Source organism: Kitasatospora sp. NPDC088548, from assembly GCF_044753005.1.
GTDB lineage: Bacteria > Actinomycetota > Actinomycetes > Streptomycetales > Streptomycetaceae > Kitasatospora.
Genome location: NZ_JBIVMI010000020.1, coordinates 55,799 through 111,080 on the forward strand (window position 1 = coordinate 55,799; position 55,282 = coordinate 111,080).

Consider the following 55,282-nt stretch of genomic DNA (forward strand, 5'->3'; position numbering starts at 1 on the left):
GAACCGGCCAGACGGCGCACCTGCCGCCGGTGGCCGCCGAGGCAGACGCCCCGCCGCGCCGGCCGACGAGGCGCAAGCCGCCCTGTTCTGACGGCGGCGGACTCCCGATCGACCTTTCCCAACCGCGCACGGCCTCCGGGCCGGGCGCGGTGCACACCCGCCGGACCGACCGGTCCGGCCCTGGAACCCCGACTTCGCAGAAAGAGACCGCCATGACCGTCACCGCCCCCGGGCTGCGCCCGCGCCCCACCGCCGTCTTCAGCCGCGCCGACCCCGGCACCGCGGAGGGCGTCGACGTCCTCACCGCAGTGGGCGTCAGCGTGGGACTCCACATCGACCCCGCCGGCGGGGTGTTCGTCGGCATCGTCACCGAGGACGCCGACCAGTCCCTCCTCGACCGGCACGGCCGGCTCGCCCATCTGACGGTCGCCCTGCCCGAGGAGGCCAGGATCGAGCGCAGCGGGCCGCGCTCCGGCGGCCCGTCCTGGTGGTGCCGGCTCCGGCACCGACCGGACCGACCCACCGGTCCTGGCGCCGCCGCTGGCACTCTGGCCTCCGCCACCTGGGCGCAGCTGCGTGATCTGCACGACCAGGTGGCGCGGGAGCTGGAGAGGCGGGCCGTCGCGGAACTCGGCGAGGACCTGCGCGCGGTGTGCGCGGCGCGGGGGTGGCCAGCCCCGGCGCGGGCGGAGTTCCGGGCCGGCGAGGACGAGGGGGGACGGTGCTGGCTGCCGGATGGCGCCCTGGTCGTCGCCGTCGACGGGAGCAGCCGCATCCTGCCGCTGGACCTGGAGGACGAGGACGAGGGCTTCGAGGCCGCGACGGCGGCGGGGTGGCTGGCCGCGGCCTCCGAGGCGCGTCGGCCAGCGCCGGGGAGTCTGCTGGTGGTGGAGTTCGCCCCGGCCGGAGTGCACTTCGCCGTGCACGGGCCGGTGGAGTTCCTTGGTGTCCGGTCTCAGCCGAGGTGAACCACGGCGAGGCCCTGACCTGCGGTGGTTCAGGTTGAGTGAGACAGGCGACGGACCTCCGTCTCGCTCAACCTGAACAGGTTCGGGCCGATCAGCCCGAAGGTGCACGCCGTTGACCTGCAGCGTCTCAGTCAACCGGGGCCACCGGGGGCAGATGGCCCGGGTTGAGCGGGACTGGTTCACCTCCGCCGAGACTGGACACTTGGGGCCGGCCGGTAATCACCACCCGAATTGATGATTAGTTATGCTACCGTTTTTCATGTCGCCTACTTGGCAGGTACGGCGGCTCGACCCGAACATCCCGCTGCAGCACCGAGGAGAGCACGATGATCACCCGAGACCTGGATGCAGGAAGCCGCTACCGGCGCCTGCCCACCGACGTCGAGGTCGCGGTCCGGACGCCGAGCGTCCTGGCCGTCGGCGAGGTCCTGCGCTACACCGACTACGGCCACCTGGACGTCGCCCCGCTGCCTGCGGGACGGACCGCGGAGGTCGGACCGCTCGCGCTCCGCTCCCCCGGCGGCGCCGCCATCGCCGACTCCGAGCAGGAGCGGGTGCAGGAGATCTTGCTGCGGCACGGCTACGCGGCGCTGACCGCCCCCGACCGGATCGTCGTCCTGGACCCGCTCGACCAAGGGGACGACCGGGCCCGGGTCCTGGTCGGCCACCTGCCGGAGGCCGCGGGCAGCTCGGCGGTGCGTCGAGCGGTGGAGGTCCTGGCCGACGCCGGGCACCGCCCCGCGCTGTTCCTCGGGGAGCTGCTGCTGCGCTCCGGGTTCCGGGTGGCCACCACCGGGGCCGAGACGGAGGTGGTGGTCGTCCCGGCACCCCACTGGGGCGACTCCGAGCCCAGCGCCCTCGCCCGCTCGCTCCGGCGCGCCGGCCTGGCGGTCACGGGAGAGCTGGACGGGACCGGCGTCTTCGAGGCCGCGGTCCCACGCTGATCCGAGGCGGCACCGGCTCCGCCGCGCCCCAGAGCGCGGCGGGTTCCGGGGAGCCGGCTGGTCAACGCGACGGCCGGTTAGTTCGCCGTGCAGTACACCTGGCCAGCCTGCGATGGACCTTTCCATCGCAGGTCACAGCACTTCCCGTTTCCAACCGGGCACCCGCTGCCGCACCGGCGGCAGGCCCGGGCGAAGGCAGAGAGAGAAGGACGAGATGAGCACGAACACGACAGCCGGCCTCACCGAGGCCGACGTCGACCGCGTGCTGGCGGCGCGCGGCTGGACGCCGGCCACCGCCGGCGGACGGCGCAGCCCGATCGACGGTTGGGCGGACGCTGGCGACTACAGCACCGAGGGGCACGACCCGATCGGGGGCGGGGTCTTCGGCATGGTGCTGCTCGCCTGCCGGGCCGCCGAGCACCAGATGGACGTGCTGGCCGGCATGGCCGACGCCCTCGTCGGCGCCGGCCTGGCGGTGCGCGACTCCTCGGAGGGGTACGAATTTCTCGAGGTTCGCCGCCGCGGCAACGGGCGGCCGACCCGGTAGTCCTCCCAGCTCACGGGCCCACCGCCGTGAAGGCGGCGCCCGCGGGCCGGCCCTCGGCCCAAGATCACCGCCGGTGACCGCCTAGGCCATATGAGTTATGGCTGCTACAGTTCTTGATGTCCGAAGGGACGAAGAGCCTCCAACCACCACGACCTGCACGAGAAGACGAGAAGGAGAACGCGATGATCCCCGCCGGCCGCAAGCCCGCCACCGTGGAACGCGCCGCGGAGATTTTCGGGAAGAGCTTCAACTACTTCCAGAACCAGCGGCTCTGGGAGAAGCTCTTCCCCGCGACCATCAAGCCGTTCCACCGCGCCGGCGCCCAGCGCATCGTCCGGCTCTGGGACGAGGAGCAGTTGCTCGCCCTGGCCGCCCAGCTCGAGCTCCCCTTCGACCAGCAGGACATCCCGGTCCTCCCGGTGGCCGACCCGCAGCACCCCAAGCCCCAGGAGTACCAGGACGAGGACCTCCTCGACGTCGTCGAGGCGTGGGAGGCCCTGCACGAAGCCGGCTCCGAACTCTCCCAGCGCGCCTGGACCACCTACGTCTCGCGGGACGAGGACGCTCGCGAGACCAGCGGTCCGAAGTCAGCTCTGGAGATCAACGGCTCGCGGTACTGGCACCGCAAGACCGTCCTCGACTGGGACAAGGCGAGGCTGGGCCGCGGCGAGAGCCCGAACGCCGGCCGGCCCGAGGGTTCCAAGGACAAGGCGCCGCGCGGCCCTCGGCCGACGGCGATCGCCCGCCTGGCCGCGGCGAAGGGCCTGCTGCAGGAGCTGCCCGACCTGTCCCAGGCCGAGATGGTCAAGGCGATCGCGTCGACGCAGAACATCACCGAGCGCCAGGCGCTGCGCATCCTGAACGAGGCCCGGGCCAACCTCGGCCCGGCGGCGCCAAGCCCGACGACGAAGAACAAGTAGCAGTCGAGCTCGGCGCCGGCCCGGTCTCGTGCCGTGCAACAACCGGCCGCCTCCCGCCGCGGTGAACCGACCGGTTGTCGGCCCAGCGCGACCGGTGTTCTGCCGTTCTAACCGGCGGACGTGTCCGAAGCGTTACCGGCTACGGCCTGCGGTGGACAGAAATCCGGTTAGAACGGCGGGGTTTCCTCGGACGACCGCTCAGCCACCGTCTCCGTGGAGTCCCCGTGACCACTGCTCCCGCCACCACCGCCGACTTCTCCCGACTCGCGCTGTGCGCGCTGTTCCAGCACCGCATGGCCACGACCCACCAGCTGCACGTGCTGATCTCCCCGAACGTCAGTATCCAGTGGGTCCGCCGGCGCCTGGCCGACCTGTACGGCCGCGGCCTGGTGGGCCGCGTCGACATGCCGGGACCGGGCCGGAACCTGGTTTGGTACCTCACCGACCAGGGCCGCTCGACCACCGAGGTGCTCCCCGAGGTTCAGGGCCGGACCTGCCCGCCGGCACCCGCCGACCCCTTCGCGGCACGGATGCGCACCGGCCACACCTTGGACGTCCTCCGCGCCCACGTCGCCTTCCTCGAGGACGCCCGTGCCCGCGGAGACGAGTACGGGCCGCTGGACTGGCTGCCCGAGATCAATCACCGCATCGCCGAGCGGAGCGCCGAGAGTCTGACGGCCGACGCCCTGATGCAGTACGCGACCAGCGGTCCGGGTCGGACCCTGCACCGGGCGTTCGTCGAGGTCGACCGCGCCACGATGGTCTCCGAGCGCCTGGCGAGCAAGCTGATGGCGTACGCCCGGTTCCACGCGCTGACTCCCGTGCCGGGCCACCACCGCGGCACCTCCCACGCCCTGGACGCGCTGCCGTCCTGGCAGCACCACTACCTGCGCTTCCCCCGGCTGCTGTTCGTCCTGACCGGGTCGGGGAAGGCGGCGCTGCGCCAGCGGGAACGCGACCTGCAGCTGGTGGCCGCGGACAACCCGCTCGTCGCCCGGATGCTGCAGTCCGTCAAGGCCGGGGCAGCCCTGCTGGAGGACATCGAGAAGCAGGGCGCCTCCGCACCCGTGTGGACCCCACTCGTCAACCCGGACGGCGGTCCCCGCAGCTGGATGGACCTGTGAACCCCCGGACCCACGCACAGACAACACGACCGGAAGGCTGAACACCATGACCGTACTGGTCATCTCCCCGTCCATGACCGTCAGCGAGGAGCTCCCGCTCGGCCCGGAGGGCTACCTCGCCAAGATCCGCTCCCTGCTCGGAGGGCCCGTCAACGAGGCGACCTACCACCGCCAGGCCCGGATGTGGGCCCGCGACAGCGGCGGGGGCGAGCGCAACGTGATGGCGACCGCGCTGGCGAGCGCCTGGCTGGGCAGGGACCTCGCCTCGGCCTACTGGCTCTACGGCCCGGTGGCCCTCGCCGGCGTGGACTCCGACGGCCGGGCGCAGGCGTGCCCGCCGGAGGTGTACCGGGACGTCCGCGCCCTTCAGGAGGTCTTCCACGACCTGCGCACCCGGTGGGCCGCCACCGGGGGGCCAGCCGACCACGATGCCTGGCAGCAGATCCTGGCGGGCGCCTTCGCCGCCATCCCCACCGCCGCCCGCACTGCCTGACCGGACAACACGGTCGCCGGCTCCGACGGTCCGGGGTCTGAACGCGGTTGTCCCGCCGCCCGGCGGGCGAGGCGCTGTTGCTCCTGGTGCTCGCCCGGCTCAGCTCACTGGCCGCCCTGACGTGAGCGGATCCGCCAGGCCTGCGGCGGAGAAGGCGGCCGGGCGCAGCAGCACGGGCGAGCCGGGGCGGGCGGGGTGGAATCCGCCGAGGGCGTAGGCGCGGCTGAGTCGTTCGTTGGCGGCGACGGCGACGAGGCCGAGGCCCTGCTCGTCGGCCCATTCGAGGGTTCGGCGGACCAGGTCGCGGGTGGCCTGTCCGTCCCGGCCGCCGGCGAGGCCGCCGATCTCCCCCCACGCGCCGGTGCGGCGCAGGATCGCGAGTTCGCGGCGGAGCTCGACACCGTTTCCGGCCCGCTTGAGGAGGTGCGCGAGCTGCCAGGCGAGGGCGGCCATCTCGGCGCCGAGGACGATGTAAGCGACGGCGCGCGCGCCGGTGGGGCCGGCGATGGCGCTGCCGAGGACTGTGGCGGCGACGGCGGTCGGCACGATCACGGCGGGCAGGATCACCAGCACGCCAAGCGCCCCGACAAGGGCGCTGCGGATACGCAGGCCGAGGTGTCGGGGGCGAAGGACGGCCAGGGTGGACGGCCCGACGGCGAGCACGCTGCCTGCGGTGTGCTGGACGCCGAGGTGGATCAGCCACACGGGCGCGAGGGCACTGCGAATCGGGCCGCGCGGAAAGCGGGGCGGTGCGTAGGCGTGGGCGCAGACGGCGGCAAGACGGGGTAGGTCACGCCAGCGGGGCGTGAGGCGCGGCGGGGGTGGGATCTGCCTGGGGCTGGCCATGATCGGGAGTCTACGAAGAGCCGGCGGGTTCCCTCGGCGGGTTCGCGGCCGGAGGTCGGCAGATCAGGGAGCGGTCGGCGATGCCTGCCGGCGTCCTCTGCGGAGCGCGACAAGGCGAGAAGGGACCGGATTGCCGGATAGCGGAGCGCCGGGGCCCGTTCGGGCCCCGGCGCTCCGGTCCGTCTACACCGGTGGGGAGCCGAAGGCGCTCCGCCCGCCGGGACCGCCGTCCAGGACGACGAGGAACGTGTCGGTTCGCTCCACCAGGTCGGCGGCCGTCCGGATCTCCGCGGCGTCGAAGAACCGCGGGTCCAGCCTGTCGGCGACGATGCCGTCGCATCGCCCGGTGCGCAGCCGCTCCATCAGGTGTCGCCAGTACCGCAGGCTCCGCTCGGTGTCGTAGAGAAGAGAGGAGACGGTCCACCCCCGGGTGTCCGCCTCCCTGCGGCACCGGGTGAACGCGCTCTGCGGCGCGACCGGGCGCAGGGCGCGAGCGTAGACCGCCACCAGCGGCTGGCTTCCCCTGCGGCGAAGCGGAAGTGCTGCGGGCCGCACGGGCTGCAGCTGCGCCGGTTCAACGACGGGCGGAGTCATCGCTCAAGGTCCTCGGTTCGGTGGGCCACCGATCGGACGGCGGGCCGGCGGGCGTACGGGAACACGGACATCACGGTCTGCCGGGTGCGGCATCGGGGCGCCCGAGGACCAGCAGGACCGGCAGGCTGTCGTTGCGCTCCAGGCTCACGGGCCTGGCGGCGTGGAGCAGGTGGACGTGCTTGCCGCCGCCCGGGCGCACCCGGAGCTCGGAGATCTGGTACGGCCATTTGTCGACCAGCACCCAGTCGCCGCGGTGCAGGTCGTTGCTCATCTTCGCGGTCGGCTGGGCGAGGACGGTTCCGTCCGAGAGACGGAAGCGCGTGGTGTCGAGCTGTTCGATCCCGTCGCCCAGGGGGCGGACGGCGGGCGCAGCGCGCTGGGGTTCCGTCGGCCGTCGGGCGGGGTGCCGGAGTGCGGGTATCCGATCCGGTCGGGGTGGAACTCTCATGGGAACTCCTTGGCTGGTCAGGACGCGGTGGCCTCGCTGTCGAGAGCGAGGTCGAGGCCGGTCAGCTGGCGGGTCGGGTGTGGCAGGTGGCAGGCCGGCCCGTTGGTGGCCGCGAGCGCCTGGTGCAGTACCTGCGGATCGGTCAGTTCTCCGCTGCCGTCGGGGGCGACGATCCAGCGGTGCTCGCCGTCGTCCGCTCCAGGCCGGGGGCAGGGCAGGCAGGTGCCGTCCGGCGCGAAGGACAGGTCGGCATAGACGATGTCCCGGCTGCCGACGGGGACCAGGAAGGTCACGGTCGGCGGGGCGTCGACGGGGTTGTGGAGGAGGGCCGGGCCGAGGGGCACCCCGGCGACGGTCAAGTGGCTGATGGCGCGCTGGGCGTGCCCGGCAGGCACGACGACGGCCCGGAAGGCCGCGCCGAGGGGGATGCCGGCCAGGGCGCCGCTGCCCCACTGCGTGAAGGGCCGGTCGCGCTCGCCCTCCGGCAGGGCCTGGGCCAGCCAGTGCGCCCCGTCGTGCGCGGGCGCCAGGGAGGCCGGGCGCGGTGCGGCGTCGCCGTGGTGCTGGGCGCCGTCGGCCGCGAGGGCGCTGCAGGAGAACCGCACCCAGACGAGCTTGCCGCAGGACGTGGGGCTCCAGCCCCAGCGGTCGCCGGTCAGCGACCTGACCAGGTGCAGCCCCAGCCCGCCCGCGTGCTGGCCCGGGTCGGTGGTGTCGAGGAGCGGACCCTGCCCGCTGCCGTCGTGAACGAGGAGCAGGAGGTCGTCCGACTCCAGGGCGACGACCACCTCGACCGGTCCGAACCCCTTGGCCACCGCGTGCCGGAGCGCGTTGGTGAGCAGCTCGGAGGCGATGACCTCGAAGTCCTCCAGCAGCCCGGCGAGGGTCTTCTCGTCCGCTGCGGGACCGAACCTGCTGCGCAGGGAGCGCCCGCAGCGGGAGCCGATGTCGGTGCGCAGGAGCGGCACCGTCTGGTCGGTGAACTCCGCGGGGAAGTAGGCCCACCCGTTGTCGGTGGAGGACGGGTTGGTGGGGATCGGCGTGGTCACGATGCCTCCGCGTGGTGCGGCTGCCGTCGTCCGAGGAAGGCAGCGAAGTTGGTCAGGGGGCGCGCGGGCCACCGCTCGGCGGGCTGCTCGGAGCGGAGCGGTCGGTTCGCTTCGGGGGCGAGGACGGCTTCGTACGCGCTGTGGAGGGCGGAAGCCAGTTCGCCGGCGTAGGTGAGGTTGCCGCTGCCGTCCGGCTCGACCAGCCAGTGGGGTCGGCGGCGGCGCAGCAGGCCGGGTTCCGGGAGGAGCAGGGTGTCGGTGGCGCAGGAGCCGAGGTGGGCGGTGAGGCGGGCTCCCCAGTCCCAGGGGTTGCCGGTGCCCTTGGAGGGGTCGGCGAACAGCGCGTGCCAGGGTGCGGTGAGGGTGGGGACGAGGAAGACGACGCTCAGGTCGTAGGCGAGCACCGGGCCCGGGGTGATGGTGGCGCCCAGTTCGGCCAAGGCCCGCAGGCCGAGGCCGGGGTCGGTCCGGATGGCGTCCCAGCTGGCGTCGCAGACGGTTGCCTGTGCGAGTTCGTGGGGGCGGCTGCGCCAGGTGGCAAGCAGGCTGTCCGGTGTCCCGGTCGATCGGTCGAGCCAGACGGCTCCGTGGTCCGGGGCGGTGCGTATGCGCGGTGGGCCGGGCTGGTCCGTCGGGCTGCTGGTGCGGGCGGTGGTGTTCTGCGTGCTGCTGGACATGGCGGCACCCCTCGTCTGCATTTCGGCCGAGGAAGACGATCACCGACCGCTATGGCTCCGTGACTCTAGAATGACCCTAGAAACTTCTCCCTGCAACTTCTCTGTGAAACTTCACGACCTTGTTCGAACGAGGAGGCCCGCGGTGGGCGCAGCGATTACCCGTGGCACATCCGGTGCGGCAAGATTGGCTCGTCGACAGAGGGGAGGGGTGAAGGTGGCGGTGCCCAGCGGGCCGGTGCAGCACCGGCGCAAGATCGGCCGGATGCTCAAGGACTTGCGTGAAACTTCAGGACTGACGATCGAGCAGGCCGGAAGGGCCATCCAGCGCTCCGACAGCACGATGAGCCGGATCGAGACCGGCAAGCGCGACGTCCAGCTGATCGAGCTGAAGGGTCTGCTTGACGCCTACGAGGTGTCGGAGGAGGTCCGGGCCTCGCTGCTCGCGCTTGCACGGTCGGCACCGGAAGGCGGGCTGTGGACCGCGCACGAAGCAGCGTTCCCGCCCGACCTGGAGACCTACCTCGGACTCGAGGAGGTATCCAGCACCCTGCGGGTCTTCGCCCTGAGCACGGTGCACAGCCTGCTGCGGACCAGGCAGTCCCTCGCCGGCATCCTGCGTGCCGGGCTCCCGACCTCCGGCCAGGACGAGATCGACCACCTGGTCGAGGCCCACCTCGCGCGACAGCAGGTCCTCATTCGCGAGCCTGACCCGGTCGAGCTGCAGGTGGTGCTGGACGAGGCGGCGCTGCGCCGACCGGCCGGCGGAGTCGAGGCAATGCGTGAGCAGCTCGACCACCTGGTCCACTGCGCGGAGCACGTTCCCAACGTGACGCTGCAGGTCCTCCCCTTCGCCAAGGGCAGCCACGGCAGCCCCAGCGGCGGCTTCACCCTCATGGGCTTCCCCGATCCGAATGAGGGAGAGGTCGTCTACTGCGACACCACCGGCGGCAACCTCTACCTGCACAAGCCCCAGGACGTCCGTCGGTTCACCCAGCTGTTCGGCCGGCTGTGCGGCGCGGCGCTCGATCCCGCCGAGTCGGTCGAGTTCCTCCGTTCCGTCAGGCAAGAGATGTGAGCAGCGAAATGACCAACCCAGACTTCACCAATGCCCACTGGTTCAAGGCCCGCGCCTCAGAAAGCGCTCAGGGTTGCTTCGAGGTGGCCCACCAGGACGGCTACGTCGGCCTGCGTGACAGCAAGGACCTGTCGCTGCCCGCGCAGGTCTACCCGGCGGATGTGTGGGCGAGCTGGCTCGAACAGCTCCGGACCGGGGTGTTCACCGGCCACCGGATCCGGCTGACGTTCGTCCTCGGCGCAGTGGTCGTCTCGGACAGCGCGACACCGACCGCCCAGGTGCACACCTTCACCGACCACGAGTTCCGCTGCTTCATGTCCGGAGTCCGATGCCGGGAGTTCGACCTCGCCGCGTGAAGGAGACGGCGATGGCCCGGAACGCTTTCCGCGTTCCGGGCCATCGCCGTCTTCGCCCTCCGTTGCCAGAGCGGTAGGTCCCGGTCAGCCACGGACGCCCAGTTCCGCAGCGCGGTTCCAACCGTGCGCTGCGGCGCTCGGGCCGGACCGGAGCCGCGCCACCGCAGCCCGGACCACCGCCGCCCTGATGTCCCAAGCCCACCGGGTGTAGGGGTGCTCCGGCCCGAAGGCCGCGGTGCTGTCCTCGACCAGCGTGGCGGCCCGCTGGGCGGCGGCGTCGATCCGCCCCTCGGCCAGCGCGCGACGACCGGCCTCGTACTCGATCCGGTACCACCGGGGCGGAACCGGCGGGTACGACGGCCGGGGCGGTGGAGCGGCCGTGCCCGGCCGGCGCGGCTGCGCCGGTTTCGGCGCTGCGTGCCGGGGCGCGGTACGGCACTTCCTGATGGTGCCCAGGGCCACCGCGGTGGCGGCGACGGCGGACAGGGCCAGCAGGCACAGCAGGTCGGCTGTCGGCAGGCCGGTGGTGCAGAGCATGGGGGTCTCCCTGTTCGTGAGGGTGAGTTCGGTCGTCAGTGCCGAACGGCCTGCTGGACCGACTCGCGGCAGTCGTCGCAGAGCGGGATGTCGGGTACCGGCCCGGTGCCGGGGCGGGCGCAGCTGGAGACGGCGCAGCGCCAGGTGGCCACGTGCTGCTCCGGGACGCCGGGGTCGGCGGGCTGTTGGGTGGTGGGGTGCTGCTCGGCGGCGGCGTCGAGGTCGGCCGTGTCGGTGGCGAGCTTGGCGGCGGCGCGGTCGGCCTCCCGCTCGGCGCGGGCGAAGTTGCAGGCGTTGCACTCCTGGCCGGTGGTGAGGAGGGTTCCGCGTTCGCAGTCGGGGAGCCGGCAGTCGTGACCCATCTCCAGGACGGTGGCCAGGTAGGCGACGGGCCGCTTGATCCGGTAGGGGTCGCCCTCGGGGAGCCGGGTCCGCTCGGGGCCCTGGGCGCGGAACCAGCCGGCGTTGACGCGGGCCTGGATGTGCGGGAGGGCGCGGCCGGTCTTCAGCAGGTCGCGGACCCGGTCGCGGATCATCTTCGGTGTCCGCCCGCGCTCCCACAGGCCGAGGGAGTCGAGGAGGTGGTAGGCGTCCTGCTCGCCCGGGACCGGGCGGGGCGCGGTGGTGCGGGTCGTACGGGGCTTCGGGGACTTCTTCTGTCCGTTCGCGGCTGCGCCGCTCGGCGCCGCTTCGACTTGGGGCGCTGAGCTCGCGCGCGTGCCCGCGCGTGCGAAGCCACCCGTCACCTGCCCTTCGGGCGTCCGGAAGGCGTCTGGAGAAGGGTTGTGGAGGGGGTTATAGACATTGAGCAGCGTGGGTGCTGCCAGGGTGGCAGCACCCACGCTGCCAGGGGTGGCAGCACCGGTGCTGCCACCCCCCTCGGCTTCGGCGCGCTTCTTCGCCCTGGTGTTGACGCCCTTGGGGACGCCTCCGGTGCGCTGGATGCCGGCCTCACGCTTGGCCTTCCGGCGCTCCGCGAGCCGGGCCTTCGCGACGTCGGCGGCCTTCACGCCCGGGGGCAGCGGGTCGACCCAGGTCGTGGTGCCCTGCCACATCACGCCGCCGTCGTGCAGGTGGTAGATGTTCGCGTCGTGGTGCCCGGGGTTGCGGGGGTCCAGGCGTTCTTCCACGGTGACCATGCCGGCCACCTCCATCTCGTCCAGGGTGCGGTCGAGGGTGGCGAGGCTGACGCCGAGCTGCCGGGCGAGCTCGCGCCGGTAGGGGTGGCCCATAGCGGTGTTGCGGGCCTGGGTGTCCGCGTAGGTGACGAGGATGCAGTAGAGGGCGCGCGCGTTCGTGGAGTACCGCGGATCGCAGACCCAGACGGAGGCCACCATGCCGAAGGGCAGGCCCCCGCCGCGGCGCACCTCGGGGTTGAGGCTCATCGGGCGGCCGTCGCGGCGTGCTGGCGGCGGGGGCGGCCGACCGGGGCTTGGAGCGCGGTGCGGGCGCGGGCGACCAGGCCGGGCACGGGGTCGGCCGCAGGCAGCGAGGTGCAGCGGGCGCGGCGGTCGGCGGCGTGGACGTAGAAGACGAGGGCGCGGTGCTCGTCGCCGGTCAGGACGTTGAGGTGGGCGAGGACCTCGAGGGCCTCGATGGTGTGGGCGTGGGCCGTGCCGAAGCGGGCTGCCATGCCGTCGACGTGGGCCGTTGCCAGTCGGATCGCGTCGACCAGGCGGTGCTGCTCCACCGCGGCGGCGATCGAGGTCCGGGCGGCGGTCACCTCGGCCGGCGTCGGCGGTGCGGTGGGGGGTCGCTGCGGTGTCGGCGCGAGCGCTGTGGCGGGTGCGGAACCGGTGGTGGCCGTCCCCTTGGCTCCGGGCAGGAGGGCGCGGAGGAACTCGGTGAACGAGCGGCGGCCCTCCCTGCGGTCCGGGCGCCGGCAGGTGTTCGGGGCGGACAGGTGGTGCATCCGGGACTCCTCGGTCGGCGGTGATCGTCGAGTGAGGAAACCCCGCAGCTCTAACCGGTTTTCTGTCCAAGATCCACCGGGGGGATAACGGTCGCGCAACGGCCGCCGGTTAGAACGCGGTGAAACTAACCGGCTGATCGAAAGCGCCGTGTGGCAGCGGGCCCGGGCCGGTTGCCACCGAAGTCGGACCGGCGGCTTTTCGGGTCAGCGAAGTTGGACTGCTGCGGTCAGCGGCTGGCCGGGGCAGGCGGTCCCGAGCTCCCGGGAACGGCACCGCCGTCGCCGGGCGGCGCTGAGCGCGGCAGTCTGGCGGGCAGCTGCCGGGGCTCGGGGCGGATCTCACCAGGCAGAGGACTCCGCGTGGCTGCGGGCAGGGGCGGCACGCAGGTGGTCGAGCAGTTCCCGGGTAGTGACGTCCTGCCCGAGGACGTGCTGGCCGAGCAGCTGGCCGGCGGTCACCGCGGCCAGCGAAACCACCACGGCCGGCCCGAAGGCCGGGTCGATCCGCCGGGCCCGGGCGTGGGCGTCGCGGACGGCGGCGTCGGCGTCCTGCGGGAGCTGGCGGTCGGCCGCGGCCTGGGCCCAGGCTTGGAGAGCGTCTGCGGCCGGCGTCACCAGTTCGGGGAAGCCGAGGTCGCGCCGCCAGGCCGTCACCTCCAGCAGCCGCTGCGCCCGGACCTTCGGTCCGCGCTGCCTGTGCCACAGCCGTCCGCCTGCTTCGGCGACCGCGCAGACGGTGCCGACGCCGTGGTGCTCCGTTTCGCGGAGCAGTCGGGTGGTGGCGCTGAAGGGCCGGTCGGTGGAGTCGGGGTCCAGCCACAGCCGGATCAAGTCCGGCACGGTGGTGTCGGTCAGCGGTGTCGAGCCGATGGTGTCCATGCAGCGGTCCAACGATCGCGGCCGGGTGCGGTGTCGGGCCGGGCAGCCGGAGCCGCTCGGCGGCGTCCCGCGGTCCACCCGGGTGCGGGGGTGTGGTGCGGACGGTGCGCCCCCGGCGGGTGCGGAGTGCAGGAGGTGCGGTGCGGAGTGCGTCCGCACACGCAGTCGAACAGGCCGCGCGGCCCGGTCGGGCTCCGCAGTCTTCGCCCACTGCGTCGGCTTGCGCAGTGGGCACTCCGGTGGGGCGTCCGGGTGCGGTGCGGAGCTGATCGGGGTGCGCGGGGTGCCCTGCGGGCGGGGGTGCGCGACGTGTCCGTGGGCTCCGTGGCGGGCCGGGGCGCGACCGGATCGGGGCGGCGGCCGGGTTGCCTCGCGGCGGACTGCGTGCGGCTTCGCAGTGCCTGGCCGGGGTCGCTGCCCGCTGTCCGTGAGGGTCGGCCCCGCCCGTCGATTGTTGCGGAGAGTGATTGGCTTCGGCCGTGCGGGAAGCTGGTTAGTTTGCCGCTCCCGGCCTCGGCGGCTGGTTAGTTTCGGCGGGCGGGGCCGGTTAGAACCGCGCGGGCCCGGTTAGTTTCGCCCCCGGTGGCCGCCGGGGGCCGGTTAGTTTCGCCCCGGCGGCGCCGGTGGGCCGGTTAGTTTGCCCTCCGCGCCCGGCCCGCTCGGGGAGCGAACCTTTCCATTGCAGGTCAGAGCCGTCTTTCAAACTAACCAGCACTCGTTGTCCATCCGTTACGAATCCAGCGGATCTTGGACAGAAAACCGGTTAGAGCCGGGGGGTTTCCTCCGATCGACAGCACTCGTCGATCGTCTGAGAGGCCCCGATGTCCTTGTCCCCCTCGCGCCGCAGCGCCCCGGAACCACGGGGCGAGCAGCTCGCTCCGTCGAGGGAGCGCCTGCGGAGCCGCCAGCGCCGTACCCGGGTGGCCGGTTACGCAATGTGGGCGTCCATGGCGTGCAGCCCGCTCGCTCTCGTGGCTGCCATCGCCATCCCGCAGGCGCTGGCGCAGCCCGTCGCTGCGGCTTCCGCACCCCCCGTCAACGTCATCCCGGCGCCGACCGGGTACGCCGAACTGTTCATCGACCTGTGGCTGCGGGGCGACGCGCAGTCGGCCTCCGGCAGCGACTCGCTGCGGGCCATGGCGCCAGGCGTCGACCTCCCCGCCCCCGCAGACGGCTCCCGTCTTTCGGTCCAGCGGGTGGTCGCGGTGCGGAGCTCACCCATGGGCGGGCACACCTGGCTGGTGACCGTCGCGGCCACCCTTGCGGGCACTGCGCAGCGTCCCGCACCCGCCGATACGCAGTCCCCCGCGGGGGTTACGCAGTCGGCCGGCCCGCTGGTCGTGCGGTACTTCGCAGTGCCGGTGTCGATGACGCGGGGCCCGGCGAGCGGCGGCTCACCCGACGCGCTGGCGGTGACGTCCGCGCCGGCTCAGGTCGCCGGTCCGGCCGCGCTGTCCGGAGCGGACACGGAGCCGTACGGCACCCAGGTCGGGAGCGGACCGCTGCAGCAGGCCGTGGCCGAGTACCTCGCCGCCTACCTGACCGGTGTCGGGGAGAGCGCCCGCTACGTGACGCCGGGCGTGCGGATTCCGGCCGCCGGGGCGGTCTACTCGAAGGTCGAGCTTCAGGGGCTCGCCGCCCGCACCCCGGTGCCGCCCTCCCCAGCGGACGGCGCGGTGCTGGAGGTCCAGGCCCAGGTGCGCGCGACCGACAGCACCGGGCAGTGGCCGCTGACCTACCCGCTGCGGCTGAAGGCGCGTGCCGGCCGCTGGGAGGTGGCCGCCGTCGCTCCGGCCGGCGCCTCCTCCTCTCCTTCTTCTTCCTCTTCCTCTTCTTCTCCGTCGCCGTCGGCGCCGGCTTCCGCCACGGGGGTGCGGTGATGGGTCCTACCAACAACGTGATGCTGGCCGGCGCCTTCAAGAACATGGGCGACAGCTGGGTGACGACGCTCCTGGACTGGACGGCCAAGGGCCTGATGATCGCCCTCGTGCTGATCTGCCTGGTCCAGGTGGTCCGCAAGATGAGCATCAAGGCGGGCATCGGCGCGGTCATTGGCCTGGTCATCTGCTGGGCGATCTTCTCCGGCCGCTACCAGCTCAGCTCGATGTTCGGCTCTGAGTTCAAGGACCCGGGCACCCAGCAGAGCACCCCGATCGACGTCCAGGGTGCCCCGGCACTGCCGAGGGTCTTCACGGGGCAGCTGTGAGCACCGCCGCGCGGCCCAAGGTCGGCCGGAGCTATACCCGCGCCCGCCGCCACCCCTGGGTTCTGGGGAGGTTGGGTGACTTCCGGCTGCCGATGGGCCCCTACACGCCCATGCAGCTGGGGATCGCCGCGGTCGGCTCCTTCACCTTGATCAAGACCGCCGCCTGGTGGGCCCCGACGCTGGGCCCGGTCCCGGTGATCGTGTGGGCGGTGGCGATCTGGGCCGCGCGGCACCCCCGGATCGGTGGCCGCTCCCCCGGCCCCGCCCTGCTCGACGCCCTCGCCCTGGCCGTCGCCCCGAAGTCCGGGCGGATCGGCGGACGGGCGGTCAGGCCCCTGCCGGAGCAGTGGCTCCACGGCGGCTTCGGCATCGAGGAGGCCGAGCCCGCCGACCGGGCCGAGCCCGCACCGGCTCCCGTCGCTGCGGAATCGGCGGCCAAGAAGCCGGCCGCCCGCCCCGCCCCGCGCTCCAGGCCCGCACCCGCTGCGGCGGCCACCCGGCCCAGGCCGAGGAACGCGGCGGCCAGGCCCGGCCCCCGGCCGGCCAGCACGGCTCAGCCGGGGACCGGGCCCGGACCGGCACCGACGGCTCTTGAACTTCTGCTCGCGCAGGCCGCGGGCAACTCCCAGCAGACCAGCACGACACGGAAGGCAGGTACGAGGCGATGAGGGTGGCGATCAGGCACATCCACGGCCACCTGGTGTGGTCGACCAGCGGCAACGTCTGGGCGTTCTGGAGGGTCACCCCGATCGGCAGCCGGTACGCGGGCGCGCTGGAGCGCGAGGAGATCCTCAGCCGGGTCACCTCCCTGGTGCGCTCGATGCTGGGTACCGCGCGGATCTACTCGCTGTGCGCCGCGATCGACCCGGGCGAGATCGCCCTGCGGATCAAGGACGGCGTCGACGAGCTGCGGTACGAGGGTGCGGCGGAGACCGCCGACGCCGCGTTGGAAATGGTCCGCGGCCGGGAGATGCACCGCCGCACCCTGTGGCTGGCGATCCCGCTGATGCCGTCCGACCGCAGCGCGCAGCTCGCCGCGTTCGCGAACTCGGCCTTCGCCCAGGTCGGCGAGGCCGTCGGCCAGGAGGCGCCGCCGGTGACCCGCGAGGAGGCCCTGTCCTATCTCGCGCAGGCCGAGCAGGTCGAGGCGTCGCTCGGCGGCGGTCTGACGATCCGCAAGGCCCGGCCGGCGGAGATCGTCTGGATTCACCAGCACTCCGTCTACCGGGGCATGGCCGAGCCGCCGCTGCTGCTGGAGGCCGAGCAGTCCGACCTGCGCGGCAGCCGCCTGCTGCACGGCGTGCTGCGCAGCCCCTCCTACGCGGACCTGGGCCAGGTCCGGCTGCAGGAGGGCGGCCGGCCCGGGGGTGCCGGGCGGACCGGCGGGTGGCGCTCGCTGTTCAGGCGGACCGTCGACGGCTCCGCGCTCAAAAGGCTCTGGCTCGAGGTCGAGACCGAGGACGGCACCGGCTACCAGGCACACCTCGCACTGGCCGAGATCCCCAAGGCGGTGGCCGCGCACGCCGCCGACGTCCTGGCGCAGCTGGAGCAGCTGGACTACCCCGTCGACGCGGTGGTCGACCTGGACGTGATCGAGGGTGCCAAGGCCCGCCAGCAGATCAGCAAGAAGAAGCGCGAGCTGATCGACCAGGCCGAGCAGTACTCCTCTCACCCCGAGGGCGCCCCGGACTCCCTGTTCGGGTCCGCGGAGGAGCTGGGCGAGGAGGAGAGCCTGCTCGCGCTCACCTCGGTGGAGTGCGAGGTGCGGTCGGTGACCGCGCTGTCGGTGTGGGCGGGCGATCCGCGCGAGTGCGACCGCCGGGCCCGGGAGCTGCGCTCGCAGCTGGCTGGCGCAAACTACCGGGCGGTGCGCACCCGCGGCGGCCAGGCCCGCCTGTTCGAGTTCGGCCTGCCGGGCGCAGCCCCGGTCGGCCGGCTGAAGGAGTTCACGCAGTTCCAGCTGTCGGAGGGATGGGCGATGGGCGGCGCGCTGACGGGCGGCGACATCGGCGACGAGACCGGTCCGATGATCGGCATCAGCCAGGACACCGGGACGGTGCGGCCGGTGCTGGTGGACCTGGCGTCCGCCCCGCAGCGCAACGCGAGCGCCTCGCTCGGTGTGATCGGCGACCTCGGCAGCGGCAAGAGCGTGCTGCTCAAGCTGCTGACGATCGGGCTTGTTGATCGCGGCGACCGGGCGATCGTGGTGGACCGCACGCCGCTGCGGGAGTGGGCGCGCTTCGCCCACCACGCCGCCCCGGGCCGGTGCCAGGTGATCGACGCGGCCCAGGCCCGGCTGTCGCTGGACCCGCTGCGGGTCCTGCCGGCCGGTACCGGCGAGCACGCGGCGTTCAGCTACCTGACGCTGCAGCTCGGCGTCGGCCCGATGTCGATGTCCGGGTCGGTGCTGAACCGGGCGGTGAAGGCGGCGGCGATGTCGGCGCGCCCGTCGATGGCCCGGGTGCTGGAGGAGCTCGCGGTGATGGCCGAGGAGACCAGCCCCCGCGGGCAGGAGGCGGCCGGCGTGCTGGACATGCTGCGGATCGTGGCGGAGGCGCCGCTGGCCCGCCTGGTCTTCGACGAGAGCCTGCCCGCGCTGTCGCTGTCCGGTGACCTGGACGCGGACCTGGTCGTCTTCACCACGGCCGGCTTGACCTTGCCCCCCAAGGAGGCGCTGGCCAACCCCGACATCCTGCGGGCGCAGCCGCTGGAGGCGCTGATCGGCCGGGCCGTCTTGTACCTGATCGCGGCGGTGGCGCGGCAGACCGCGTTCACCGAGGTGGACCGGTTCGCGGCGCTGGTGATGGACGAGTGCTACTGGCTCACCTCCAGCCATGAGGGTCACGCCCTGGTCAGCGAGGTCGTCCACGACGGCCGCAAGCACTGGGCCGGCGTCCTGCTCGGCGGCCACGACGCGGACGACCTCGGCGACGAGACGGTGCGCGGCCTGCTCACCTACAAGTTCCTCGCCCGCACCAGCGACCCCGTCCTGGCCCGCAAGGGCCTGGAGTTCCTGGGCCACCCCGCGGACGAGCAGACCGTCCGCACCGTCACCTCCGGCCTGTCGCCGGTGGGCCAGAAGGGACGCGAGGGCGAGATGCTGCTGCGCGACCCGGCCCGCCAGATCGGCCGTATCCGCGTCGTGGCGCCCCCGGTCAAGCGGATCCACGACGGGATCTTCACCACCCCGACGAAGGACGGCGGTGCGGACCGGCCGGCGGCCGGCCCGGCCGCCGCGCAGCACCAGGCGAGAGGAACGCCGGCCGCGCAGCGGGGCCGTACCCGCCTGGCCAAGCGTCCCACCGCCGTCCGGACCGGGGCGGGTGCCCGATGAAGAAGCTGATGGGTAACCGCCGGGTGGCCGCCGCGATCCGGTGCGCCCGGGCGGTGCGCGAGTGGGTCCGGGCCATGTGGCCGGGCCGCCGGACCGTGCTGCTGACGGCCGGCATGGTGTTCCTGTTCGTCCTGGGCGGCGCGAATGCGGCGTCGGCCGCAGACAACACCGAGCCGGGCGGCCTGTTGGCGCCGCTCAACGTCATGACCTCCGAGGGCGCACCGCTCGACAACTACGACCTGAAGAGCGAGAACGGCGGCGTGACCGATTTTCGGTCGCACGTGTGCAACCTGCTGATGGGGGCTCTGTTCTCGCTGGTCCGCCTGCTGGTGGGCCTGATGTGCGTGATGATCAAGTGGGTCTACCAGTTCCCGATCGTCTCCTCCTTCACCGGAACCGCCGACAAGCTCGCAAGCCGCTACTTCCTGGTCGCGGGCAACGATCTGAACCTGCACGCCCTGTTCCTCGCGGGCGGGTTCGCCATCGGGCTGATCTGGGTCATGCGGGGCAAGTTCGCGAAGGGCTTCGGAGAGATCGCCCTCACCCTGACGCTCAGCGCGCTGGTGGTGCTGCCGGCCTTCACGCCGAAGGCGATCCTCGGACCGGAGGGCCCGCTGGCCCAGACGCAGTCCGCCGCCCGCGAAGCCGCCCAGATGACCTCGAACATCAACGGCGTCGAACCCGGCTGCACCAGCGACAAGGACAAGGACGACCCGAGCTGCCCGATCCGGATGACCTTGACGAAGACGCTCGTGGTCCAGCCATTCCAGCTGCTCCAGTACGGCGTCATCGCCGACCCCAACAGCAAGAACCCCAGGGTCGCCGAGCTCGCCGAGGTCCACAGGCGGTACATCCACGGCGAGATCAAGGGCGTCAACGGCGACGACCAGCCGGGCTGCATCTCCTGGCTGCCCGGCAGCGACGCCATGTGCAAGTCCACCAGCAGCTGGGACGAGCTGAAGAAGGAGCTCCAGAAGCACGGAGACGAGGGCAAATCGGCCTACAACTACAGCGTCAACTCCGACTGGGACCGGGTCTTCGGCGCCTTGTTGGTCCTGGTCGCGGCCCTTTTGATCGCTGCGGTCGTGCTGACGATGTGCCTGGTACACCTGGGCACGCAGTTCGCGGACGTCGGCGCTGCCACCATCACCCCGGTCGCGCTGCTGTGGGCGATGCTCCCCGGTGCCAACCGCTCGGCGTTGTGGAAGTGGCTCGGGGTCTTCCTGGCCTCGGTCACCACCGAGTTCGCGGTCTCGGTCATGCTGCCCGCGTTCGGGCTGAGCACCGACGCCGTGCTGACCTCCCAGGAGGGCACGGTCATGGTGCAGCGGATGATGCTCATGGTCGGCCTGGCCGGCGTCATCCTGGTGTTCCACCGCCGTCTGCTCGCCGCGGCCGGCCAGATTGGCGAGAAGTTCGCCCGCCGGATGCGCTACGCCAAGATCGGCGGCTCCTCCGGCCTCGGCGACGAGAGCTCCCGGCTGGGCCTGGCCATGTCGCAGGCCATGTCCGGAATGGGTGTGGGCCAAGGTGGCGGTGGCTCCGGAGGCGGTGGCGGTATCGGCGGCGTCGGGATGCTCGGCGCCCAGTCCCCGGCCCACGCCGCGCTGCTGCGCCGCGCCCAGATCCACTCGGGTCTCGCCTCGCTGGCCGACCCGTCGCTCGGTCCGATGAACGCTGCGGGCATGGCAGCCGGCGCGCTCGGCGAGGTGCGCCGCGGGATGGCACACCTGGCCCTTCCGCTGAACATGGCGCACCACGCCATCGTGGGCAACCCGCTGCCCGAGCACGTGATGGCCAAGCGCCGCAAGCCCGTCAACGACGGCAGCGGCCACCTGGTGATCGACCACGCCACCGGCGAGATCCTGCACGACCCGTCGCGGCCCACCCCGGTCGGGCACCAGCTGCACAACAAGCTGCTCGAGACGCGGGCCGGCCGGCTGGCCATCCGCGGCGGCCAAGCCGTACGGCTGGGCTACGACCTGAGCGCCGGCCTGCCGGCGACCTGGACGCGGGCCCGGCGCACGGTGGCCAGCGGATCGACGGCCGCCCAGGAGCAGCTGCGGCACTACGGCGGGGAGACGGCGCAGCACATCGCCGACTGGCGGGCCGGTGCCCACGACATGGGTACTCCGGTGCGGGAGCCGTACAACGCGGCGTACCACGCCTACCGGACCTGGTCGGATGTCCACGGCCCGGAGGACGTCGTCGCCTCCGCTCGCAACGGGGTGATCGCCGGTGTGATCCGGGCGACCACTGCGGTGCCCGGCGACAGCGGGCTGCCGGACCCGGACCGGCCGAGCGTCGTGCGGACCGTCCGGGCGGGCGAAGCCCTCGGTCCCGACGACCTGCCTGCGCCGGCCGGGGCCGACCTGGGGAGCGCGCCGAGCCCGTGGGAGGACGCGCCTGCCAGCGAGTTCCGTGCCGGATCGGACGCCGACATCGCCGCAGCCCTGGGCCCGGAGGCGTTCCGCGACGGCGCCGAGGTGACGGGCGACGGGACGGTGTTCGACCCGTCCACCGGCGAGGTGCTGTCCGCACCGGCGCCCCTTCCTCCGACACCCCCCTCTCCGGCGGCCCCTTCGGTGCCGGACGCGGGTGACGCGGCGGCGGAGGTCCGGCGGCGCTTCAGCCGGACGTCCAACGCGGCTGACGACATGGTCTGGGACGGCATGGACGACAGCGAGCCCGGCGGGCTGGACCTGCCCGACTTCGGGGACCTGCTGTGATCCGGATCAGGCGGCCGAAGTGGGTCCGCAAGATCGGTTGCCTGGGCGTGCTGGGCGTGGTCGCGCTCGGTGCGGTCAGCGGGCTGTCGATGCTCGACATGGAGGCCAACCAGGGCTCCGACCCGGTCACCGTCCCGGTGGGGACGGTGGTCGGGGTGCCGCAGCGGATGATGGACGCCTACGTGCGGGCGGTGGCGGCGATGCCGACGCTCTCCCCTTCCTGCAAGGGGCTGGACTGGCAGCTGCTCGCGGCGCTGGCGCAGGTGGAGTCCACCCAGGCCGCCGGGCACACCATCGCCGACGACGGGACGATCAGCCCGCCGATCATCGGGCCGGTCCTGGACGGCAGCGGCGCCGGCGGCAACACCACCCCCGTCCGGGACACCGACGGCGGGCGGTGGGACGGCAACTCGTCCTACGACGCCGCGGTGGGGCCGCTCCAGTTCCTCCCGTCGACCTTTGCCGGCTACGCGGACAAGGTTCGCCCGGGCGGCGGCGCCAACCCCAACAACATCGACGACGAAGCCATGGCCGCGGCCTTGTACCTGTGCGGCAACGGCCGGGACCTGACCGACCGCTCCCAGCTGACGGCGGCGATCTACCAGTACAACGCCTCGATGGCCTACGTGGACGAGGTGCTGCACTGGCGGGATCAGTTCACCAGCCTGGGCACCTCCACCGGTGGCGGAGGCCCCCTCTCCGAGCGGGTGCAGCGGGTGATCGACGCCGCGCGCAGCCAGACCGGGGTGCCGTACTCCTGGGGCGGCGGCAACGAGCAGGGCAAGAGCACCGGGGTCTGCTGCTCCGAGGGCGGGCAGGACGGCCGGCTGGTCGTGGGCTTCGACTGCAGCGGCTTGATGCTCTACGCCTTCACGCAGGTCGGGGTGCACCTGCCGCGGGTGGCCGCCGACCAGGCGAACGTCGGCACGCGCATCCCGGCGTCGGCCGGCGTCTCGGCTCTGCAACCCGGAGACATGGTCTTCTTCGGCAACAGCCGCGGCATCTACCACGTCGGCCTCTATATAGGGGGCGGCCGGATGATCAACGCGCCGAAGCCGGGAGACAGCGTCAAGGAAGCGGCCGTATGGCCTTACGACTACGCGGGCGGGGCCCGTGTCCTCTCCTGAAGGAAACAGAGAATTACATGTCCATGTCATCTCGCGTGCTGGTTCCCGCCGCCTGCTCCGCCCTGCTGCTGGTGCTCGCCCTGGCCCTCCTCTCCCCCGGTACCGGACCGGCACCGGTCGGCCGCCGCGCACCGGCCGCCCCCGCGACGGCGCCCACCGCCGCCGCCGAGCAGCCGACGCCCGGGACCACCCCCGACACCGGCACCGGCCTTCCGCCGGAGTCGGCCTCCGCCCCCGCAGCCTCGGCGACCGTGTCCTCCCCGACGAACGCCCAGGCGGCAACAACGGCCGGTCCGATGCCGTCGGGAGCCCCGGCCGCCGCCGACGGCCCCGCTGCGGACCCCGCGATCGAGGCCGCCTTCGTCCGGGACCACCCCGGCAACCTGCCGAGCGCCGACGCCGCCAACGTCCGCGCGCTCGCCCGGGAGGTGTGGACCGCCGAGACCACGGGCACCGGCCGGGCGAAGTGGCCGCGGTACTTCCCGCCCACCCCTGTGCCGCTGCGCCCCTACACCCAGGTCCGCGTGCAGGCAGTCACCGCTCGCACCGACGGCGAGCGGGTCCGCGTCGAACTGCTGTGGGCCGGGGCCGACCCCTCCGGCGAGTTCATGGACAGCCGACCCGGCGTCCTCTACCTCACCCGCACCGCCACCGGCTGGGAGCCGACCCGATGAGCACCGCGACCCCTCACCCCACCACCGGCGGCGCGCCCGCGCCCGCCGGCCAGGACGGCAGCCTCGGCGCGACGCTGCTCGACGCGGGCACCACCGCACTCCACTGGCTGGGCGCCGCCGCCGCCTGGATCGGCGCCAACTCGTTCTGGCTGATCCCGCTGGCCGTCCTGCTCACCATCGGGGCCGCCGTCGTCCACCACCGGCTCACCGCAAGGGCGCTGGCCGACCGCACCCGCTACGTCCTGACCCCGAGCACCAGGTTCGACCCGACCTCCGAGGAGCTGCACCGCTACGCCACGACCCTGCTGCGCGTCGCGAAGGCCGGCCCGTGGTGGGCCCCCGGGGCCGGCCGCTCCGCCCGAATCCGGCTGCGGGCCGACGGAACCGTCCCGCTGGAGTTCTCGGTGGAGGGCCCCGCCGCGGCCGAGCACCTGATGAAGATCACCCAGTACCAGGAGGTGACCGTCACCAAGGCCCCGCTCCCCAAGGACACGGAGCGAGAGCACGTCGTACGGGCGGAGTTCGTCCTGCGCGGCCACGCCGCCCGGGCGCTGCGCAACGTGCCGATGGACCCGGACCCGCTGCAGGGCCTGGTCGACGCGGTCGCCGACCTCAGCACCAAGGCGGGCGACCTCGCCGAGATCTGCCTGGACATCCAGGCCGTCCCCCGCCTGCGGCTGCTGCTCAAGCGCTTCCAGATGGTCAACGAGGCCCGGGAGCAGCGCCGGAAGGAGAACAAGAAGGAGGCGCGGCGGGCGGCGGCGGACGCCGCCGAACTCGAGGACTCCTGGCGCCACCAGCTCACCCAGCTGCTGGAGCCGGGGCAGCAGAGCGTTCGGCGCTCCGCCCCGCCGGCACCGCGCGGGCGCGGCGTGGACCGCGCCCAGGTGCTGGGCCGGCTCGGCGGCAGCCGCCGCAACCTGGTGCGAGTGCAGCTGCTGGTGCGCGTCGCCTCGGACAAGAAGGACCGTGCCGAGCTGCGCCTGGCCCGGCTCGCCGCGGCGCTGGACGTCTTCGGGGAGGGCAACGTCTGGAGCGAGGACGCGAGTGCCTTCGCCAAGTGGCGCGTCACCGCGAACAGCCGGGGCCGGCGCAAGGCATTCGACCAGCGGTGGGCGAGCGCCCGCACGCGCCCGCGGAAGGAGAACTGGGTCGGGATCGGCGAGCTGAACGGTCTGCTCAAGCCGGTCACCGCCCACTGCCGGCTGCCGGTGCTGGCCTCCGAGGTTCCCACCTACGACGAGATCGGCAGCGAGCTGGTTCCGCACGGCATCCTGCACTCCCCCGACGGGCGCAGCCGGCTCGCGGCCAGCCCTGAGGAGGAGTTCCTGTTCTCCGTGACGGTCGGCCGGGCCGGATTCGGTAAGACCGAGAAGGCCGAGGTCCAGGCCCTGGCCCTGGCCGCCGCGGGCCGGTCCGTCTTCTTCATCGACCCGCACGGCGACTCCTGGTCGAAGGTGCGCGACTACCTGGCCCACGACTCGCTGCGCACGCGGGTGTGCCACCTGGACCTGACCGGCCGGGGCGGGATGTCGGGCCTGGTGCCGACGTGGAACCCGCTGGGGATGGAGCACGGGCAGGTCGCGCACGAGGTGGTGCGGGCCTTCGTCGACGGGATGGCCGCGTCGATGGCCTGGGACGACAGCAAGACCCCCCGCGGTCTGACCTTGCTGATGAAGTCGTGCGAGGCGTTGGTGACGTACAACGCGGCCGTGGTCAAGGTGAAGGCCCTCGGTGCGAAGGCCACCGCCGAACAGGTCGCCAAGGCCCAGGCGCTGGCGAAGAGCAACGCGCGTGCGCAGGCCACGATCTTCCAGATCCCGAATCTTCTGGAGGACAGCTTCTTCCGCGACTGGATCATCTCCCACCTGCCCGAGCAGCAGGCCCGCTGGTGGCGCACCACGTTCACCACCATCGACCCGTCGGCGTACGGGGTGATCATCAACCCGATCACCCGGCTCGCGGCCCAGCCGGTGAGCCGGGCGTTCCTCGGGTCGCCCGTCAGCGGCTACAACGCCCGCAAGGCGATGGACGCCCGAAAGCTGGTGTGGGTCTGCCCGGCCGGGACGGGGCCGACCGACAAGCTGCTGCTCGCCCTGCTGTTCCAGGACCTGTTTCGGGCCGGCCGTTCCCGGGAGAACCTCGCGGAGGACAAGCGCCGCCCGGTGCACATCTTCGCGGACGAGTTGATCAGCCTCGACAAGGCGGTCGGAGGTGTGCTGGCCGACATCGCGGAGCAGCTGCGGAAGTTCGGGATCAGGCTGCACGTGATGACGCAGCTGCTCCAACGGCTCAGCCAGACGACCCGGGACAGTTTGCTGCAGAACGCCTCGGCGCTCAGCTCCACGGCGGGCTCGCAGGGGGCGATCCGGATCGTGGCCGACGAGTGGCACGGCAAGGTCGACCCGGTCCTGATGGCCGAGCTCCCCCGCTACCACTACTACGCCACGATGACGGTCGGCGGCCAGCAGGTCGGACCGCTGCGCCTGGAAGGCATGCAGGTCAAGCACGTCTTCAAGGACCTGCGGGCGCGCGAGCACGTCGCCGCGCTCTCCGCGTCGGCCGCCCGGGCCGCGGGCGGACGGACCCGCACAGTGCTGCTGCGCCGCGCCGACTACCACCAGGGTGTGGTCGCCTACTTCGCGCAGCACGGCAAGATGCCCGCGGGCGACGCGCTGAAGGCGATCCAGGAGGCCGCGACCGCGAAGACACCGCCGGAGGACACGAAGCCCGGGGGCACGGAGGGGGACGGGCAGCAGGCCACCGGTGTCGACCTGAGCAAGAACGGCCAGGCGCCCGCTGCTGCGCCGGGGCAGTCCGCGCAGCCGGCTCCTCCCCCGTCCCCCGCTCCCTCCACGGAGCCCGATCCGGGTCCGGACCCGGACGAGGGCACGACGGGAACGCACTCTTCCCGGTTGGGCTAGGCAACTGCGGAGTCCGCCACGGGCTCCGCAGCCCGTCCCGATATTTCGACGCAGAGAGGATCTTGATCATGATCGAGCCCCGTGAGAACGGAGCACTCCGGCGGCCGGCCCCCGCCGACGGACCGGCGGCCGGGCCGGACTTCGGCTGGTGGCACGAGCGGAGGACCGCGGGCTGCGGCGGCTGCGGCCACCTCCGCGACGAGCTGGAGACCGAGGCGCAGGCACGGGAGTGGCTGGACGGCCACCTCGACGTGTGCGACCCCTCACCCCTGGGCCGGCAGCGGCTGGAACAGGCCGCCGCCGAGCTCACCTGCGCGCCGCCCTGAACCCGGCACCGCCGGCGGCGGGCCCGCGCCCCGGTAGCGCTGGTCCGCCGCCGGAATCCGAATCGGAGCATCGACGCCGCCACGGTACTTCGCATGCCGATCTTCTCGGGGCAAGCAGGCCGTCGAGTCCGCCCGAAGGGGGGTTCCGGGCGGTGGCGAGCCCTTTGTCTTGACGCCGACAAGAAACAACTTCATTGCAAAGGGATTGCAAATGATGTCCGAGATATACGCCTTTGCCTTTTATGTCTTCGCCTATGCCAGTGACATGGATGACCTTGGCCAAAACTGGGTGTGATCCTGGCCAGAAGTTTCGTATTGTGACCCGGGCGTACTTATGTGGCCCGTGTTAACACCACGGGATGATCACATGTGCGAACAATTCGGACATAGGACTGATCGGGGATGCCTCCGAGCCTCGGGCAATCGAAGCCGTTCTGGCCGGGCTGAGGCACGGAGGGGCCGGCCGCACCGCTGCGGCCGACCGACGAATCCCAGGGGGCGGTCGCCGCACCACCCGTCGATATCGCGACGGGGGGCCGTACTCCAGGGAATGTAATTGGACCGGCACATAAGCGGTTTGGGGTAGAAGCATGCCAAAAACGGGGACCAACAACGGCAGGCAGGAATCGGGCCCGGGCCCGATCGCACCCGCTCAGCGGACAGCCGCCGGAGCCGCCGCACCGGCCTCCCCGGCCAGCCGAATCCCCGCGCCGGCGCGCGAGCGCCGCCCGGGCGTCGCCGCGTTCGCCGTGCTCGTCATCGCCGGCTGCGCCCTCGGCTCCGCCTACCTGTACCAGCAGGCCGGGCAGAAGGTCAGCGCGGTCGAGATCACCACCCGGGTGGCTCCCGGCCAGCACATCCCCCCGGACGCGATCACCGAGGTCCTCATCTCCAAGGACTCCGGCCTCAAGTACGTCCCCTGGGAGCAGCGCGCCCTGCTCACCTCGAAGTACTTCACCGCCTCCGACGTCCCCGCCGGCACCCTGTTGGTCGGCTCGATGCTCACCGACTCCACCGGCGTCGCCGGGGACCAGGCCATCGTCGGACTGTCCCTCAAGCCCGGCCAGTACCCGCAGGACCTGAAGGAGGGCGACCGGGTCCGGGTGATGTGGGTCGGACGCGACGCCAAGGCGCCCGCCTCGGGCAGCACCCCGGCCTCCGGGGCCCCCGCCGGCACGGCCGGCGCCGTCGAGCTGGCCCCCTCCGGCACCGTGCGCCAGATCTTCCACCCCGCCAACGGCTCGGTGTCCTCCACGTACTCCCTGTCCATCGTCGTCCCGGCCGCCAAGGCGGGCGACATCACCCAGGCGTCCTCCTCCGGCGACGTCGCCCTGGTGCTGCTCCCCGCCAGCGGCCAGTAGAGGAGAAGACCATGGCCCTGATCGTCGTCTGCTCCGCGAAGGGCTCCCCCGGAGCCTCCACCACCGCGCTCGCCCTGGCCGCCGAGTGGCCCCGGCAGTCGCTGCTCGCCGAACTCGACCCGCTGGGCGGGGACCTGGTGTACCGCCAGGGCGCCGAGGACGGTTCGGTGCTCGACCCGAACCGGGGCATGAACTCCCTCGCCCTGGCCGGACGCGGCGGCATCACCCCCGAGCTGGTCCACGAGCACAGCCAGCGGCTCCCCGGCGGCCTGGACGTCCTGGTCGGACTGACCCGGCCCGAGCAGACCAACGGCTGGAGCGGCCGGTGGACCGCGCTCGGACGTGCCCTGGCCACCGGCCCCGCGGACGTGATCGCGGACATCGGCCGGGCCCAGCCCGGCTCCCCGGTCAACGAGCTGCTCCCGTACGCCTCGCTGGTCCTGGTCGTCTCGCGGACGACCGCCGAGGACCTGGCCCACCTGCGTTCCCGGGTGGCTTCCCTGCACAACGTGCTCTCCCCGGCCGGGCGCAGTGGCGCCCCGGTGGGTGTCCTGCTGATCGCCCCGGCCCGCCAGCAGGCGGCGGCGTCCCGGGACGCCGCCCAGGTGCTGGCGGCCGGTCAGGTCCCCGCGCAGGTCGCGGGCTTGATCGCGTTCGATCCGAAGGCCGCCGAGCAGCTGGCCGGGCGGCGCCGAGGCCGTATCCACCGCACCCAGCTGGTGGCCTCCGTGCGGCAGACCGTCGCCGGTCTGGGCACGCAGTTCGGCCTCGGCCGGGTGCCCGAGCAGAGCACACCGGAGACCGAGAGCACCGAGGGGGTCCTGCGGTGACCACGACCATCGACTACACCCTGGTGAAGTCCCTGCGGGTCCAGGCCGGCGACGCGATGAGCGCGAAGAGCCGCCAGGCCGAAGAGGAAGACGAGCCGCTCAGCACGGCGGACCTGCGCGTCGCCGCGCGAGAGGTCATCGCCAACCTGGTCCAGGAGCACAACCAGCGTTTGTACCTCGCGGGCGAGGGCCTGCCCAGCAACGAGGAGGACGAGGCTCTCGTTAACGCGGTGCACGCCGCGATGTACGGCGTCGGACGGCTGCAGCCGTGGTTGGAGAACCTGGACGTCGAGAACATCGACATCAACGGCTGCGACCGGGTCTTCATCGGCTGGGCCAACGGCAAGCGGGAGAAGGTTGCCCCGATCGCCGACTCGGACGCCGAGCTGATCGAGGACGTGCGTACCCTGGCCGCGTTCTCCGGCCTCTCCAGCCGCCCGCTGGACGACCTGAATTGCGAGCTCGACCTGAAGCTGCCGGACGGCAGCCGCCTGTCGGCCGTCATCTCCGTCTCGAACCGGCCGGCCATCTCGATCCGGCGGGCCCGGCTCAGTCGGGTGAGCCTCGCCGAGCTGGAGGCGAACGGCACGCTGACCCCGCAGTTGGCGCGGTTCCTGGGCGCGGCGGTCCGGGCTCAGAAGAACATCATGATCGCGGGCGCTGTGAACGCCGGTAAGACCACCCTGTTGCGCGCCATGGCCAACGAGATCCCGCCGAAGGAGCGGCTGGTGACGGTCGAGCGGGTGCTGGAGCTGGGCCTGCACGAATTCGAGGACCTGCACCCCGACGTGGTGGCGCTGGAGGAGCGGCGCCCGAACTCCGAGGGCGTGGGCAGGGTGAGCATGGCCGACCTGGTGCGGCGCAGCCTGCGCATGAACCCGAGCCGCGTCATCGTCGGCGAGGTGCTGGGCGACGAGATCGTCAGCATGCTGAACGCGATGTCGCAGGGCAACGACGGCTCGCTGAGCACCATCCACGCGAACAGTTCGCTGGACGTCTTCGAGAAGATCTCGACCTATGCCATTCAGGCCGCGGAGCGGCTCAGCGCCGAAGCGTCCCAGCGGCTCATCGCGGGCGCGATCGAGTTCGTCGTCTTCATCAAGCGCGTCCGCGACCCGCTGACCGGCGACATGCAGCGCCGGGTGCTCTCGGTGCGCGAGGTCAACGGCAACGACGGCGGCGTGCTGAGTAGCGAGATCTTCGAGTTCCGCGGCGGCCGGCTCCAGGAGGGTGCGGTCATCTCCGACCGGCGTCTGGAGGAGCTGATGGAGCACGGCTACGAGCCCAACGGCGCGTTCGCGGGGTGGACGGCGTGAGCGACGTCCTGAGCCCCTACATGATGCTGGCGCTGCTGGCCGGCCTCGGCGTCGGCGGCGGCATCGCCCTGCTGGTCGCCGCGCTCGTCGGCTGGCCCCGCAAGGCGGGACGCGGCGGGCAGAGCACCGGGCAGCAGCTGGCCGCCTTCCTGCGGCGGCGCGGCGCGGCGGCCGTCCTGGTCGGCCTGGTCGTGCTCGTGCTGCTGAAGTGGCCGGTCGCCGCTATCGCCGCGGGCCTGCTGGTGATGTTCTGGTCGCAGCTGTTCGGCGGCCTGAAGGGCGAGAAGGCCGCACTGGCCAAGGTCGAGGCACTGGCGACGTGGACGGAGTCGCTGCGCGACACGGTCGCCGGATCGGCCGGCCTGGAGCAGGCGATCGCGGTGTCCGCCCGCAACTCGGCGGACGTCCTGAAGCCGCACCTCAACCGGCTCGACGACCGGGTCCGCACCCGGATGCCGCTGCCCGACGCCCTAGACCTGCTGGCTGACGACATCAACGACGGCGGCGCCGACGAGGTGATCGCGGCGCTGAAGCAGAGCGCCGGCCTGCGCGGCGCGGGCCTGAAGCAGGTGCTGACCGACCTGGCCCACAAGGCACGCTCCGACGTGGGCATGCGCCGGCGCATCATGACCAGCCGCTCCCCCACCCGGCGCAGCGTGCAGATCGTCACCGCGGTCATCGTCGCGATCGTGACGGGCCTGCGCGTCTTCAACCCGGACTACACAGAGCCGTACGCCACCGTGCAGGGACAGCTGGTCCTGGCGGTCGTGTTCTTCTTCTTCGCCGGCAGCCTGGCCTGGCTGCGCCGGCTCGCGAAGGTCCCGGAGCCGGCACGGTTCCTCGTCCGGGCCCGGGCAGGTGGGGCGCGATGACGCTGGCTCTGATCGTGGGCGCCGGAATCGGCGCCGGACTGTTCCTCCTGGCCCGGGCGCTGTTCCCCGCCCGGCCCGGGGCCGCCGCCACGGTGGCCCGAGTGGACGCGCGTTCGCGCATGTCGCTGGCCGCGGCCGGGGTGATCCCGGCGAGCGAGGCCGCTGCCGGGGACCGCGGTGAACGCGCCCGGGAGCTGCGGGGGCGTCTAGGCGTGCGGGTGGCGGCGTTCTACGCCAAGCAGGGCTGGGAGATGCGGTCGGTACGCGCCGACCTGTCGATCCTGGAGCGCGCCTTCGACACGTACTTGGCGCAGAAGGTGCTGCTCGGGCTGGTCGGGCTGCTCTTCGGACCGATGGTGTTCGCCGGACTCTGGTTCGCCGGCTTCACCAGCAGTCCGCTGATGCCGCTGTGGCTGGCGCTGGTGTTCGCCGCCCTGTTCTTCTTCCTGCCCGACCTCGAGGTCAAGCGGGACGCCAAGGAGAGGCGTGCGGAGTTCCTGCACACCCTGGCGCAGTTCCTGGGCCTGGTGGGCAACAGCCTGGCGGGCGGGCGCGGCCTGCCCGAGGCGCTGCGGGCGGCGACCGAGCTGACCGACACCTGGCAGATGCAGCGGCTGCGCCGCTGTCTGGCCGACGCCCGCCGCATCGGCATCTCGCAGGCCGCCGCGCTGGATCGACTCGGCGAGGAGATCGGCGTCATCGAGCTGCGGGAGATCGCAGCCGCGATCTCCCTGTCCGCCGACGACGGTGCCCGCATCCGGGAGTCGCTGATGGCGCGGGCCTCGACGCTGCGCGAGCGGGAGCTCGCCGAGACCGAGGGCCAGGCCGGCGCGCAGTCCCAGATGATGCTCGTCGCCCAGATCGGTCTGCTGTGCGGCCTGCTGATCTTCCTGATCTACCCCGCGATCACCGCGGTCACCAACATGTGACCGCTCCGCCGGCCGGGAGCCGGGCGCAGGCCGCCCCGCTCGCCCAGCCACCACCAGACCTCCGGTTCGCCGTTCGGGGCTCAAGGCCCCGTCGACGTCCCGGCCCACCTGTCCCAGCCCCACCGCCCGCACTCCGGGGCGGGGGAGATCCGTAGAACGAGGGGAATCCGCACCATGAACCACATCGTCAAGTCCCACCCGGCCATCGAGTTCCTGGCCGTCTTCTTCCAGGGCCGTCTGGAGAAGGCCCGTGCCGAGGGCGAGGACGGCGGCTTCAGCGCGGTCGAGTGGGTGATCGGCATCGCCGTCATCATCGCCATCCTGGTGGCCACCGCGATCATCATCAGCCAGGCCATCAGCACCAAGGCCACCTCGGTCGGCACCTGCATCACCGGCGCGAACAGCACCAACAACGGCGGCTGCAGCTAACCGGCACGACGACTAGGAGGAAGAGGGGGACGAACGTGATGCAGCGGCTCCGGCGGCGCCTGACGGCGCGCCGCGACGGCGGCCGGGACGGCGGCATGAGCTCGGTCGAGTTCGTGATCACCACCCCGATCCTGTTTGCCCTTCTCTTCCTCCTCGTGCAGTTCAGCCTGTACTTCTTCAGCGACCAGGTCGTCCAGGCCGCCGCGCAGGCCGGCGCCCGCAAGGCCAGGGCCACAGCCGACGCCGACCCGGGCGGATGGCGGGGGCAGGCCCGGGACACGGCCGTCAACCGGATCAACAGCCTCGGCCCGGCCCTGGCCGGCAACCCCGTCGTCAGCACCGAGCAGACTGGCCCGGACACGGTGCGGGTCACCGTGCAGGCAGAGGTCAAGACGGTGATTCCATGGCTCCACCTGACCACCACGGCCGTCAGTGAGGGCCCCGTCGAGAGGTTCGTCCCCGATGGCGGCTGACACCTGGCGTTCACGCCTGCGCGGCGACGAGGGGGCCTCCACGGTCGAGCTCGTCCTCATCGCCCCGATCCTGCTGTTCATGTCCCTGCTGCTGGTCGGCTTCGGACTGATCGTCCGCGCCCACGGCAGCCTGGACGGCGCGGCCCGCGACGCGGCCCGCGCCGGCGCCCTGCAGCGCGACTACTCCTCCGCGGTGCGGGAGGCGGTGCGGGCCGCCCGCGCGGACGCGACCAGCGTCTGCGTCGGCGGGAACGTGGACGTCCAACCCTCGGGCGACTGGCGGGCCGGCGGCCTGTTCACCGTCACCGTCTCCTGCGACGTGCGCGGACTGGCGTCCATGGGCCTCAAGGTCACCACCCGCGTCAGCTCCACCTCCACCTCTCCGCTCGACACCTACCGGCGGACCAGCTGATGAAGACCTTCCTCCTCGCGCGACTGCGAGTCCGGCCCGCCGACGAGGGCTCGGCCGCCCTCTACCTGATCTTCGGGGCCCTGCTGTTCCTGCTCCTGGCCGGATTCGTGGTCGACGGCGGCCAGGCGATCCACCAGCGCGACCGCGCCGCCGACATCGCCGAGCAGTCCGCCCGGTACGCCGCCAACCACGTCAGCCGCGACGCGCTGCGCGCCGACGGCACCGTCAGCGTCGACCCCAACCCGGCGTGCACCTCCTACGTGCAGGAGTTCGCCGCCCGCTCCGGCACCGGCGTCGAAGCCCACTGCACCTCGGCCGGCGGCAACACCGTCCAGGTCGAGGTGACCCTCGTCTACCGCCCGGTCCTGCTGCGCCTGGCCGGCCGCGACTCGCTCACCGTCCACGGGTTCGCCACCGCCCAGGCCGTACAGGAACAATGATCCCGACTCACAAGGGGATGGGAGAAACCTTCATGACCAGCACCAGCACCAGCAGCCGCTCCGCGTTCGGCGGCATCATCCGCTCCGGCGCGGCCGTCGCGCTGCTCGCGGCGGCGGCCGTCGGCTGCACCAGCGGCTCCAAGAGCCCCGGCTCCGACATCAACGGCGCCCAGAGCGGCACTCCTTCGGCCTCGGCGTCGCCGTCCCCGAGCGCGAGCGCCACGCAGCCCGCCGGCGCTCCGGTGGTCACCCTGCCTGCGGACCTCACGGTCGACGTCGCCTTCCCCCCCTCGGGTGACGCGGCGAAGGACGCGGTCGCGCAGGGGATGACGTACGCGCTGCGCGCCTACAACGCGGCGTTCGCGGCCGGCGACGGACAGGCCCCGGCGTTCCAGTACGCCTGGGACGGCATGGCGCGCCCGTACATGGCCGACATCATCCAGCAGCTCGCCAGCCGCGGGCAGACCATCACCGGCAGCACCCGCTACTACGCGCCGACGATCACCGTGAAGGACGCCACCCACGCCGCGTTCACCTACTGCGAGGACCAGAGCAAGGGCTTCCCGAAGGACAAGGCCACCGGCAAGGTGACCCCTTCGACCCCGAGTATCAAGGACTACACGGAGTGGAACACCGGGCTGGAGCTGTCCGCGCAGGGCGTGTGGCGGGTGACGCAGGCGGCCGGCGAGAAGGGATCGCAGCGGTGCCAGAACGCATGATCCGCGGTCGCGGTGTCCGGGCGTCCGGCGCCGTGGTGCTGGCGGGCGCCCTGCTCGCCGTGGCCACCGGCCCGGCGCGGGCGGACTTCGGTGGCGACCCCGGCGGCAGCACGCCCAGCCCCTGGTCGATCGAGTCGCACGTCACCCTGACGGCGAACGACGCCGGCACTGGCGCCAAGCACCTGCTGTCGGTCGGCGGGAGCTGGGTGCCGCCGGCGTGCTGGTACGAGCCGCAGTACACGCCCGATCAGTTCGACGCCGCGTTCAAGGCCCTGATGGAGCAGCTGGGGAGCACCTCCGGGGCGGCGGACATGCTCAAGCAGTACGAGGCCCTGAAGGCCGACGGTGACTTCCACCGCGGACAGCCGGGCGCGTGGTGGGGGATGGTCAAGACCAAGAAGGTCTGGGACCTCCCGGTGACCGACGCCTGCACGCAGAGCCCCGGCATCCAGTGGGTGCCCGCCGGCAATCCCCCGGCCGGGATGCTCGCCGTCACGCCGCAGATGCTCTCCAAGATCGCTTACGCGGCGACCAAGCTGCCCGCGCCGCAGGTGAAGCTGAGCCCGGCCGCGGACCGGCAGACCGTCAACCTGCCCACCTTCGTGTCCTTCAGCGAGCCGCTGCAGCCGGTGTCGGTGACCGCCTCGCTCGACTACATGGGCTTCTCCATCGCGGCCTCCACGCTGGCGGTGCCGGTGGCGCTTCGGGTCGACGCCGGTACCGACGACGCCTCGCCGCGCAGCTGCACCTACAACTTCGTGTCCGCCGGCGGCGGCTACCAGGTCGACTCCTCCACCAGCGGCTGCAACATCAACTACGCCCGGTCCTCGCGCGGAGGCAGCTACCCGCTGACCGGCCAGGTGACGTGGCAGGTCACCTGGACGCCGTCGAAGAACCCGCATGCGGCGCCGGCGAACCCCCTGCCGAACGGCTTGACCGACGGCACCCCGCAGAATGTCGTGGTCAGAGAGATCCAGACCGTCGTCACCGGCTAGGTGCGGCGCGAGGAGAAAGATCATTTAAGGAGCGGCCGATGGTGACGACGAAGAAGAGGCCGGCGGGCCCGGGGCGCTCACGGACCTTCGGGGACGTGGTGCTCGCGGTGCTGGCCGGCGTCGCCCTGGTCGCCCTCCTCGGCGCGATCCCGTACGGCCTGGTCCGCTTCATCGGCAACCCGCTGCCGGACCATGTGCCCTCGCTGGACACGCTCACCCAGAGCGTCGGCACCTCCTCGCTGCTGAGCATCCTGGCGGTGGTGGTGTGGCTGGCCTGGGCGCAGTTCGCTCTGTGCGTCGCCGTCGAGCTGAAGGCCGCGCTGTCCGGGATGAGCCTGGCGGTGCCGATCCCGGCGGCCGGCCCCTCGCAGGCCCTGGCCCGTTCGCTGGTGGCCACCATGCTGCTGGTCGGCGCCGGTGCGCTGACCGTCGGTCAGGCGTCGGCCGCGTCCGCCGCCGTCCCCGCGCGGGCTCCGGTGGCCAGCGTGTCCGTCCTCGCCACGGCGCAGCAGGCCGCCGTGGCCCTCACTGCCGACGCCGCTCCGGCGGCGGCGAGCGCTGCGGGCTCGAAGGTCTACGAGGTGAAGGCGTCGACGCCCACCCACACCGACACCCTGTGGGGGATCTCGGAGCGGTACCTGGGCTCCGGCCAGCGATGGAGCGAGATCGTCGAGCTCAACAAGGACCGCGTGCAGGACGACGGCCGGAAGATCAGCGCGGACGGCGTGATCCGGCCCGGGTGGCGCCTGGTGATGCCGGCCGACGCCTCCGGGCCCGACCTGGTCACCGGCACCACCGCCACCACGACGGACGGCTCCGAGCACATCGTGACGGTCCATGCGGGCGACACCCTGTCGGGTATCGCCGAGCGGGAGTTGGGCGACGGGGGCAAGTACCCCGAGCTGCTGGCGGCCAGCAGCGGCGTGGTCCAGCCCGGCGGCGGCCACCTCACCGATCCGGACGAGCTGTTCCCCGGCCAGCGCATCGTCATCCCCGGCCCTGCGGCGGCAGCCCCGGCCCCGGCCCCCGCGCCTGCGCCGGTTCAGCAGCCCGTCTCCCCCGCGCCGGCCGCCCCCGCGCCGACGGTCGCGCCGTCCGCCCCGGCCACGGCCCCGGCCGTCAAGAGCCCGGCCCCGGCGGAGAGCGCCACCGCCGCGCCGGCCACCCCCGCCCCGGCTGCTGAGAGCCCGGCGACCCAGGCCCCGGCCGCGGCCGAGAGCGCCCCGGTCCCTGCCGCCGCCGACCCCGCCCAGAGCGACGAGGCCGCCGTCTCCGTCCAGCAGATCGGGGGGATCGGCGCGGGCCTGGGCTCCACCCTGCTCGGAGCCATCGCCGCCCGCCGCCTGTGGCAGCACCGCAGGCGCCGCCCCGGCCAGACGATCGCCGTGCCGGAGGAGACCGCCCCGCTGGAGATGCTGCTCGGCCAGACCGCCGAGCCGGCGTCCGTCGCGCTCCTCGACGTGGCGCTGCGGACCCTGGCCGAGCGGGCCCCGGACGAGCTCCCGGCCCTTCGGGCCGCCCGGGTCACCGCGGACTCCGTCCACCTCCTGGTGGACGACAACGACGTGGAGCCCATCAGCCCGTTCACCGCCGCCACCGACGGCGGGTGGTGGGTGCTGGAGGAGCGTGCCGACCTCTTGGAGGAGAAGCACGCCGCCCGGGTTCCGGCCCCCTACCCGGGCCTGCTGAGCCTGGGCCGCGACGAGGACGGCGTCCAGCTGCTCGCCAACCTCCCCTACCACCAGGTCGTCCTGCTGGACGGCACTGCGGAGCAGGTCCGCGAAGTCGCCCGCGCGATGGCGCTGGACGCCGCGACGTGCCCGTGGGCGGACCACGTGGACGTCCTGACCGTGGGGTTCGGGCAGGACCTGGCCCCGCACCTGCCCAAGGGCCGCGTGCGGTTCCTGCCGTCCGCGGCTGACGGCATCGTCGACCTGGCGGGCGTCCTGGCCGAGGCGATCCAGGCCGAGCAGGCCGGCGAGCCCGGACCGCTGCCGTGGCTGATGGTCAGCACCAGCGACCCGGGCGAGCAGACCTGGGAGCTGGCCGACCTGCTCAGCAAGGCCCGCGGCCAGCAGGTCGCGGTGATCCTGCCGGCCAGCTGCGCCACGTACTTCCCGGAGGCGGAGGTGCTGGACGCCGCCGAACTGGCCGCCCAGCCGTGCGAGCTGGTCGACGGCGACGTCGTCCTGCAGCGCGTCACCGCGGAGGCCCACCGGCAGCTGGTGGCCACCTTCGAGACCGCCTCCGAGCCCGCGCGCCCGGCGGTCGGGCCGTGGGAGTTCGTACCGGACCCGGACGCGGTGCCGCCGCGCTTCGGCCCCGCCTCCATCCCCTCCCCCGTCGACTTCACCACCGCCTCGGTGTCCGGGTACGCGGTCCTGACCGGTGCTGTCCAGGCCGACGGCACCGAAGCCGGAGATGAGCCTGTCGACGAGTTCGACGACCTGGACGAGCCGGACGATGAGTACGAGGACGGCTACGAGCCGGACGACGACGCCGACCCAGAGACCGCCCAGGCCCCGGTCGCGCCGGCCAAGCCCGCCCGGCCCGCCTCCCGGCCCCCGGTGACGGCCGGTCCCGGCATCCCGCAGATCCAGGTCCTCGGACCGGTCCGCATCGACAACACCGGCCGGCCTGACATCAACAGCCACGCCGCCCAGATCGCCGCTCTCGGTGCCTACCTCTACTTCAAGCGGGGCCGCGACTACGGTGCCATCGCCAACGCCATGGACCCGAGGTCCCCGTGGGAGCCGCAGACCGTCCTGTCCCGCATCTCGCAGCTGCGCAGCACCCTGGGCGTCGGGCCGTCCGGCGCGCCGTTCCTGCCCCGCAAGTCCGGTGACACCTACCGGATGTCGGACGAGATCTCGTGCGACTGGACCGTCTTCGAGTACCTCGCCGAACGCGGCCTGCCGCAGGGCGTCGCGGGCCTGGCCGACCTCGAAGAGGCGCTGGGCCTGGTCCGCGGCCGGCCGTTCGGCGGGGACGGCGACCACGACTGGGCCGTGCCGCTCGTGCAGGAGATGATCGCCAAGATCCACGACACCGCGCACACCGTGGCGTGCCTGCGCCTGCGGGACGAGTGCCTCGACCTGGACGCCGCCCGCCGCGCCATCGCGGTGGGCATCGAGGTCCAGGACGATGAGCAGCTGTTCCGGGACTGGATGCGGGTGGAGCACGCCGCGGGCAACCGCCAGGGCCTGTTCACCGTGATCGACGCCGCGAAGGTCGCCGCGCAGCACCAGGACGCCCCGCTGGACGTGGAGACCGAGCGCCTGATCAAGAACCTGCTCGACGGGCAGCGCGTATGAGCACCGCCGCAGTGGTGGTGCTCGCCCTCGCGGTCGGCGCGGTGCTGGGCGCCGTGGTCGTGCGCCCGCTGGTCTTCGTCTACGCCCGGCCGATCGGCACCGGTCCGGGCTCCCGCTGCCCTGGCTGCGTGGCCCGGCCGCTGGTCGCGGACCGTACGGCGCTGCTGCACTTCGCCGCCGGGCGCTGCACCGCGTGCTCGGGACGCATCGGGCCGGCGGCGGGCCTGCCGGAAGTACTGACCGGGGTGCTGTTCGCGGCGGTCGCCCTCGCTGGCGCGCACGGCTGGCTGGCCGTCGCGCAGTGGTGGGTCGTGCTGCTCGGCGTGCCGCTGGCGCTGATCGACCTGGCGGTCTACCGGCTGCCCGACCACCTCACCATCGCGTTGAACGGCGGTGTCGCCATGGCGCTGGCCGGGGCCGCCGCGACAGGGCAGGACCAGGCGGTAACCGTCAGGGCGCTGCTCGCGGCCGTCGTGCTGAGCGTGCTGTTCTTCGTCCTGGCGCTGATGGGCGGCGTCGCCCTGGGCGACTTCAAGATGGCGCCCGCGCTGGGCGCCCTGCTCGGCTGGAACAGCTGGCCGGCGCTCTTCTTCGGCCTGCTGGCCGGCTTCGTGGTCAGCGCCACGTACGCGGTCAGCTTGACGTGGGCGGGCAAGGCAGACAGGCGCTCGCGGGTCGCCATCGGCCCGGGGCTGATCACGGGAGCGGTCGTCACCTCGCTGCTGCTGAGCTGACCGCTTCCTCTCCCGACGCCCCGGCTGCCCTCGCGGTGCCGGGGCGTCGGCGCGCACGACGGCGGGCGCCGATTCGCCAGTCACTGGAAGGCGCGGACGATCAAGTCGATGACCGCTCGGATGCCGCTCCAGTCCTCCGTTCCCGTCGCCGTAACGGACCGCTCGGTCTTGAGCTTCGCCTCGAACCGCTGCTGCGCCGTCCGCTTGTCCGCGTCGGTGAGTGAGCCCTGGAGCTGGTGCGCGCTGGGGTCCACGGCTTTCCAGTGGATGGGCATCAGGTTGCCGCCGGAGTCGGTGAGGACGTCCTGCCCGAAGTACATCTCCAGGCTGCCGGCCCGGCCGTTGACGTCCTCGACCGCAGTGGTGCCGTTGGCGGGATCGTAGGTCGGGTATGCCTGCAGCAGGGGCAGGTCGGGGTAGTGCAAGATCCGGCAGTCGGCCGGCCAGCGGCTCCGCTTGAGCTTGGCGAGCCCGCCGTGGGCCGCGGCGTCGTTGTCGGCGAGGAGGATGAACCGGTTGCCGATGCCGGCCGCCACGAATCCCTTGAAGGTGCCGACCGCACCGGCGATTCCGGACGGGGGCCGGACGGTCCCGTAGTCGAAGAACCGGATGAAGCCGACCAGGTGGGGGTGAGTCACCTTCAGGCCCTCGGACAGCAGGTGGGCGTCGGTCGAGCCCTCCGTGATCACCACCAGGGGGAGGTTCCGCACCGCGGTCTGCAGTTGCTCGTCGCGGGCCATCTGCGCGATCGGCTGCCCGGGGTCCAGTTCCACGCAGCACCCGGTTAGCTCGCTCAGGTCGAGTACCAGCGCTTCGTCCTGGTCCGGGGACCAGTGGACCAGGAGCCGTACCAGGCTCCGGGTGTCCATCTCCCAGTGGAGACGATCGACGAGCGTACTGGCGTCGATCTGCCTGTTCCAGTGGTCCATGTCCTCGAACCCGCCGGGGTCGGAGCTGAGCAGGAAGCGGAGCTCGCGCTCGACTGCCGCGCTGTCGGCCGGCGGGAGGTCGTTCTTCTCCTGGTGGGTGGTGGACTGCTGGGGCCGGGTCGCCCCGTCGGCCTCCAGGTCGCCGAGATCGTTGGGGTCGAGGCCCAGTGAGAGGCGGATCTCGCGCTGCGCCGCGGCGATGTCGACCGGGGGGTCCACCTTCTCCAGCTCGGCGGTGTACCGCTCCAACCAGGCCGTCAGGCCGGCCTCCAGGTCGCGCAGGGCGGAGTCGGCAGTGATGCCCTGCGCGTCGAGCCGTTCGGCCATCCCGCGGATCGTCGTCGCGTAGCCGTAGACGGCGCCTTCCTTCTCCGGGTCGGGGGCCGGCCGGTAGAAGCGGTCGTCCTCGGAGAACAGCGCCGCGACGTCCGGGTAGTAGGAGTCCCGGCACCAGAGCGCGAGCGCCGTCCGTAGCCGGAGGTAGGAGTGGTGTCCCATGGCGGCATCATCCTCCCGTCGCGAGCAGGCTCGCTCAGGAATGTGAGAGCGGTGGACGCCGCGCAGGGACAGGCAGTCGGTTGGGCAGCTCATTTCAGGCCCATCGGGCTGCTCCGGAGGGCCGAAAACCCGCAGACGGCTCTCTGCCGACCTCGCAGCGGCCCAGAGGTCGCGCCATACCGGGCTAATCGCGCCAGGCGGTTCTAGGGCCGTTTCTGCGGGCCGATATTTGCCCCGTTTCGCCCGTCTTCTTAGATTTTCAGCTTTATGACCGCTTCAGCAGTCGGCGCTTCTGCGGCGGCAACGTCCAGACTGCGGCCACAGCCCTATGAAGGAGCCGCGCCTCGGCTCGGACCTGTCCGTACTTTGGGGGCGTCCGTTGCCTCCCCCGTTCGTTGTACTCGGCATGGGACGCATGAAACAGGGCAAGCCCCGTCGGCCGCCGGTTGCTCCGCCGTACATCGTCATCGGAACGGACGGTCCGGCGCTCGCCCTCGTCTGGGACGAGAACGCTGACCGGGCGCTCGCCGACCAGACGGACAAGCTTGTGATTGTCTGCCCGAGCGAGGGGCACGCTCGCGCCTTCTTCGGCGACCTTGCCGCAGAGGATCCGCTGGTGCGCGAACGCCAGCTCGGCCCGACGGATGCCGGGCACTGGCGCGGTTCCCGCCTCGATCACCCCGGTGCGTTCCTCGCGTGCCTTCGGTACGAGGACGACACTCCGGCCTGCGAGGACCTGATCCGCTACCGGGCCTTCATGGCGGCGATGGGGCAGACGTCGATCGTGTGAGGCGGCGATAGGTCTGCGCCCTCGGTCAGCCCGACGCAGAGCTGGTCGGGGCCGCCCTCCCCGAGCAGCACGAAGGCGCCGACCCACGGTTGGGGTCCGGCGCCTTCGTGGACGGGCGGGTCTCAGACTCCGGCCAGCTGGCCGGTGAGCGGATCACTGTGCTGCGGGGTCTCGAACTCCTTCTTGTACCGCAACTGCATGTTGGGCCAGTAGCGGTCGAGGGAGCGGGGGCTGACCGGCTGATTGCCGCCCTGCCCGGCCACGCCGTGCTTCGTGAAGATGTAGTCCACGAACTCCTTCTTCGTGGGGTAGTCGCCGTGCTCGCGGACGTACTCACACCAGTAGGTGTAGTAGAGGTCTTCCTTGTTCTGGTTCTCCTGGTCGGCCGCCGGCTCGGGCTGGTCGGCGGGAACCGAGTCCTCCCCCTCCGGCAGCGCGGGCAGGAGCACCTCGACCTCGGCCGCGGCGACGGGCTGCTGGGCGGGGGCGGCCGTGTCCAGGATCAGCTGCTGGGGGACCACTGGCACCGGAGCGGCCTCGGGCTCGGGCTCGGCGCTTCGCTCGGGGACCGGTGCGTACGGAGCCACTGCGGACTCGAGTTGGGCAGTGGCGGAAGCTATGGCCGGGTCCTCGCCTGCCGACTCGAACTGCGCCTGCCCACCGCGTTCCGGCCGCCCGGTGCGGTCGGCCGGTGCAGGCACCTTCTCCAGCATGGGCCGCTCGCTGCCCGGCAGGCTGTTTCCGGCGGGACTGCTGGAGGGACCGGTCAGCGGGCCGGTGGTGATGCCGGCCGCGGCCAGTCCGTCCGGCGCGGTCTCCGCGAACGGGACACCGAACTTCGCCATCGCCAGCGGCAGCAGCGCCTCCTGGCTTGCTGCCCGGCGCCACCCCCGCCCGTACTTGAACCGCAGCCTCGCCCGGTAGATCAGACGTTGCTGCTCCAGCAAAAGGGCTTCCTCTGCGCTGTGAATCCCGTACAGGTGCTTACGGCGCCACAGGAGGGCGGTGCGGAAGGGAGAGAGGAACCAGCGGGTGACCCCGAGGCCCTCCATCGTCTTCGTGCCGGCGATCAGGTTGGCCCAGCGGCCGACACCGTGGCGGCCGCACTCGACCATGATGATGAAGAGCACGGGGATCACGGCGTGCATGCCGACGCCCAGCGGGTTCGGCCAGGCCGAAGCCGCGTTGAAGGCGATGGTGGCCCCCGTCAGGAACCAGGCGGTCTGGCGAGCCAGCGGGAATGGCATGCGGAGTGAGGTCATGAGCAGGTCGGCAGCGTAGAGGGCAACGATGCCAAGGTCGACGCCGATGGGGAAGACGATCGAGAAGTCTCCGAAGCCGTGCTTCTCGGCGAGGGCGCGTACGGCGGTGTACGAGCCGGCGAAGCCGATGCCCGCGACAGCGCCGCAGAACACCACCACTACCCCGGCCAGCAGTTTGTGTCCCCAGTTCAGACGTGGCCTGGTCACTCTGTTCTACCTCCTGAAACCTGAGCCAGACCCAACCATGTCACGCCACCTCCGTGTGACGCACGGGACAATCGCTTCGCACTGCCCCTTGCGCCCCGTTTTGGCTATTTGTGCGGCTTTTCCCGCTTCGTGATCTAGCTCCCACCACTGCGGAGTCCGCACCCCGGGAGAGGCCGTCCCGCTACTCCCGGCTGCGGAGTCCGCAGTCCGACTGCGGGGCTGCGGAACCCGGTCCCGCAGTCCCGCGTAGGTGCCGAGTGCGGGTCGCGCGGGCGCAGCGGAGCAGCTCCGCACCCCGCCCGGGCGTCCTCCACCGGCGGCCGGCGACCCCGACCGGGCGTCCCGGGTGCGGGATTCCCTGCGCCTGCCGTGGCTGCGCCGCTGCGCTTGTTCACTCCACGGCGGGCACGGCGCCCGGACGCAGGTCTCCGTCCGCAGCCCGCGCGCCGGTGCCGTTCAGCTGGGGCCGCTGCTTCCCCGCACCCGCCGCGCAGCGGGTGCGGAGACCTCTACGCACCCCGGGTCCGCACTGCGGAGGCGGCACCGCGGCTACGCAGTCGCCGTCCGCCGACACCGGGCACGGCCGCCTGGCTCCCCAGCGGGACTCCGCACCGGGTGGTCGGGGCCGACTCCACCGAGGGAGGGCACCGGCTCCGAAGCAGCGGTCCTGCGCTACGGCTCCTGGTCGAGGGCCACAGCGTGAAGACCGGAGCGGAGGACAGTCGAAAGCGCGCCGTAGAAGGTCTCCCGCAGCGCCTCGATCTCCCGGGGGTCGGTCGGAATCTCCCGGGGGCCGAGGACCCACACGCCCTCGCGGGGCACCAGGATGAGGCCCGCCACCAGGAACGCCATGACGGCGGTCATGACCATGCCCTCAGTGAGAGCGGTTCGGCGGGCAACCCAGTCGGGGTCCGGGGCGGCGAACTCGCCGGGTTCCAGCTCCGGGTGGTGCCCGAGTCGGGCGCTCCACTCCATGACGGCCTCCATCACGGAGTCGCAGTTGCGCACGGCGGCCAGGAAGGCATCCGTACGGTCGTGCAGGTCCGAGGGAAGGAGGTCGTAGAGGTTGAATTCCTTCAGGACCTGGGCGTACTCCTGGCGCTGTGCCGGGTCGGTGGGCACCTTCACGACGCCCTGTTCGAGGTCGGCCCGCCACTGGGCGGCCCGTCGGCGGGCGATCCGATCGCGCAGCCACCTCATCGCCGTGCCTCCGGTCGGGTCAGCTCAGCTTCCCGGCCGGTGATGGTGCCGTAGGCGTGCGCGGCCCGGGTGATGGCCTGCTGGCGGAGTTCGTCGGCGAGTTGCTCGGCGCGCTCCAGGCGGGCCAGGATGCCTGCCTTGGTGCGGGCGGCGGCGGCCGGATCTGCGAGGGGAAGGCCGCGGGCTTCGGTGGCGGCAGCGGCGATTTCTTCGGCCACGTCTCGGTAGGAGGCGCCGGTGGGCCGGCCCGGGACGGCGGCGAGGCGGGAGCCGGCCGCGGCGAGTACGGCTTCCCAGTCGGCGTCGCCGGCGTCCGGCCACGTACCGCAGAGCGGTCCGAGCCACCGGTCGCCGTGTTCGGCAAAGGCCCGGTCGAGTCCGTCTGGCGTCATGCCATCACGCTATCGGTGCAGGGTGGGCTGCGGGGGCGGTTCCGGAAGCCGGACCGGCGCATCGGCGGCGGCCCGGGCTGCACCGGGGGTCCGCGGCGGCCGGCGCTCCTCGCGGCTGGTGCTCAGCGCTCGCGGTCGAGCACCTGAAAGAGCTTCAGAGCCTGTGCGGGGTCGGTGGTCCGGGGGAGCGCGTGCTCGGCCACGAAGGTGGTGGCGGCGCGGCCCGGGAAGTCGTCGCCGGCTGAGGCCGCGTCGCGGTTGAGGTCGTCGGCCAGGCCGTCGGGGATCTCGGCGTACCGGCGGAGCAGGTCGATCAGGGGCCGGGGGTCGGGGTGCTGGTAGGGGTCGGTGCCCTCCCAGAGCACTTCCTGGTCCTCCTCGTCCGCCTCGATGTCGAGGACCTGGGCGTAGAAGGTGGAGAGGGGGCCGTCCCAGCCGATCGCGATGGCGAGGTTCTCCGCGTCGGGAAGGGGCTTCAGTTGACGCCGGGACATGTTGGTCTCCTGGTCTCACGGAACGGGCCGTCCGGCGTCACCTTAGCGATGTCCGGGGCTTGCTGACCGACGAGGCCGCCAGGCGAACGGAGTCGGGCCCCGGCCTCCGTGAGCGGAGGCCGGGGCCCGGGCCGGGTGCGGTGGGTGTCAGGGAGAGGGTGCGCGCAGTGCCCTGTTGCGCAGCGTGGTGGCGATCTTGATGATGTCTTCGCGGAGCTTGCCGTACTGGCCTGTGGAGTCGACGGCGGCCTGGGCGAAGATCGGTTTGGTGGCGGTTCGGTCGGCTTCCTTCAGCAGCTTGAGCACGTGCTGGAGGGAGACGAGCTCGTCGGGCACGACTTCGGCGTCCGGGATGTCGTCGTCGGCTTCTGCGCCCGCAGGCCCTGTGGAACCGGCGCCCGAGGCTTCGGTCGAGGTGGGCGTCGGTGTTGCAGCCCCTGCGGTCGAACCCGCCGTCGGCTCCCCCGGTGCGGGTGGGGTGGTCGGCGGCGCTGCAATTGCAGCGCCGCTGTTCGATTCTTCTTCGAACATTGGCGCTGCAATTGCAGCGCCGGCCGAGGGCTCCGGCCCCGACTCGTCGTCGCCGTCCGCCCCGTCCACATCCAGCCCAAGGGCCTGTCGGGCCGCCGTCTCGATGACTTCACGCCTCAGTTCAGGGGCGTCGGGCAGCACCACGGGCAGCGCCACATGGGCCGCTCGGAGAGTCGCCGCGGTCGGCCGCTCCCCCAGCACGGCGCTGTGCGCCCTGATCGTGTCGAACACCGTGACAGCCGTGTCCCGGTCGAACGCCTTCTCCGTCCGGACCAGTTCCTTGGCCTGCCCGGGGTTCGGGACCACTCCTGTGCGCTGCCCGGCTTCCAGCGCCAGGGGAGCGGCCTGGCGCAGCTGGCGGTTGTAGACGGCGGAGCGGCCGGTGAGCCACTGGACGTAGGCACCGAAGGTCCGGTGGCTGCGACGGTGCCACTTGCCCTTCTTGGCCCGCTCCAGGCCCTCGGCGATGACGTAGACCGCAGCGTCACCGGCGGCCAGCGCCGACCGGATCACCCCTTCTGTCTGGGCCTTCTGCTGTTCCTCGGTCTCGGTGAGGTCGGAGAGATCCTCCTCCCCGATCTCCGCGACCTCGTCGAGATCCGGCAGCCCGTCGGCCAGACGCAGGACCGAGTCGATGGTGGTCTCGGGGTCCGGTCCGGAGAGAATGCTCTTCGTCCTGGCAACCACTCCCGATTGCTGGTCGAGGCTCTGTCCTCCGGCCCTTGGGCCGCCGATCCCGCGATCACCATCGCCGCCGCCGAGGAGGTCGTCGAGGGTGTCGTCGAGGGCGCTGGCGCCGGCTGTTCCGCTCATGCCGCGGCCCCGAGCCCGAAGAGGACGCGGGCGCCCATGTCGTAGTCCATGGTGGTGGTCTGCCCGGGGGCGAACTGGCGCAGCGGCTGCTTGGCCAACTGGGCCTCGCCGACCTTGACGTTGGTACGCGCGGGGAGGATGACGGCGTCCGGGTAAGCCCGGGACAGGCTCCCGCCGATCTTGCGGGCGAGCTTGGACCGGGAGAAGTCGGTGAGCACCGCAGCGGCAACCCTCAGCTCGGGGTTCAGCGTCTCCTGCACGGTGGCGATGACCCTCTGGAGCGCACCTACACCGTGAATGTCGAGGCCGCTCGACGCGTTCACCGGAATGATCACATCGTGCGCGGCGACCAGGGCCGAGACGGTCAGCGTTCCCAGTCGGGGGCCGCAGTCGATGATCGTGACGTCCACGTCATCGTTGCCCAGGCGCAGGCGCCGCTGCAGGCAGGAGTCCGCCCCGATCGGGTTCTTCTCGTCGACGTCGCCCAAGTCCGGGAACGAGGGGATGAAGGCCAGGTTGTCGAACGGCGTCCGGTAGGCGGCGTCGCTCAGCTTGACCTTCGCGTCGAAGTAGAGGTCACGCAGGTTGTACCGGAGCTCCTCCGGACGGTCGTCCAGGAAGTAGCGCAGCCAGACACTGATGGACGCTGCCTGGTCGTCGGCGTCAATGATCCGCACCCGTAGGCCCCGAGCGATGAGCGCCATCGCCAGCTCCAGGGTGGTCGTGGTCTTTCCGGCACCGCCCTTCTGGTTGCAGACGGCGATGACCCTGGGGAGGGTCGAGGGGCGGAAGGAGTCCGGCACCGTGATGCCGGGCTTCCAGTCCTGCCAGGAGGACGTCAGGTCCCACTCGGTCGTGATGTCGAGGAAAGCAAGGTCGTCGCCGAGCGACGTTACCTGTACCTTTTCTTGTGTTTCTCGCATAGCCCGCAACCGTAGCGGGTGAAACGCTGGCAGCGCCCCGTCCGGTCCCTGACTGGCGGGGCGCTCCTTCTTCTTATGCTGCTTGCCTGCCCAGTTCCGCGACCAGATGGCATGATTCTCCGCCTGGTGCCCTATGCCGCTGGCCCTGGTGCGCCGTGGCCGCTGGGACGGCCCGGACTTCTGACTCACCTCCAAGGGTGACCCCTCTGAAGCGCCTCTGGTTGGACGACGCCGTCGGCTGCGCTCGAGGCCGGGCCACGGAATAGCAGGCCGGGCTACGCAGTCGTAGTCGGTCCTGCGGGGCCAACGGTGCGGAGTTGCGGAAGTGCGGACTGCGCCAACCTCCAGCTTTGCGGTGCGCTTCCGCAGTCCTCCCTTCTCGCTCACCGCAGTCGGCTCTCCGCCCGATCCACCAGGGGCGTAGCGCGTAGCGCGTGCTGACCGGGTCCAAGGCCCGGCCGGGGCAGCGCCGTCAGGAGCTCCAAGGGGCCAGGTGAACCGCGGCTCCGTGGCGGATTCCTGCCGCCGCACGGCCGGATATCCGCAGGCCAACGTTGATGCGTAGGGCCTGATCGCTCGATTCGTGCCGCTGGGGTCGGCGAAAGCTCGGCCTTGGTGGCACTCGGCTGCCGGACCCCGCGATGATGAGGAGCGGGTGCGGGCCCCGCCACTCAGCTCCGCAGTGTGCGTGGGGTGGATCAGCGCGGGCTGCGGGTGCGGAGGTCACGCACCCGTCCGGCCGACGGCTCCGCAGCCTCCGCAGTCCGCCGTGGTGCTGTACGCACTTGCCTCCGGCGGGCGCGGCGCCGCCTACCTCCGCACTGCCGCACCTCACCTCCGTGCGGTCGGTGCGTGACGATCGCCTACCGCTTCGGACGGCTTCGCCGAGGGGGTGCCGCCGGGTCGGCGAAGTCCGGCGCGAGTCGGCCGACCGTGGGCCGGTGTCCGGTGCCGCTCCCGGAGCGGCTGGTACGGGAGCGGGTGGGAAGAGCGGCCCCGGGGCGGCCTACACCCCGGTAGCGTGTAGGGCACCAGCTGTGAGGAGGGGTCGCCATGTCGGCGCTGCCAGTGGAGTACGGGCCGATCCAGGTACCGCGCACCTACAACTCGATCGTGCTCGCCCTGCCGGGAGAGTTGACCGCGCAGTTCACCGACGAGTTCCACGAGGCGGACCCGTTCTCCGCCGGCCGGGTGCTCGAACAATGGGGTCGCGTCGCCGACGCGCTGTCGGACCCGGCGACGTACGCCGCCGCCGACCGGAGTGTTCCCGCGCTCACCGGTGTGAGCCTGGCCGACGTCCTGGACGAGGCCGACCGGTGAGCGAGCCGTGGTGGGAGCAGCCCGGCAGCGTTCGCTGGTTCGTCCAGCTCGGTACCGGCGCTCCGGGTGACACCGTGTCCGACGCGAAGCTGGCTTCCGAGGTCGCGGCGCTCCCGTTCGGCTTCCGGCAGGCGCTGCGCGCCGTCCAGGCCCGGTTGGCCCTTGATCCGCTGGGGGAGCGGCCGGCGGAGCCGCACGATCCGGAGCGGGTGCGGATCACCAGGCTCTCCGTCCAGGAAGACAGCGTGCTGGTGGTGGCCACGGGTGCGACGGTCTCGGTGGTGGCGCGTGTCCACAGGCCGGCCGGTCAGGTCGGTGTGGTGCGCGTGGTCCGCGTGATTCCCGGCCCCTGACCGCCCTCCACCTTGTCGCGCACCCGCCGGCGAGGGCTTGTCCGGTGCGGGTCTGCCTCAGTCGTTCCTGGCGAGGTCGGCCTCTGCGCAGAGGGGGCCGGGTGTGGGTTCCCAGTCGCTCCATCTCCAGGGCACGTGCCGGGTGTGCAGGCGGTGGTAGCCGCAGGCGTGGCAGCGGCTCGGGGCGATCCGCTGGGGACGGAACCGGTGGGCTGGGTGAAGCCACTGCCCCTCGGCCTGGACATGGTCGGAGCGGTGTCGGCCGCAGTCCGGCCACGCGCAGATCCAGTAGCCGTCGCTGCCGTCGGCCCGCACCGGACCGATGTGGTGCCAGTGGTCCGTGATCAGCGAGGTTCGTCGGGTACTCACGTTCTGGGCCTTCCTGTCGTGGGTGGTCGCCGACCGGGGCCGGTGGTGATGGCATGGCCGTCCGGCGTCTGCCGTTCGCGGGCCGCAGTGGTGCCGGTCGTCGTGGTCATGCTGCCTGCTGGTCCGCAGGGGTTCCGGCCGACTCGGCGGCGCGGGTCCGGTGCACCTGGGCGACGCGCAGGTCGAGCAACTTGCCGGCGGTGATCTGCCGGGCGACCCGCGCCTCCTTGTCCGCCTGCGCCAGGACCAGGTCCCGCTCGCCGTTCCCGGCGTTGCGCAGCACGGCGGCGTGGGCGGCGTCGGCTTCCCGGCGGGCACGCACGGAGGTCTCGAAGCCGGCCAGGGCGGTGTCCCGCCACAGCTCGCGCAGGTCGCGCACCGCGTACAGCTCGGCCGTGCCTCAGCGGTGCTGGTCCAGGTGCCCGTTCTCGCTGCGGGCCTGGGCACGGACCTGCTCCAGCGCGTCGGCGGCCTGCTCTTCGATCCGGCGACGGGAGACCTCGTTGGTGAGGTCGGCCCAGTAGGCCAGGGCCAGGGTGACGCACTCCTGCGCCGCCTGGTGCAGGTCGGTGGCCAGCTGCTCGGCGCGACGGTTCTCCACCGCCTGCCGGGCCAGCGCCCGGCCTTCGCCGTTGACGTTGTACTCGCCGGCTTCTGCCGACGCGGGCCGCCCGGCGGACTCGATCTCCTCTCGCTGGCGAGTGACGGCGGCGAGCTGACGGTCGAAGAGCCACCGCGCGGCCCGGTGGCGGGCGAGGTGGGCCTGCTCGGCGGCGGCCTCGACCGCGGCCTTCAGGGACGGGTACCGGTGGCGGGAGCGCATGGCGGCGGCGTGGGCCGCCTTGGCCTCCCGGTCGGCCGCGGGCAGCAGGGCGCAGTGGGCCAGGGCCTGGACCTCCTGGAGGTCACGCAGCACCTCGACCGCGACGAGCTCCGTCATCAACCCCGGGTCCACCCCGAGGTCCCCGGCCGTGAAGTCCTCGGCCGCGTTGCCCCGCGACTGCTCCCGGGCGTGCTCCAGGTCGCGGACGATCTGCTCGCGGACAGCTGCAGTCTCCGCCGGGTGGGCGTGGTTCACACGCACCAGCGCCAGGTCCAGGCACTCCATGGCCGTCCGCGTGATGGCCCGGACGATCCGGCAGTCCGCGCACAGGCTGGCCGCCGCAGGGGTGTGGCAGTCCTCGCAGGGCAGGGCCTGCCGGGCTCGGTCGGCATCGGCCGCACGCGCCTTCCGCTCCGGCCGGCCCGCCTCCCACCGGGCCTGCTCGGCCGCGATCCGGTGCCGGGCGGCGGCCAGGGCTTCCTGGCGGGTGCGGGTGTGCTCGGCCAGCGCGGCCTCGACCGCCGCCCTCCGCTGGTCGTCGCTCGCCCCGGCGGGCAGAGCCGCGACGGCCTGACGGGTCAAGATCAGCCGGATTGAGCGGCGGTCGGAGATCCGCAGGTCACAGGTGGTGCAGTCCTGGCCGGTGTCGAGCCGCACCCCGTCGTCGCAGGTCGGTTCGGCGCAGTCCCCCGAGCCCTTGGGCAGGCCGCGGTGCAGCAGCCAGCCGACCGGATCGGTGATCGGCACCGCGCCCTGGCGGCGGCGCCGGAAGTCCAGCCTCCCAGCGAGCAGCTCCGGTGCTTCCGCGGTGCCGCTCCAGGCCGCGACCGCATCGAGCGCGACGGCAACCTGGGCGAGCACGAACTCGCGGGTGGAGGTGCGTTCGATGCGGCGCCAGAGGTCCGCCGCCGGTGCCAGGACAGCGACAAGCCGCTGCTCACGAGGCTCCCCGAACGGCGTCAGCAGGCTGCTGAAGCGCCCGTCGGCGACCGCCCGGCCAGCGCCCCGGCGGAGCTTCGCCGAGCCCTTCCCGCCCTGCTTGCGCTCGATCACGTGCTGTTCCCCGCGAAGCGGGCGGACGGGGCCCGGTCCGGCGGTCAGCAGCGGGGCGTCCGCACCGGGCTGCTCCTCGCGCGTGCTCGCGCGCTCCGGCCGCACGTCCTCAACCCCGACGGCGCAAGCGCCGGAAAAGCCACCTACATCGAGAGCACGACCACTCACCTCAGCCACCGGAGCGTGCAGGGAGTGAAGGGGGGTAGCAACCGCGAGGTCTGCAACGGCAGGCCCATCGGCCTCTCCCACACCACCGGCCTGGGCGTTTTCGCTGATGCCGGAGCCGGACTCGGGTGGGGTAGCAGCGGCGGGGTTGGTGGCGAAGGCGAAGTCGGCCTCGAAGGCGTCCTCCTGGCCCGGGTCGGCGACCGGGGGCTCGTCGAGCTCGGGCTCGCCGCACAGCTCCCACCACGCATCCTCGGCCGACTCCTCCCGTACGTCGGCCGCCGGGGATGCCTTCGGAGAGGACTCCTTCGGCCCCGTCGCGGCGGGCTTCGGCACGGACTGCAGGACAGACCCTGCCGCACCAGCCGGCGAGGTGGCGGTGTCAGCTCCGTACGCGGCGGCCACCGCGGGGATGACGATCCGGGCACGCGAGCACAGCCCGGAGGCGCCACGGCGCGGACGGATCAGCACGCCGGCCTCCTCCAGGCGCACCAGGACATGCGCGGCACCGGGCGGAGTTCCGGTTGGTCCTGCGCCTGTGCGGGCTGCCCGGCCCGCGTCACCGCTCCGGTGGGTCGGTGTCGCGGGCCGAGGTTCAGCGCTTCGTGGCGCGGCTTATTGGTCATCTGTGCGACCTGGCCACCGACCGCAGAGATGAGGGCGTGGCCGCGCTCGCTCGGCTTGCTCTGGGCGTAGTCAGCCACCTCGTCCACGGAACGAGCCTGCCCGTCTGACAGGTGACGGCGGCGCTGCGGGCGCCGAGGCCGGCTGGGCCGGTCAGAATTCGGGCTGGGGCGGGTCTTCCGGAACGACGGCGGCGATGCGTACCGTCGGCGGCCAGGGCGGGGCGGGGGAGTAGGCGTGCACCACGTTGACGGCGGGGCGGCCGGATGCCGGGTCGGCCTCGATCCGGGTGGAGTACAGCTCGACCTGGTGGCCTGCTTCGGCAACGACACGGATCAGCCGGCCCAGTCGCGGTTGGTGCTCCAGCTCGCAGCGCAGGCTCTCCACGACTCCGTCGGCGCCGAGCTCCTTGGCCCGCTGGGCGGCTCGATCGGTGACGGCGGCGATGACCTCGCCGCCGGGCTGGTCGGGGTGGTTCACTCAGCGCCCTGCCGGGCCAGCAGGTCGGCGACGACTTCCTCGACTGCGGCGGCGGCCTCGGGGCTGGCGGCCAGGTGCACTCGGCCGCGGTAGTCGGCGAGGATCTGCGCGACGGTGGGCAGGTCTACGACGGTGCCGAGGTCGTGGACTTCGGTCACCTGGTCAACCGGCACGCTGGGCAGGAACTGCGCGGCGAGTTCGGCGTCCAGGCTCGCTGCGTCGCCCGGGTAGCCGTAGCCGGCGCGCAGCGCAGCCCTGAGTTCCTGGACGGTGTTCATCGGCGGCAGCCCGAGGCGGCGGCCACCTCCGTTGCGTTCGGCGGGTTGGGCGCTCATCCCCACACCACCCCTCTCCCTGTCGGTGTGCTCCGGCATGGCCGGGCCTGTGTTGACGACGGTAGCCGCTCGCGGGCGGAGCGCGGGAGCGTACTCGAGATCCCGGCCGGCTCGCAGGAGGGTTCAGGCCGGACGGCCTGGCCCGTAGCGGGCTGTCAGGTCGGTTACCAGTTGCCGCAGTTCGTCGGTCATCGGGTGGAGCAGCGCGACGTCGTCGCGCCAGTTGGTGAGCGACCAGTTGTCCCCGTCGCGGCCGTTGTAGGTGGTGGTCATCACCCAGGGCCAGTCGTCGGCGATCCATGCCAGGTCAGGGTGGCCGTCGTAGCCGAAGTTCGAGCCGGGGGCGGGCCGGGTGCGCAGTCCGACGAGGTGGAGGTCTTCGAGCTCCCGGGCGAGTTCCTCCTCCGAGAGGTAGCGCACGCCGCTGTCGGGGTCGGGGTAGCGCCAGGCAAGCAGGCGGTTGACGCGGGCGGAGAGGGTGGCGTCGATCTCGGCTTCGGCTTCCTCGGCGAGCAGGAGGGCGGCTTCCTCCGCGGTGGCGGCGCGGATGCGGCCGGTGAACACCCAGCCGTCCTCGCCGATCAGTTCCTCGCTGGGGTCCTCGCCGTCTGCGTCGCGGTTGTAGTACGGGGGGTCCTCGGCCACGATGACGCCGATCAGGGAGATCCCGCTGCGGTGGCGGCCGGGTCGGCGGCCGGGGGCCCGGCGGGGGACGGGGCCTTCGTCCGTGCGGGGGTGGACGGTGAAGCGGTCGATGTCGCCGTTCTGCCAGTAGCGGCCCGGCCGCGGGTTGAACGGGCCGGGCACGCCGGCGATGACGCGCCAGGTGCGGTGGCCGTCGGCGGGGGACGGCGGGCACGGGCCGTTGTGCTCGACCGTGTAGAGCGCGCCCCTGTACGCGGGGTCGATCAGCAGGCCCTCGCCTTCGGGGACTTCCTGGCCGCAGCGCACGCACTGGTCGGGGAGCATGTTGGCGCGGCGCGGCGGCGGGGGAGGCGCGGTTTTCTTCTCTGGCGGTGGGCAGGGGCCGTCGTGGCGGACTTCCCACACCCCTTCGTAGGGGCTGGTGAGGATGCCGGCGCCTGCCTCGATCAAGCCGCCGCAGTCGGCGCAGGTCTGGGCGTGCAGGTTGCGGCGGGGCTCGGCGGGCGGCGCGGGCGGGCAGTCGCCCGGCTTGTGCCGGACGTGGTGGCGGTCGCCGGGGGCGCCGTCGAGGCGGCCGGTGTTCGCGGGCACCGGGTGGCCGCACGCCGCGCAGCGGCCGTCGTAGTGGTTGGTGGGTTCCGGGGACTGCACGAGGTGCGGCTCGCGGTCCGGGGCAGCTGGCGGGTGGGCGGCCAGCGCCCGGGCCAGGGTGTGGCGCATGCCGGTGCCGAAGGAGGACCGGTCGCGCTTGAAGGTGCTGTCGCGTTCGGTCGTCAGGCGCCCGCGGGCGTTGACCCGCAGCAGCCGTATGCGGTGCTCGGTCTCGGAGGTGTGGTCGACGGCCACGATCAGCGCGCCGACGGGCAGTTTGTACTGGGCTCCGCCGTCCAGCCAGGGGCCCTGAACGGCGAACCCGCCGCGTTCGGTGTCGTCCAGGGCGGTAAGGAGCTTTCGCCACGACCGGTTCGCCCCGGGCTCGCCCGGGGGAATCTCGATCGTGTGCATGGGGTCGGTGGGCATGCTGCCTCCGCGGACGGGGATCTCCGGCAGGCCGGGCTGGCTCCCGATCTCCAGTGTGGGAGAGGGAGGCGGGGTCTGCGAGCGCGACCGGTTCGCCGGCCTGCGGTGGTGGGGGGAGTCGGCATCACCAGCGTGCGGCGGAGCGGAGACTCCGAGCGGGCACGGGTACGACAGCGGGCCGTCCCCGGTCGGCTGACCGCGCCGGCCGTAACCGGCACGGGCGCCGCTCGTTCTGCCCGGTGCCGCGTCATTCCGTCGCGGCACCGGGGCACGGCGACCGCGAGGTGCCGTGCGGTGCAACCCCTGGGGGGGGATCATGGCAGCAAAGCAGCAGGCGGGAAGCGGAGACGACGCGGGCTGGCGCCGTTTCTTCCGGAAGGCCGGCGAGTACTGGGCGACTGCGGCAGAGGTGCTGGCCCGGGCCAACAAAATCGCCGTCAAGGTGGACGTGGTCCTGCGCGAGTGCCGGAAGATCGCCGACGACGTGAAGAAGTTCAAGGCGCGCTGGGCCGACGGCTTCGGTCCCAGCACCGCCTGACCGCA

General features: G+C 72.5%; 57 protein-coding genes (1 of these 57 only partly in view). 35 read left to right on the plus strand and 22 right to left on the minus strand.

All coding sequences use genetic code 11. The features are described from left to right. The 7 genes from ACIP82_RS24340 to ACIP82_RS24370 all read left to right on the plus strand — a co-directional run. Positions 1 to 91 carry the final stretch of a DUF6248 family natural product biosynthesis protein gene (locus tag ACIP82_RS24340; RefSeq protein WP_400656131.1) on the plus strand. It extends 500 nt beyond the left edge of the window, so only the last 91 of its 591 coding nucleotides appear in the window; the start codon falls outside the window, past its left edge; it ends in the stop codon at positions 89 to 91. A 121-nt stretch (positions 92 to 212) separates the two neighbouring features. Continuing rightward, the gene (locus ACIP82_RS24345; RefSeq protein WP_400656133.1) at positions 213 to 968 is read left to right on the plus strand and encodes a hypothetical protein; all 756 of its coding nucleotides are present in this window, start codon (positions 213 to 215) and stop codon (positions 966 to 968) included. A 326-nt stretch (positions 969 to 1,294) separates the two neighbouring features. Further along, entirely contained in the window at positions 1,295 to 1,912 is a 618-nt protein-coding gene (locus ACIP82_RS24350; RefSeq protein ID WP_400656135.1) for a hypothetical protein, read from the plus strand. Between the two features lie 214 nt (positions 1,913 to 2,126). After that, positions 2,127 to 2,459, plus strand: coding sequence for a hypothetical protein (locus ACIP82_RS24355; RefSeq protein ID WP_400656137.1), 333 nt, complete (start codon positions 2,127 to 2,129; stop codon positions 2,457 to 2,459). A 182-nt stretch (positions 2,460 to 2,641) separates the two neighbouring features. Next, positions 2,642 to 3,379, plus strand: a complete 738-nt coding sequence (locus ACIP82_RS24360; protein ID WP_400656139.1) for a hypothetical protein — start codon at positions 2,642 to 2,644, stop codon at positions 3,377 to 3,379. A gap of 224 nt (positions 3,380 to 3,603) precedes the next feature. Beyond that, complete coding sequence (locus ACIP82_RS24365; protein ID WP_400656141.1) at positions 3,604 to 4,503, plus strand: replication-relaxation family protein; 900 nt, start codon at positions 3,604 to 3,606, stop codon at positions 4,501 to 4,503. Positions 4,504 to 4,549: 46 nt separating this feature from the next. Then, the gene (locus ACIP82_RS24370) at positions 4,550 to 4,996 is read left to right on the plus strand and encodes a hypothetical protein (protein ID WP_400656143.1); all 447 of its coding nucleotides are present in this window, start codon (positions 4,550 to 4,552) and stop codon (positions 4,994 to 4,996) included. Between the two features lie 99 nt (positions 4,997 to 5,095). Here the strand turns inward: ACIP82_RS24370 and ACIP82_RS24375 are convergent, their stop codons facing one another. From ACIP82_RS24375 to ACIP82_RS24395, 5 genes are all read right to left on the minus strand, one after another. Beyond that, positions 5,096 to 5,701 carry a hypothetical protein gene (locus tag ACIP82_RS24375; protein WP_400656145.1) on the minus strand — a complete coding sequence of 202 codons (606 nt, stop codon included), beginning with the start codon at positions 5,699 to 5,701 and terminating at the stop codon, positions 5,096 to 5,098. A 324-nt stretch (positions 5,702 to 6,025) separates the two neighbouring features. Next, positions 6,026 to 6,349 (minus strand): hypothetical protein, encoded by a 324-nt coding sequence (locus ACIP82_RS24380; protein WP_400656148.1) that lies wholly within the window; start codon positions 6,347 to 6,349, stop codon positions 6,026 to 6,028. Between the two features lie 157 nt (positions 6,350 to 6,506). Continuing rightward, positions 6,507 to 6,884, minus strand: coding sequence for a hypothetical protein (locus ACIP82_RS24385; RefSeq protein WP_400656150.1), 378 nt, complete (start codon positions 6,882 to 6,884; stop codon positions 6,507 to 6,509). A gap of 17 nt (positions 6,885 to 6,901) precedes the next feature. Then, positions 6,902 to 7,933 (minus strand): ATP-binding protein, encoded by a 1,032-nt coding sequence (locus ACIP82_RS24390; RefSeq protein WP_400656153.1) that lies wholly within the window; start codon positions 7,931 to 7,933, stop codon positions 6,902 to 6,904. Then, positions 7,930 to 8,610, minus strand: coding sequence for a hypothetical protein (locus tag ACIP82_RS24395; RefSeq protein WP_400656155.1), 681 nt, complete (start codon positions 8,608 to 8,610; stop codon positions 7,930 to 7,932). The genes ACIP82_RS24390 and ACIP82_RS24395 overlap by 4 nt, the downstream gene beginning before the upstream one ends. A gap of 214 nt (positions 8,611 to 8,824) precedes the next feature. On the opposite strand from ACIP82_RS24395, the gene ACIP82_RS24400 reads away from it, so the two are divergent. Both ACIP82_RS24400 and ACIP82_RS24405 read left to right on the plus strand, forming a co-directional pair. After that, positions 8,825 to 9,685: a helix-turn-helix domain-containing protein gene (locus ACIP82_RS24400; RefSeq protein ID WP_400656157.1), complete on the plus strand. Its 861-nt coding sequence runs from the start codon at positions 8,825 to 8,827 to the stop codon at positions 9,683 to 9,685. Between the two features lie 8 nt (positions 9,686 to 9,693). Beyond that, positions 9,694 to 10,041 (plus strand): DUF397 domain-containing protein, encoded by a 348-nt coding sequence (locus ACIP82_RS24405; RefSeq protein ID WP_400656159.1) that lies wholly within the window; start codon positions 9,694 to 9,696, stop codon positions 10,039 to 10,041. Positions 10,042 to 10,125: 84 nt separating this feature from the next. Here ACIP82_RS24405 and ACIP82_RS24410 read toward each other — a convergent pair whose 3' ends face one another. From ACIP82_RS24410 to ACIP82_RS24425, 4 genes are all read right to left on the minus strand, one after another. Beyond that, positions 10,126 to 10,578 (minus strand): hypothetical protein, encoded by a 453-nt coding sequence (locus tag ACIP82_RS24410; protein WP_400656162.1) that lies wholly within the window; start codon positions 10,576 to 10,578, stop codon positions 10,126 to 10,128. 35 nt (positions 10,579 to 10,613) lie between these two features. Next, on the minus strand, positions 10,614 to 11,963 hold the full coding sequence (locus ACIP82_RS24415; RefSeq protein WP_400656164.1) for a hypothetical protein: 1,350 nt from the start codon (positions 11,961 to 11,963) through the stop codon (positions 10,614 to 10,616). Then, positions 11,960 to 12,490: a hypothetical protein gene (locus ACIP82_RS24420; protein ID WP_400656166.1), complete on the minus strand. Its 531-nt coding sequence runs from the start codon at positions 12,488 to 12,490 to the stop codon at positions 11,960 to 11,962. The genes ACIP82_RS24415 and ACIP82_RS24420 overlap by 4 nt, the downstream gene beginning before the upstream one ends. Before the next feature lie 339 nt (positions 12,491 to 12,829). Next, positions 12,830 to 13,369: a hypothetical protein gene (locus tag ACIP82_RS24425; protein WP_400656169.1), complete on the minus strand. Its 540-nt coding sequence runs from the start codon at positions 13,367 to 13,369 to the stop codon at positions 12,830 to 12,832. A gap of 971 nt (positions 13,370 to 14,340) precedes the next feature. Between ACIP82_RS24425 and ACIP82_RS24430 the strand changes: the two genes are divergently transcribed. From ACIP82_RS24430 to ACIP82_RS24535, 22 genes are all read left to right on the plus strand, one after another. Beyond that, positions 14,341 to 15,249 (plus strand): conjugal transfer protein, encoded by a 909-nt coding sequence (locus ACIP82_RS24430; protein WP_400656172.1) that lies wholly within the window; start codon positions 14,341 to 14,343, stop codon positions 15,247 to 15,249. Then, positions 15,249 to 15,575, plus strand: a complete 327-nt coding sequence (locus tag ACIP82_RS24435) for a hypothetical protein (RefSeq protein ID WP_400656174.1) — start codon at positions 15,249 to 15,251, stop codon at positions 15,573 to 15,575. The genes ACIP82_RS24430 and ACIP82_RS24435 overlap by 1 nt, the downstream gene beginning before the upstream one ends. Next, entirely contained in the window at positions 15,572 to 16,243 is a 672-nt protein-coding gene (locus ACIP82_RS24440) for a hypothetical protein (RefSeq protein ID WP_400656177.1), read from the plus strand. Before ACIP82_RS24435 ends, ACIP82_RS24440 begins: the two co-directional genes overlap by 4 nt. Then, the gene (locus tag ACIP82_RS24445; protein ID WP_400656179.1) at positions 16,240 to 18,909 is read left to right on the plus strand and encodes an ATP-binding protein; all 2,670 of its coding nucleotides are present in this window, start codon (positions 16,240 to 16,242) and stop codon (positions 18,907 to 18,909) included. Before ACIP82_RS24440 ends, ACIP82_RS24445 begins: the two co-directional genes overlap by 4 nt. Next, positions 18,906 to 21,638 carry a hypothetical protein gene (locus ACIP82_RS24450; RefSeq protein WP_400656181.1) on the plus strand — a complete coding sequence of 911 codons (2,733 nt, stop codon included), beginning with the start codon at positions 18,906 to 18,908 and terminating at the stop codon, positions 21,636 to 21,638. The genes ACIP82_RS24445 and ACIP82_RS24450 overlap by 4 nt, the downstream gene beginning before the upstream one ends. Beyond that, complete coding sequence (locus ACIP82_RS24455) at positions 21,635 to 22,765, plus strand: NlpC/P60 family protein (RefSeq protein WP_400656183.1); 1,131 nt, start codon at positions 21,635 to 21,637, stop codon at positions 22,763 to 22,765. The genes ACIP82_RS24450 and ACIP82_RS24455 overlap by 4 nt, the downstream gene beginning before the upstream one ends. A 17-nt stretch (positions 22,766 to 22,782) precedes the next feature. Next, the gene (locus ACIP82_RS24460; protein WP_400656185.1) at positions 22,783 to 23,439 is read left to right on the plus strand and encodes a hypothetical protein; all 657 of its coding nucleotides are present in this window, start codon (positions 22,783 to 22,785) and stop codon (positions 23,437 to 23,439) included. Next, a complete protein-coding gene (locus ACIP82_RS24465; RefSeq protein ID WP_400656187.1) occupies positions 23,436 to 26,363 on the plus strand; it encodes an ATP/GTP-binding protein in 2,928 nt (975 codons plus the stop codon). Before ACIP82_RS24460 ends, ACIP82_RS24465 begins: the two co-directional genes overlap by 4 nt. Positions 26,364 to 26,431: 68 nt before the next feature. Next, positions 26,432 to 26,689, plus strand: a complete 258-nt coding sequence (locus tag ACIP82_RS24470) for a hypothetical protein (protein ID WP_400656189.1) — start codon at positions 26,432 to 26,434, stop codon at positions 26,687 to 26,689. A gap of 590 nt (positions 26,690 to 27,279) precedes the next feature. Continuing rightward, positions 27,280 to 28,050 (plus strand): hypothetical protein, encoded by a 771-nt coding sequence (locus ACIP82_RS24475; RefSeq protein ID WP_400656191.1) that lies wholly within the window; start codon positions 27,280 to 27,282, stop codon positions 28,048 to 28,050. Positions 28,051 to 28,061: 11 nt separating this feature from the next. After that, entirely contained in the window at positions 28,062 to 28,880 is an 819-nt protein-coding gene (locus ACIP82_RS24480; protein WP_400656193.1) for a hypothetical protein, read from the plus strand. Between the two features lie 56 nt (positions 28,881 to 28,936). Beyond that, positions 28,937 to 30,196, plus strand: a complete 1,260-nt coding sequence (locus ACIP82_RS24485) for a CpaF family protein (RefSeq protein ID WP_400656343.1) — start codon at positions 28,937 to 28,939, stop codon at positions 30,194 to 30,196. Then, positions 30,193 to 31,068, plus strand: coding sequence for a type II secretion system F family protein (locus ACIP82_RS24490; RefSeq protein WP_400656195.1), 876 nt, complete (start codon positions 30,193 to 30,195; stop codon positions 31,066 to 31,068). Before ACIP82_RS24485 ends, ACIP82_RS24490 begins: the two co-directional genes overlap by 4 nt. Continuing rightward, positions 31,065 to 31,997, plus strand: a complete 933-nt coding sequence (locus tag ACIP82_RS24495; RefSeq protein ID WP_400656197.1) for a type II secretion system F family protein — start codon at positions 31,065 to 31,067, stop codon at positions 31,995 to 31,997. The genes ACIP82_RS24490 and ACIP82_RS24495 overlap by 4 nt, the downstream gene beginning before the upstream one ends. A 174-nt stretch (positions 31,998 to 32,171) precedes the next feature. After that, on the plus strand, positions 32,172 to 32,426 hold the full coding sequence (locus ACIP82_RS24500; protein ID WP_400656198.1) for a hypothetical protein: 255 nt from the start codon (positions 32,172 to 32,174) through the stop codon (positions 32,424 to 32,426). A gap of 38 nt (positions 32,427 to 32,464) precedes the next feature. Next, complete coding sequence (locus ACIP82_RS24505; RefSeq protein ID WP_400656345.1) at positions 32,465 to 32,899, plus strand: TadE family protein; 435 nt, start codon at positions 32,465 to 32,467, stop codon at positions 32,897 to 32,899. Further along, positions 32,889 to 33,311, plus strand: coding sequence for a TadE/TadG family type IV pilus assembly protein (locus tag ACIP82_RS24510; RefSeq protein ID WP_400656200.1), 423 nt, complete (start codon positions 32,889 to 32,891; stop codon positions 33,309 to 33,311). Before ACIP82_RS24505 ends, ACIP82_RS24510 begins: the two co-directional genes overlap by 11 nt. Further along, entirely contained in the window at positions 33,311 to 33,751 is a 441-nt protein-coding gene (locus ACIP82_RS24515; RefSeq protein WP_400656202.1) for a pilus assembly protein TadG-related protein, read from the plus strand. The genes ACIP82_RS24510 and ACIP82_RS24515 overlap by 1 nt, the downstream gene beginning before the upstream one ends. Positions 33,752 to 33,783: 32 nt before the next feature. Further along, on the plus strand, positions 33,784 to 34,470 hold the full coding sequence (locus ACIP82_RS24520) for a hypothetical protein (RefSeq protein ID WP_400656204.1): 687 nt from the start codon (positions 33,784 to 33,786) through the stop codon (positions 34,468 to 34,470). Continuing rightward, the gene (locus ACIP82_RS24525) at positions 34,455 to 35,465 is read left to right on the plus strand and encodes a hypothetical protein (RefSeq protein WP_400656206.1); all 1,011 of its coding nucleotides are present in this window, start codon (positions 34,455 to 34,457) and stop codon (positions 35,463 to 35,465) included. Before ACIP82_RS24520 ends, ACIP82_RS24525 begins: the two co-directional genes overlap by 16 nt. A 38-nt stretch (positions 35,466 to 35,503) precedes the next feature. Continuing rightward, entirely contained in the window at positions 35,504 to 38,779 is a 3,276-nt protein-coding gene (locus ACIP82_RS24530) for a LysM peptidoglycan-binding domain-containing protein (RefSeq protein WP_400656208.1), read from the plus strand. Beyond that, positions 38,776 to 39,513 (plus strand): prepilin peptidase, encoded by a 738-nt coding sequence (locus tag ACIP82_RS24535; protein ID WP_400656210.1) that lies wholly within the window; start codon positions 38,776 to 38,778, stop codon positions 39,511 to 39,513. Before ACIP82_RS24530 ends, ACIP82_RS24535 begins: the two co-directional genes overlap by 4 nt. A gap of 80 nt (positions 39,514 to 39,593) precedes the next feature. Here the strand turns inward: ACIP82_RS24535 and ACIP82_RS24540 are convergent, their stop codons facing one another. Then, positions 39,594 to 40,940, minus strand: coding sequence for a HEPN/Toprim-associated domain-containing protein (locus ACIP82_RS24540; RefSeq protein ID WP_400656213.1), 1,347 nt, complete (start codon positions 40,938 to 40,940; stop codon positions 39,594 to 39,596). Positions 40,941 to 41,355: 415 nt separating this feature from the next. Between ACIP82_RS24540 and ACIP82_RS24545 the strand changes: the two genes are divergently transcribed. Further along, the gene (locus ACIP82_RS24545; RefSeq protein ID WP_400656215.1) at positions 41,356 to 41,730 is read left to right on the plus strand and encodes a hypothetical protein; all 375 of its coding nucleotides are present in this window, start codon (positions 41,356 to 41,358) and stop codon (positions 41,728 to 41,730) included. Between the two features lie 122 nt (positions 41,731 to 41,852). Here the strand turns inward: ACIP82_RS24545 and ACIP82_RS24550 are convergent, their stop codons facing one another. The 6 genes from ACIP82_RS24550 to ACIP82_RS24575 form a co-directional block, all read right to left on the minus strand. After that, positions 41,853 to 43,199 (minus strand): DUF2637 domain-containing protein, encoded by a 1,347-nt coding sequence (locus tag ACIP82_RS24550; RefSeq protein ID WP_400656216.1) that lies wholly within the window; start codon positions 43,197 to 43,199, stop codon positions 41,853 to 41,855. A gap of 672 nt (positions 43,200 to 43,871) precedes the next feature. Continuing rightward, positions 43,872 to 44,399, minus strand: a complete 528-nt coding sequence (locus tag ACIP82_RS24555; protein ID WP_400656218.1) for a hypothetical protein — start codon at positions 44,397 to 44,399, stop codon at positions 43,872 to 43,874. Continuing rightward, positions 44,396 to 44,791, minus strand: coding sequence for a hypothetical protein (locus ACIP82_RS24560; protein ID WP_400656220.1), 396 nt, complete (start codon positions 44,789 to 44,791; stop codon positions 44,396 to 44,398). Before ACIP82_RS24560 ends, ACIP82_RS24555 begins: the two co-directional genes overlap by 4 nt. A 122-nt stretch (positions 44,792 to 44,913) precedes the next feature. Then, complete coding sequence (locus ACIP82_RS24565; RefSeq protein WP_400656222.1) at positions 44,914 to 45,285, minus strand: hypothetical protein; 372 nt, start codon at positions 45,283 to 45,285, stop codon at positions 44,914 to 44,916. Between the two features lie 147 nt (positions 45,286 to 45,432). Continuing rightward, entirely contained in the window at positions 45,433 to 46,629 is a 1,197-nt protein-coding gene (locus tag ACIP82_RS24570) for a hypothetical protein (RefSeq protein WP_400656224.1), read from the minus strand. Then, positions 46,626 to 47,552 carry a ParA family protein gene (locus ACIP82_RS24575; protein WP_400656227.1) on the minus strand — a complete coding sequence of 309 codons (927 nt, stop codon included), beginning with the start codon at positions 47,550 to 47,552 and terminating at the stop codon, positions 46,626 to 46,628. The genes ACIP82_RS24570 and ACIP82_RS24575 overlap by 4 nt, the downstream gene beginning before the upstream one ends. A gap of 1,053 nt (positions 47,553 to 48,605) precedes the next feature. On the opposite strand from ACIP82_RS24575, the gene ACIP82_RS24580 reads away from it, so the two are divergent. Next, positions 48,606 to 48,872, plus strand: a complete 267-nt coding sequence (locus ACIP82_RS24580; protein WP_400656229.1) for a hypothetical protein — start codon at positions 48,606 to 48,608, stop codon at positions 48,870 to 48,872. Then, a complete protein-coding gene (locus ACIP82_RS24585; RefSeq protein WP_400656232.1) occupies positions 48,869 to 49,225 on the plus strand; it encodes a hypothetical protein in 357 nt (118 codons plus the stop codon). The genes ACIP82_RS24580 and ACIP82_RS24585 overlap by 4 nt, the downstream gene beginning before the upstream one ends. 57 nt (positions 49,226 to 49,282) lie before the next feature. Here the strand turns inward: ACIP82_RS24585 and ACIP82_RS24590 are convergent, their stop codons facing one another. From ACIP82_RS24590 to ACIP82_RS24615, 6 genes are all read right to left on the minus strand, one after another. Continuing rightward, positions 49,283 to 49,594 carry a hypothetical protein gene (locus tag ACIP82_RS24590; protein ID WP_400656234.1) on the minus strand — a complete coding sequence of 104 codons (312 nt, stop codon included), beginning with the start codon at positions 49,592 to 49,594 and terminating at the stop codon, positions 49,283 to 49,285. 106 nt (positions 49,595 to 49,700) lie between these two features. Continuing rightward, positions 49,701 to 49,973, minus strand: a complete 273-nt coding sequence (locus ACIP82_RS24595) for a hypothetical protein (RefSeq protein WP_400656236.1) — start codon at positions 49,971 to 49,973, stop codon at positions 49,701 to 49,703. Positions 49,974 to 49,994: 21 nt separating this feature from the next. After that, on the minus strand, positions 49,995 to 52,106 hold the full coding sequence (locus ACIP82_RS24600) for a hypothetical protein (RefSeq protein ID WP_400656239.1): 2,112 nt from the start codon (positions 52,104 to 52,106) through the stop codon (positions 49,995 to 49,997). 306 nt (positions 52,107 to 52,412) lie between these two features. Continuing rightward, positions 52,413 to 52,739, minus strand: a complete 327-nt coding sequence (locus tag ACIP82_RS24605) for a hypothetical protein (protein WP_400656242.1) — start codon at positions 52,737 to 52,739, stop codon at positions 52,413 to 52,415. After that, positions 52,736 to 53,074 carry a hypothetical protein gene (locus ACIP82_RS24610; RefSeq protein ID WP_400656244.1) on the minus strand — a complete coding sequence of 113 codons (339 nt, stop codon included), beginning with the start codon at positions 53,072 to 53,074 and terminating at the stop codon, positions 52,736 to 52,738. The genes ACIP82_RS24605 and ACIP82_RS24610 overlap by 4 nt, the downstream gene beginning before the upstream one ends. A 123-nt stretch (positions 53,075 to 53,197) precedes the next feature. Then, entirely contained in the window at positions 53,198 to 54,739 is a 1,542-nt protein-coding gene (locus ACIP82_RS24615) for a hypothetical protein (protein WP_400656247.1), read from the minus strand. A 316-nt stretch (positions 54,740 to 55,055) separates the two neighbouring features. Between ACIP82_RS24615 and ACIP82_RS24620 the strand changes: the two genes are divergently transcribed. Beyond that, positions 55,056 to 55,277 carry a hypothetical protein gene (locus ACIP82_RS24620; RefSeq protein WP_400656249.1) on the plus strand — a complete coding sequence of 74 codons (222 nt, stop codon included), beginning with the start codon at positions 55,056 to 55,058 and terminating at the stop codon, positions 55,275 to 55,277. The last annotated feature ends 5 nt before the right edge of the window (positions 55,278 to 55,282 follow it).

Coding starts and splice junctions, on each gene's coding strand:
- ACIP82_RS24345 (WP_400656133.1), top strand. CDS start 213: ATGACCGTCACCGCCCCCGGGCTGCGCCCGCGCCCCACCGCCGTCTTC.
- ACIP82_RS24350 (WP_400656135.1), top strand. CDS start 1,295: ATGATCACCCGAGACCTGGATGCAGGAAGCCGCTACCGGCGCCTGCCC.
- ACIP82_RS24355 (WP_400656137.1), top strand. CDS start 2,127: ATGAGCACGAACACGACAGCCGGCCTCACCGAGGCCGACGTCGACCGC.
- ACIP82_RS24360 (WP_400656139.1), top strand. CDS start 2,642: ATGATCCCCGCCGGCCGCAAGCCCGCCACCGTGGAACGCGCCGCGGAG.
- ACIP82_RS24370 (WP_400656143.1), top strand. CDS start 4,550: ATGACCGTACTGGTCATCTCCCCGTCCATGACCGTCAGCGAGGAGCTC.
- ACIP82_RS24385 (WP_400656150.1), bottom strand. CDS start 6,884: ATGAGAGTTCCACCCCGACCGGATCGGATACCCGCACTCCGGCACCCC.
- ACIP82_RS24395 (WP_400656155.1), bottom strand. CDS start 8,610: ATGTCCAGCAGCACGCAGAACACCACCGCCCGCACCAGCAGCCCGACG.
- ACIP82_RS24405 (WP_400656159.1), top strand. CDS start 9,694: ATGACCAACCCAGACTTCACCAATGCCCACTGGTTCAAGGCCCGCGCC.
- ACIP82_RS24410 (WP_400656162.1), bottom strand. CDS start 10,578: ATGCTCTGCACCACCGGCCTGCCGACAGCCGACCTGCTGTGCCTGCTG.
- ACIP82_RS24415 (WP_400656164.1), bottom strand. CDS start 11,963: ATGAGCCTCAACCCCGAGGTGCGCCGCGGCGGGGGCCTGCCCTTCGGC.
- ACIP82_RS24420 (WP_400656166.1), bottom strand. CDS start 12,490: ATGCACCACCTGTCCGCCCCGAACACCTGCCGGCGCCCGGACCGCAGG.
- ACIP82_RS24425 (WP_400656169.1), bottom strand. CDS start 13,369: ATGGACACCATCGGCTCGACACCGCTGACCGACACCACCGTGCCGGAC.
- ACIP82_RS24435 (WP_400656174.1), top strand. CDS start 15,249: ATGGGTCCTACCAACAACGTGATGCTGGCCGGCGCCTTCAAGAACATG.
- ACIP82_RS24445 (WP_400656179.1), top strand. CDS start 16,240: ATGAGGGTGGCGATCAGGCACATCCACGGCCACCTGGTGTGGTCGACC.
- ACIP82_RS24450 (WP_400656181.1), top strand. CDS start 18,906: ATGAAGAAGCTGATGGGTAACCGCCGGGTGGCCGCCGCGATCCGGTGC.
- ACIP82_RS24460 (WP_400656185.1), top strand. CDS start 22,783: ATGTCCATGTCATCTCGCGTGCTGGTTCCCGCCGCCTGCTCCGCCCTG.
- ACIP82_RS24465 (WP_400656187.1), top strand. CDS start 23,436: ATGAGCACCGCGACCCCTCACCCCACCACCGGCGGCGCGCCCGCGCCC.
- ACIP82_RS24470 (WP_400656189.1), top strand. CDS start 26,432: ATGATCGAGCCCCGTGAGAACGGAGCACTCCGGCGGCCGGCCCCCGCC.
- ACIP82_RS24475 (WP_400656191.1), top strand. CDS start 27,280: ATGCCAAAAACGGGGACCAACAACGGCAGGCAGGAATCGGGCCCGGGC.
- ACIP82_RS24480 (WP_400656193.1), top strand. CDS start 28,062: ATGGCCCTGATCGTCGTCTGCTCCGCGAAGGGCTCCCCCGGAGCCTCC.
- ACIP82_RS24485 (WP_400656343.1), top strand. CDS start 28,937: ATGAGCGCGAAGAGCCGCCAGGCCGAAGAGGAAGACGAGCCGCTCAGC.
- ACIP82_RS24495 (WP_400656197.1), top strand. CDS start 31,065: ATGACGCTGGCTCTGATCGTGGGCGCCGGAATCGGCGCCGGACTGTTC.
- ACIP82_RS24500 (WP_400656198.1), top strand. CDS start 32,172: ATGAACCACATCGTCAAGTCCCACCCGGCCATCGAGTTCCTGGCCGTC.
- ACIP82_RS24505 (WP_400656345.1), top strand. CDS start 32,465: ATGCAGCGGCTCCGGCGGCGCCTGACGGCGCGCCGCGACGGCGGCCGG.
- ACIP82_RS24510 (WP_400656200.1), top strand. CDS start 32,889: ATGGCGGCTGACACCTGGCGTTCACGCCTGCGCGGCGACGAGGGGGCC.
- ACIP82_RS24515 (WP_400656202.1), top strand. CDS start 33,311: ATGAAGACCTTCCTCCTCGCGCGACTGCGAGTCCGGCCCGCCGACGAG.
- ACIP82_RS24520 (WP_400656204.1), top strand. CDS start 33,784: ATGACCAGCACCAGCACCAGCAGCCGCTCCGCGTTCGGCGGCATCATC.
- ACIP82_RS24530 (WP_400656208.1), top strand. CDS start 35,504: ATGGTGACGACGAAGAAGAGGCCGGCGGGCCCGGGGCGCTCACGGACC.
- ACIP82_RS24535 (WP_400656210.1), top strand. CDS start 38,776: ATGAGCACCGCCGCAGTGGTGGTGCTCGCCCTCGCGGTCGGCGCGGTG.
- ACIP82_RS24540 (WP_400656213.1), bottom strand. CDS start 40,940: ATGGGACACCACTCCTACCTCCGGCTACGGACGGCGCTCGCGCTCTGG.
- ACIP82_RS24545 (WP_400656215.1), top strand. CDS start 41,356: ATGAAACAGGGCAAGCCCCGTCGGCCGCCGGTTGCTCCGCCGTACATC.
- ACIP82_RS24555 (WP_400656218.1), bottom strand. CDS start 44,399: ATGAGGTGGCTGCGCGATCGGATCGCCCGCCGACGGGCCGCCCAGTGG.
- ACIP82_RS24560 (WP_400656220.1), bottom strand. CDS start 44,791: ATGACGCCAGACGGACTCGACCGGGCCTTTGCCGAACACGGCGACCGG.
- ACIP82_RS24565 (WP_400656222.1), bottom strand. CDS start 45,285: ATGTCCCGGCGTCAACTGAAGCCCCTTCCCGACGCGGAGAACCTCGCC.
- ACIP82_RS24570 (WP_400656224.1), bottom strand. CDS start 46,629: ATGAGCGGAACAGCCGGCGCCAGCGCCCTCGACGACACCCTCGACGAC.
- ACIP82_RS24575 (WP_400656227.1), bottom strand. CDS start 47,552: ATGCGAGAAACACAAGAAAAGGTACAGGTAACGTCGCTCGGCGACGAC.
- ACIP82_RS24580 (WP_400656229.1), top strand. CDS start 48,606: ATGTCGGCGCTGCCAGTGGAGTACGGGCCGATCCAGGTACCGCGCACC.
- ACIP82_RS24610 (WP_400656244.1), bottom strand. CDS start 53,074: ATGAGCGCCCAACCCGCCGAACGCAACGGAGGTGGCCGCCGCCTCGGG.
- ACIP82_RS24615 (WP_400656247.1), bottom strand. CDS start 54,739: ATGCCCACCGACCCCATGCACACGATCGAGATTCCCCCGGGCGAGCCC.
- ACIP82_RS24620 (WP_400656249.1), top strand. CDS start 55,056: ATGGCAGCAAAGCAGCAGGCGGGAAGCGGAGACGACGCGGGCTGGCGC.